This window comes from Clostridium sp. Marseille-Q2269 (assembly GCF_943736985.1).
Taxonomy (GTDB): domain Bacteria; phylum Bacillota; class Clostridia; order Clostridiales; family Clostridiaceae; genus Clostridium_F.
This window is the reverse complement of the sequence record NZ_CALSFS010000012.1, coordinates 1-57671: the sequence shown is the minus strand read 5'-3', so window position 1 is coordinate 57671 and position 57671 is coordinate 1. Positions and strand designations below refer to the sequence as shown.

The 57671-nt window shown below is 27.3% G+C and carries 55 protein-coding genes, 1 tRNA gene and 5 pseudogenes (1 of these 61 running past the window's edge); 4 read left to right on the top strand and 57 right to left on the bottom strand.

Going from position 1 to position 57671, the window contains the following annotated elements:
- From dnaK to gpr, 8 genes are all read right to left on the bottom strand, one after another.
- Positions 1-872, bottom strand: the 5' end (the start) of a protein-coding gene (gene dnaK, locus NGI68_RS12805) for a molecular chaperone DnaK (RefSeq protein WP_251861860.1). It extends 1000 nt beyond the left edge of the window; only the first 872 of its 1872 coding nucleotides appear in the window; its start codon is at positions 870-872; its stop codon lies beyond the left edge, outside the window.
- 54 nt (positions 873-926) lie between these two features.
- On the bottom strand, positions 927-1574 hold the full coding sequence (grpE, locus tag NGI68_RS12800; protein WP_251861859.1) for a nucleotide exchange factor GrpE: 648 nt from the start codon (positions 1572-1574) through the stop codon (positions 927-929).
- 26 nt (positions 1575-1600) lie between these two features.
- Positions 1601-2632 carry a heat-inducible transcriptional repressor HrcA gene (gene hrcA / locus NGI68_RS12795; protein ID WP_251861858.1) on the bottom strand — a complete coding sequence of 344 codons (1032 nt, stop codon included), beginning with the start codon at positions 2630-2632 and terminating at the stop codon, positions 1601-1603.
- 200 nt (positions 2633-2832) lie between these two features.
- Complete coding sequence (gene hemW, locus NGI68_RS12790) at positions 2833-3975, bottom strand: radical SAM family heme chaperone HemW (protein WP_251861857.1); 1143 nt, start codon at positions 3973-3975, stop codon at positions 2833-2835.
- 26 nt (positions 3976-4001) lie between these two features.
- Complete coding sequence (gene lepA, locus NGI68_RS12785) at positions 4002-5810, bottom strand: translation elongation factor 4 (RefSeq protein ID WP_251861856.1); 1809 nt, start codon at positions 5808-5810, stop codon at positions 4002-4004.
- A gap of 138 nt (positions 5811-5948) precedes the next feature.
- Positions 5949-6332, bottom strand: a complete 384-nt coding sequence (locus tag NGI68_RS12780) for a hypothetical protein (protein WP_251861855.1) — start codon at positions 6330-6332, stop codon at positions 5949-5951.
- Positions 6333-6401: 69 nt separating this feature from the next.
- The gene (locus tag NGI68_RS12775; protein WP_251861854.1) at positions 6402-7484 is read right to left on the bottom strand and encodes a stage II sporulation protein P; all 1083 of its coding nucleotides are present in this window, start codon (positions 7482-7484) and stop codon (positions 6402-6404) included.
- Between the two features lie 258 nt (positions 7485-7742).
- Positions 7743-8717 (bottom strand): GPR endopeptidase, encoded by a 975-nt coding sequence (gene gpr / locus NGI68_RS12770; protein ID WP_251861853.1) that lies wholly within the window; start codon positions 8715-8717, stop codon positions 7743-7745.
- Positions 8718-8923: 206 nt separating this feature from the next.
- Between gpr and rpsT the strand changes: the two genes are divergently transcribed.
- Positions 8924-9190: a 30S ribosomal protein S20 gene (gene rpsT, locus NGI68_RS12765; RefSeq protein ID WP_251861852.1), complete on the top strand. Its 267-nt coding sequence runs from the start codon at positions 8924-8926 to the stop codon at positions 9188-9190.
- Positions 9191-9225: 35 nt separating this feature from the next.
- Here rpsT and holA read toward each other — a convergent pair.
- From holA to NGI68_RS12700, 13 genes and pseudogenes are all read right to left on the bottom strand, one after another.
- Positions 9226-10256 (bottom strand): annotated as a pseudogene (holA, locus tag NGI68_RS17155) (DNA polymerase III subunit delta).
- Positions 10257-10284: 28 nt separating this feature from the next.
- Positions 10285-12066, bottom strand: a complete 1782-nt coding sequence (locus NGI68_RS12750) for a ComEC/Rec2 family competence protein (protein WP_251861850.1) — start codon at positions 12064-12066, stop codon at positions 10285-10287.
- A gap of 11 nt (positions 12067-12077) precedes the next feature.
- Complete coding sequence (locus NGI68_RS12745; protein ID WP_251861849.1) at positions 12078-12308, bottom strand: hypothetical protein; 231 nt, start codon at positions 12306-12308, stop codon at positions 12078-12080.
- Positions 12309-12412: 104 nt separating this feature from the next.
- Positions 12413-15007 (bottom strand): HAD-IC family P-type ATPase, encoded by a 2595-nt coding sequence (locus NGI68_RS12740; protein WP_251861848.1) that lies wholly within the window; start codon positions 15005-15007, stop codon positions 12413-12415.
- A gap of 663 nt (positions 15008-15670) precedes the next feature.
- Positions 15671-15802, bottom strand: a complete 132-nt coding sequence (locus NGI68_RS16975) for a hypothetical protein (RefSeq protein ID WP_286010118.1) — start codon at positions 15800-15802, stop codon at positions 15671-15673.
- Between the two features lie 23 nt (positions 15803-15825).
- Complete coding sequence (locus NGI68_RS12735) at positions 15826-15969, bottom strand: hypothetical protein (protein WP_251861847.1); 144 nt, start codon at positions 15967-15969, stop codon at positions 15826-15828.
- 1380 nt (positions 15970-17349) lie between these two features.
- A protein-coding gene (locus NGI68_RS12730; protein WP_251861846.1) for an IS5 family transposase occupies positions 17350-18119 on the bottom strand; the annotation gives its coding sequence in 2 pieces (ribosomal slippage) (positions 17350-17792 and positions 17792-18119; 771 coding nt in all).
- A 77-nt stretch (positions 18120-18196) separates the two neighbouring features.
- The gene (locus NGI68_RS12725) at positions 18197-19006 is read right to left on the bottom strand and encodes a DUF2935 domain-containing protein (protein ID WP_251861845.1); all 810 of its coding nucleotides are present in this window, start codon (positions 19004-19006) and stop codon (positions 18197-18199) included.
- 205 nt (positions 19007-19211) lie between these two features.
- Positions 19212-19883, bottom strand: a complete 672-nt coding sequence (locus NGI68_RS12720) for a manganese catalase family protein (RefSeq protein ID WP_251861844.1) — start codon at positions 19881-19883, stop codon at positions 19212-19214.
- Between the two features lie 219 nt (positions 19884-20102).
- Positions 20103-20408, bottom strand: a complete 306-nt coding sequence (locus NGI68_RS12715) for a spore coat protein (protein ID WP_251861843.1) — start codon at positions 20406-20408, stop codon at positions 20103-20105.
- 1 nt (position 20409) lies between these two features.
- A complete protein-coding gene (locus NGI68_RS12710; RefSeq protein ID WP_251861842.1) occupies positions 20410-20628 on the bottom strand; it encodes a hypothetical protein in 219 nt (72 codons plus the stop codon).
- Between the two features lie 360 nt (positions 20629-20988).
- Positions 20989-21903 (bottom strand): transposase, encoded by a 915-nt coding sequence (locus NGI68_RS12705; protein WP_251861841.1) that lies wholly within the window; start codon positions 21901-21903, stop codon positions 20989-20991.
- Positions 21904-21987: 84 nt separating this feature from the next.
- Positions 21988-22206 (bottom strand): hypothetical protein, encoded by a 219-nt coding sequence (locus tag NGI68_RS12700; RefSeq protein ID WP_251861840.1) that lies wholly within the window; start codon positions 22204-22206, stop codon positions 21988-21990.
- Positions 22207-23149: 943 nt separating this feature from the next.
- Between NGI68_RS12700 and NGI68_RS12695 the strand changes: the two genes are divergently transcribed.
- Together NGI68_RS12695 and NGI68_RS12690 are read left to right on the top strand one after the other, a co-directional pair.
- Positions 23150-23644 (top strand): IS3 family transposase, encoded by a 495-nt coding sequence (locus NGI68_RS12695; RefSeq protein ID WP_286010119.1) that lies wholly within the window; start codon positions 23150-23152, stop codon positions 23642-23644.
- 94 nt (positions 23645-23738) lie between these two features.
- Positions 23739-23943 (top strand): annotated as a pseudogene (locus NGI68_RS12690) (tyrosine-type recombinase/integrase); the annotation flags it as partial.
- Between the two features lie 111 nt (positions 23944-24054).
- Here NGI68_RS12690 and NGI68_RS12685 read toward each other — a convergent pair.
- The 5 genes from NGI68_RS12685 to NGI68_RS12665 form a co-directional block, all read right to left on the bottom strand.
- Positions 24055-24151, bottom strand: a tRNA-Sec gene (locus tag NGI68_RS12685).
- A 405-nt stretch (positions 24152-24556) separates the two neighbouring features.
- Entirely contained in the window at positions 24557-26464 is a 1908-nt protein-coding gene (selB, locus tag NGI68_RS12680; RefSeq protein ID WP_251861838.1) for a selenocysteine-specific translation elongation factor, read from the bottom strand.
- An 18-nt stretch (positions 26465-26482) separates the two neighbouring features.
- A complete protein-coding gene (gene selA, locus NGI68_RS12675; RefSeq protein ID WP_251861837.1) occupies positions 26483-27871 on the bottom strand; it encodes an L-seryl-tRNA(Sec) selenium transferase in 1389 nt (462 codons plus the stop codon).
- 66 nt (positions 27872-27937) lie between these two features.
- Entirely contained in the window at positions 27938-29017 is a 1080-nt protein-coding gene (gene selD, locus NGI68_RS12670; RefSeq protein WP_251861836.1) for a selenide, water dikinase SelD, read from the bottom strand.
- Positions 29018-29122: 105 nt separating this feature from the next.
- Positions 29123-29731, bottom strand: coding sequence for a helix-hairpin-helix domain-containing protein (locus tag NGI68_RS12665; protein ID WP_251861835.1), 609 nt, complete (start codon positions 29729-29731; stop codon positions 29123-29125).
- Positions 29732-29919: 188 nt separating this feature from the next.
- Between NGI68_RS12665 and NGI68_RS12660 the strand changes: the two genes are divergently transcribed.
- Positions 29920-31170 carry a D-alanyl-D-alanine carboxypeptidase family protein gene (locus NGI68_RS12660; protein WP_251861834.1) on the top strand — a complete coding sequence of 417 codons (1251 nt, stop codon included), beginning with the start codon at positions 29920-29922 and terminating at the stop codon, positions 31168-31170.
- Positions 31171-31321: 151 nt separating this feature from the next.
- Here the strand turns inward: NGI68_RS12660 and NGI68_RS12655 are convergent, their stop codons facing one another.
- From NGI68_RS12655 to NGI68_RS12500, 31 genes and pseudogenes are all read right to left on the bottom strand, one after another.
- Positions 31322-32224: an RluA family pseudouridine synthase gene (locus NGI68_RS12655; RefSeq protein ID WP_251861833.1), complete on the bottom strand. Its 903-nt coding sequence runs from the start codon at positions 32222-32224 to the stop codon at positions 31322-31324.
- Positions 32225-32425: 201 nt separating this feature from the next.
- Positions 32426-33154: a glucosamine-6-phosphate deaminase gene (gene nagB, locus NGI68_RS12650; RefSeq protein WP_251861930.1), complete on the bottom strand. Its 729-nt coding sequence runs from the start codon at positions 33152-33154 to the stop codon at positions 32426-32428.
- Positions 33155-33246: 92 nt separating this feature from the next.
- Positions 33247-33723: pseudogene (locus tag NGI68_RS12645) on the bottom strand (alkaline phosphatase family protein).
- A gap of 45 nt (positions 33724-33768) precedes the next feature.
- Complete coding sequence (locus NGI68_RS12640; RefSeq protein WP_251861929.1) at positions 33769-33975, bottom strand: DUF2620 family protein; 207 nt, start codon at positions 33973-33975, stop codon at positions 33769-33771.
- A gap of 236 nt (positions 33976-34211) precedes the next feature.
- Positions 34212-34592 carry a RidA family protein gene (locus tag NGI68_RS12635; RefSeq protein ID WP_251861832.1) on the bottom strand — a complete coding sequence of 127 codons (381 nt, stop codon included), beginning with the start codon at positions 34590-34592 and terminating at the stop codon, positions 34212-34214.
- Positions 34593-34607: 15 nt separating this feature from the next.
- A pseudogene (locus NGI68_RS12625) lies at positions 34608-35874 on the bottom strand (LCP family protein).
- A gap of 10 nt (positions 35875-35884) precedes the next feature.
- The gene (gene yqeK, locus NGI68_RS12620; protein WP_251861829.1) at positions 35885-36454 is read right to left on the bottom strand and encodes a bis(5'-nucleosyl)-tetraphosphatase (symmetrical) YqeK; all 570 of its coding nucleotides are present in this window, start codon (positions 36452-36454) and stop codon (positions 35885-35887) included.
- Between the two features lie 69 nt (positions 36455-36523).
- Positions 36524-37132 carry a nicotinate-nucleotide adenylyltransferase gene (gene nadD / locus NGI68_RS12615; protein ID WP_251861828.1) on the bottom strand — a complete coding sequence of 203 codons (609 nt, stop codon included), beginning with the start codon at positions 37130-37132 and terminating at the stop codon, positions 36524-36526.
- A 143-nt stretch (positions 37133-37275) separates the two neighbouring features.
- On the bottom strand, positions 37276-37569 hold the full coding sequence (gene yhbY, locus NGI68_RS12610) for a ribosome assembly RNA-binding protein YhbY (protein ID WP_251861827.1): 294 nt from the start codon (positions 37567-37569) through the stop codon (positions 37276-37278).
- Positions 37570-37595: 26 nt separating this feature from the next.
- Positions 37596-38870 (bottom strand): GTPase ObgE, encoded by a 1275-nt coding sequence (gene obgE / locus NGI68_RS12605; RefSeq protein WP_251861826.1) that lies wholly within the window; start codon positions 38868-38870, stop codon positions 37596-37598.
- A gap of 408 nt (positions 38871-39278) precedes the next feature.
- A complete protein-coding gene (gene rpmA, locus NGI68_RS12600) occupies positions 39279-39581 on the bottom strand; it encodes a 50S ribosomal protein L27 (RefSeq protein WP_003357774.1) in 303 nt (100 codons plus the stop codon).
- Between the two features lie 2 nt (positions 39582-39583).
- The gene (locus NGI68_RS12595; RefSeq protein ID WP_251861825.1) at positions 39584-39910 is read right to left on the bottom strand and encodes a ribosomal-processing cysteine protease Prp; all 327 of its coding nucleotides are present in this window, start codon (positions 39908-39910) and stop codon (positions 39584-39586) included.
- Positions 39911-39912: 2 nt separating this feature from the next.
- Positions 39913-40227, bottom strand: coding sequence for a 50S ribosomal protein L21 (gene rplU, locus NGI68_RS12590; RefSeq protein ID WP_251861824.1), 315 nt, complete (start codon positions 40225-40227; stop codon positions 39913-39915).
- A gap of 123 nt (positions 40228-40350) precedes the next feature.
- On the bottom strand, positions 40351-41790 hold the full coding sequence (locus tag NGI68_RS12585; protein ID WP_251861823.1) for an Rne/Rng family ribonuclease: 1440 nt from the start codon (positions 41788-41790) through the stop codon (positions 40351-40353).
- 37 nt (positions 41791-41827) lie between these two features.
- On the bottom strand, positions 41828-42541 hold the full coding sequence (locus NGI68_RS12580; protein WP_251861822.1) for a TIGR03936 family radical SAM-associated protein: 714 nt from the start codon (positions 42539-42541) through the stop codon (positions 41828-41830).
- Entirely contained in the window at positions 42519-44369 is a 1851-nt protein-coding gene (locus NGI68_RS12575) for a TIGR03960 family B12-binding radical SAM protein (protein ID WP_251861821.1), read from the bottom strand. Before NGI68_RS12575 ends, NGI68_RS12580 begins: the two co-directional genes overlap by 23 nt.
- A gap of 106 nt (positions 44370-44475) precedes the next feature.
- Positions 44476-45333 carry a M50 family metallopeptidase gene (locus NGI68_RS12570; protein WP_251861820.1) on the bottom strand — a complete coding sequence of 286 codons (858 nt, stop codon included), beginning with the start codon at positions 45331-45333 and terminating at the stop codon, positions 44476-44478.
- A gap of 54 nt (positions 45334-45387) precedes the next feature.
- Positions 45388-46173: a M23 family metallopeptidase gene (locus NGI68_RS12565; RefSeq protein WP_353505399.1), complete on the bottom strand. Its 786-nt coding sequence runs from the start codon at positions 46171-46173 to the stop codon at positions 45388-45390.
- Positions 46174-46534: 361 nt separating this feature from the next.
- Positions 46535-47653: a rod shape-determining protein RodA gene (gene rodA, locus NGI68_RS12560; protein WP_251861818.1), complete on the bottom strand. Its 1119-nt coding sequence runs from the start codon at positions 47651-47653 to the stop codon at positions 46535-46537.
- A 94-nt stretch (positions 47654-47747) separates the two neighbouring features.
- Complete coding sequence (gene minE / locus NGI68_RS12555) at positions 47748-48014, bottom strand: cell division topological specificity factor MinE (protein WP_251861817.1); 267 nt, start codon at positions 48012-48014, stop codon at positions 47748-47750.
- A 13-nt stretch (positions 48015-48027) separates the two neighbouring features.
- The gene (gene minD, locus NGI68_RS12550; protein WP_251861816.1) at positions 48028-48825 is read right to left on the bottom strand and encodes a septum site-determining protein MinD; all 798 of its coding nucleotides are present in this window, start codon (positions 48823-48825) and stop codon (positions 48028-48030) included.
- Between the two features lie 17 nt (positions 48826-48842).
- Complete coding sequence (gene minC, locus NGI68_RS12545) at positions 48843-49472, bottom strand: septum site-determining protein MinC (protein WP_502799394.1); 630 nt, start codon at positions 49470-49472, stop codon at positions 48843-48845.
- Positions 49473-49793: 321 nt separating this feature from the next.
- Positions 49794-52460 carry a penicillin-binding transpeptidase domain-containing protein gene (locus NGI68_RS12540; RefSeq protein WP_251861815.1) on the bottom strand — a complete coding sequence of 889 codons (2667 nt, stop codon included), beginning with the start codon at positions 52458-52460 and terminating at the stop codon, positions 49794-49796.
- 19 nt (positions 52461-52479) lie between these two features.
- Positions 52480-52971 carry a rod shape-determining protein MreD gene (gene mreD, locus NGI68_RS12535; RefSeq protein WP_251861814.1) on the bottom strand — a complete coding sequence of 164 codons (492 nt, stop codon included), beginning with the start codon at positions 52969-52971 and terminating at the stop codon, positions 52480-52482.
- Between the two features lie 10 nt (positions 52972-52981).
- Positions 52982-53827 carry a rod shape-determining protein MreC gene (mreC, locus tag NGI68_RS12530; protein WP_251861813.1) on the bottom strand — a complete coding sequence of 282 codons (846 nt, stop codon included), beginning with the start codon at positions 53825-53827 and terminating at the stop codon, positions 52982-52984.
- A 6-nt stretch (positions 53828-53833) separates the two neighbouring features.
- Positions 53834-54844: a rod shape-determining protein gene (locus NGI68_RS12525; protein ID WP_251861812.1), complete on the bottom strand. Its 1011-nt coding sequence runs from the start codon at positions 54842-54844 to the stop codon at positions 53834-53836.
- Between the two features lie 28 nt (positions 54845-54872).
- A complete protein-coding gene (radC, locus tag NGI68_RS12520; protein ID WP_251861811.1) occupies positions 54873-55559 on the bottom strand; it encodes a RadC family protein in 687 nt (228 codons plus the stop codon).
- 17 nt (positions 55560-55576) lie between these two features.
- Positions 55577-56158, bottom strand: coding sequence for a Maf-like protein (locus NGI68_RS12515; RefSeq protein ID WP_251861810.1), 582 nt, complete (start codon positions 56156-56158; stop codon positions 55577-55579).
- A gap of 15 nt (positions 56159-56173) precedes the next feature.
- Positions 56174-56431: a DUF4321 domain-containing protein gene (locus tag NGI68_RS12510; protein ID WP_251861809.1), complete on the bottom strand. Its 258-nt coding sequence runs from the start codon at positions 56429-56431 to the stop codon at positions 56174-56176.
- A 146-nt stretch (positions 56432-56577) separates the two neighbouring features.
- Positions 56578-57279: a hypothetical protein gene (locus NGI68_RS12505; protein ID WP_251861808.1), complete on the bottom strand. Its 702-nt coding sequence runs from the start codon at positions 57277-57279 to the stop codon at positions 56578-56580.
- Positions 57280-57477: 198 nt separating this feature from the next.
- Positions 57478-57671 (bottom strand): annotated as a pseudogene (locus tag NGI68_RS12500) (GNAT family N-acetyltransferase); the annotation flags it as partial.

The following is a 57671-nucleotide window of genomic DNA, read 5'->3' as shown; positions in this document are numbered from 1 at the left end:
GGTTCTAATGTACGTTGTACTAGATCATGAGTTAATTCATTAAATTTAGCTCTTGTTAAATTCATGTCTATGTGTTTTGGACCTGTTGCATCTGCTGTTATAAATGGTAAATTTATATTTGTTTGTGTTGCTGATGATAATTCTATTTTAGCTTTTTCTGCAGCTTCTTTTAATCTTTGTATAGCCATTTTATCGTTTCTTAAATCTATTCCATTTTCAGCTTTAAAAGTTTCAGCTATATAATCTATTAATTTTTGGTCAAAGTCATCTCCACCTAGTTTTGTATCTCCATTAGTAGCTTTAACTTCAAATACTCCATCACCTAATTCTAGTATTGATACATCAAATGTACCACCACCTAGGTCATAAACTAATATCTTTTCATTTGTATCCATTTTATCTAAACCATAAGCTAATGATGCAGCTGTTGGTTCATTTATTATTCTTAAAACTTCAAGACCTGCTATTTTTCCTGCATCCTTTGTTGCTTGTCTTTGGCTATCATTAAAGTATGCTGGTACTGTTATAACTGCTTGAGTTACTTTTTCTCCAAGATAACTTTCTGCATCTGCTTTTAATTTTTGAAGTACCATAGCTGATATTTGTTGTGGTGTATATTCTGTGTTATCTATATTAACCTTATGGTCTGTTCCCATATATCTCTTTATAGAAATTATAGTTTTTTCTGGGTTTGTAATAGCTTGTCTTTTTGCTACTTGACCTATTAATCTTTCTCCATTAGCTTGGAAAGATACTACTGAAGGTGTTGTTCTTGAACCTTCCGCATTTGGTATAACTACTGGTTCCCCACCTTCCATAACTGATACACAAGAATTTGTTGTTCCTAAGTCAATTCCGATTATTTTTGCCATTTTAATATTCCCTCCTAGTTTGTAATTTATTAAGTTTTTATAATAAAATTTTATCTAGTTTGCTACTTTTACCATACTATATCTTATAACTTTTTCACCTTTTTTGTATCCTTTTTGGAATACCTCTACTATTTCTTTTTCTCCTAAATTAGAATCTTCTACATGCATTACTGCATTGTGCATATTAGGATCAAAAGCAACTTCTGTAGATATTTCTTCTACTCCTAGTTTTTCTAAGGAAGTTTCAAACTGTTTAACAGTCATATCTATTCCTTTTTTAATATCTTCTATTGAACCCTCTACTGTTGCTGCTCTTTGTAAGTTATCTAAAACTGGAAGCATTTCTTTTAAAACATCTTCACAAGCACTAACATATAACTCTTCTTTTTCCTTAGTTGTTCTTTTTCTAAAATTGTCATATTCAGCTACTGTTCTAACTAATCTTTCTTTTATTTCCTCTAGCTGATTTTCTAATTTTTTATTTTCTTCTTTTAATTTATTTTTCATATCTTCTAATTCCTTTATCTTTTCTTCATTAGAGTCATGAGAAGAGTCATCAGATTTTTCTAATTCTTCTTCCAGTTCTTCAAACTCTAAATCTTCTTTAACTTCATCTTCTACTTTTTTATCACTGTCCTCATTACAACAACAGCAATCTTGTTCCATTTCAGTATCTTTAGCATCCTTACATCTTTTTTCCAATTATATACCTCCATTCTATCCACATATTATTTATGAATATTATTGTCATCAGTTAAAGTATGATTTATTACCTTAACTAGCGTAGCCACAGCTGATATTATTTTTTCATAAGGCATCCTTGTAGGCCCTATAACCCCTATAGTTCCTATTGGTGTTTTACCTATACTATATACTGCTGAAATAACACTACATTGCTTTGCATCTTCTACAAAATTTTCTTTTCCTATTTTTATAGCAATATCAGAATCCACATATAATAGTTCTTCTACCTTTTCTCTATCATTTAGCATAGATAAGAACTCTCTAGCCCTGTCTACATCATTATATTCAGGGTAATTAAATATATTTGTGGCTCCCTCCATATATATTTCTGCATCCTCTATATCTGTAAGAGCTTCATATATAGATGATAGAATATTTTTTAATATATCACCATATCCTATCATTTCTTTTTTTAATTCCGTTAGTAATTCTACATTTACTTCTCTTAGGCTTAGTCCTTTTAATTTTAAGTTTAATAAATTATTTATTTTTATTAAGGAGCCTTCATCTATTTCTTTTGTTACTCTTAATAGCATGTTTTTTATCATGGCATTATCCGTTACAACAATCAATAATAAATTATACTTATCGATTTTAATTACTTGTATTGATTTCAACCTACTTCTTATCATAGAAGGGGCTTTTACCAAACAAGTTAACTTAGTTATTTCAGATAGTATACTTATAGAATGCTTTATGGTTTTATCTATTTCATATAAGGCTGAATCTATAGCTTGATCTTTTATAAGCATTTTTTCGTGCTCTGTTAAAGCTGATAATGTCATAAGTTTATCCACGTATAGTCTATAGCCTTTATCTGATGGTTTTCTTCCAGATGAACTATGAATCTGTTCTAAATATCCCATATCCTCTAAGTCTGCCATTTCGTTCCTTATGGTTGCAGAACTTACTCCTAAATCATATTTTTTAGCAATAGTTCTTGATCCAACAGGTTCTCCACTATTAATATAATCTCTTATTATAGCTTGAAGTATCCTGATTTTTCTCTCATCCATATCATATTGACACCTCTTTTATTAGCACTCACTAGCAACGAGTGCTAATTACTATGATTAAAATCTAACATTGTATAAATTATTTGTCAACTTAATTATTTCATATTTTACTTTGTTTATTCTTGATATTATAAAAAAATTTATATTAACTATTTAAAATCTCATTTTTCCTTTAAAATACTTTGTTTATCTCATAGTCCTTATACTATGAAGTCACAAAGTATAGTATTTGAGATACTTACAGCCTCTCTAGATAAATATATTCTTTTTTCTTTTTCTATTAATAAATTGAATTTTTTATACTTGTTTATCACGTCACCATATATATCAGTTATATCTTCACCAAACTTTTCTCTGAATTTATCTATGTATATTCCTTCAGTTTTTCTAAGTCCCATGAACATAAACTCTTCCATATTTGCCTTCTGAGAATTAATGTGAAAATTTATTTTTATAAGGTTATTTAGATTTACTTCTTCTATATACTTTTCTATAGAACTAGTATTTTCATATCTTTCATTGTTTATATAAGAATGTGACCCTACTCCACAACCTATGTAATCTTCCAAATTCCAATACACTAAATTATGTCTACATTCCTTACTAGGTTTAGCAAAATTTGAAATTTCATACTGTGAGTATCCATTTATTTTCAAAAAATCAATGCAATATTCATACATTTCACGTTCTTCCTCTTCTCCTGGAAGATTTAACAATGATTTTTCATACATGTCATAAAACTTTGTTCCTTCTTCAATTATTAAACTATAACAGGATAAATGATCTGGATTTAAATTTATTACCTCTTTTAAAGTTTCTTTCCATTCACCCAGATTTTGATTTGGAACAGCAAACATTAAATCAACGTTTATATTAGAAAAACCTTGTTTTTTAGCCATTTTAAAACTATGAACAAAATCTTCAAAACTATGAATTCTACCTAATGTTTTTAATATATAATTTTTAGAACTTTGGAGCCCTATACTTAACCTATTTACCCCCATGGCTCTCAATAAGTTTAACTTATCCTCTGTAAAAGTTCCTGGGTTACCTTCTACTGTAAATTCCAAATTTTCTTTTTTATGAACATAATTTAAAGCATCCTTTAAAATATTTAAAGCTTCTAAAGATAAATAGGTGGGAGTACCCCCACCTATAAATATTGTTTTTATTATCTTATTCTTTGTTTTATTAACAATTTCTTTAGAGAGGGCTTTAACATATTTAAGCATTAAATCTTCTTTTTTACTATAGGACGTAAAATCACAATATAAACATTTTTGCATACAAAAAGGTATATGTATATAAAGTGACACTTCTGTATTTTTATCCTCTCTATTCAAAACTAACACTCCTAACCTATATACTATTACTCCTCTGTTTTTAATACTGCCATGAATGCTTCCTGTGGTACCTCTACAGATCCTACTTGTCTCATTCTCTTTTTTCCTTCTTTTTGTTTTTCTAGAAGCTTTCTTTTTCTAGATATATCTCCACCATAACATTTTGCAAGAACATCTTTTCTCATAGCTTTTATTGTTTCTCTTGCTATTATTTTAGCTCCTACAGCTGCTTGTATTGGTATCTCAAACATTTGTCTTGGTATTATTTCCTTCAATTTTTGAGCCATATTTCTTCCTTTTGCATAAGCTCTTTCATTTGGCACTATCATGGATAAAGCATCTACTATCTCTCCATTTAGTAATATATCTAATTTTACAAGATCAGCTTGTTTGTATCCTATCAATTCATAATCAAAAGAAGCATATCCTCTTGTTCGTGATTTTAAGGCATCAAAGAAATCATAAATTATTTCATTTAAAGGGATTTCATAATTTAGAGATACTCTAGTGGTATCTAAGTATTGCATATCCTTAAATACGCCTCTTCTATTTTGAGCTAAATCCATAACTGCACCAACATAATCTGATGGTGTTATTATAGATGATTTAACTATAGGTTCCTCCATAAGTTTTATTTCTGAAGGATTTGGCATATTAGTTGGATTTGTCAATTCTATAAGAGTTCCATCAGTTTTTGTTATTTTATATATAACAGATGGTGCTGTAGTTATAATATCTAGATTAAACTCTCTTTCTAATCTTTCTTGTATTATATCCATATGTAAAAGGCCCAAAAATCCACATCTGAATCCAAAGCCTAAAGCTATAGAAGTCTCTGGTTCAAATGACAGTGCTGCGTCATTTACTTGAAGTTTTTCTAATGCTTCTTTTAATTCTTCATATTTAGCTCCATCCACTGGATATATACCACTAAACACCATAGGCACTGCAGGTCTATATCCTGATAACGCCTCTTTAGCAGGTCTCTTAGATTCTGTTATGGTGTCTCCCACTCTTGCATCTCTAACATTTTTAATTGATGCAGTTACATAACCAACATCTCCTGCTTTTAATTCATCTACGGCCATATAATTAGGTACAAAAACTCCTACCTCTACTACCTCATAGACTTTTCCTGTGTTCATAAGTTTTATTTCTGTACCTTCTTTTATAGTACCTTCCTTTACTCTTATATGACAAACTACCCCTTTATAGCTGTCATAGTATGAGTCAAATATAAGAGCTTTTAAAGAGCCTTTTTCATCACCTTCTGGTGCTGGCACTTTTTCCACTATAGCTTCTAATGCATCCTTTATATTTAATCCTGTTTTAGCTGAAACTAAAGGCGCATCTTCTGCTTCTATTCCTATTACATCTTCTATTTCTTTCTTTACTTCCTCTGGTCTAGCACTTGGCAAATCTATTTTATTTATAACAGGAACTATTTCTAATTCGTTGTCTAAAGCCAAATAGCAATTAGCCAATGTTTGAGCTTGTATGCCTTGAGTTGCATCCACAACTAATATAGCACCTTCACAAGCTGCTAAACTTCTAGAAACTTCATAGTTAAAGTCTACATGTCCTGGAGTATCTATTAAATTAAGTGTATATTCTTCTCCAGTATCTCTTTTATAAATTAATCTTACAGCCTGAGATTTTATAGTTATTCCTCTTTCTTTTTCTAAATCCATATTGTCTAGTACCTGAGTATCCATTTCTCTTTCTGTAAGTGTTCCTGTTGCTTCTATTAATCTATCTGCTAATGTAGATTTTCCATGATCTATGTGCGCTACTATTGAAAAATTTCTTATGTATTTCTGTCTTTCGCTTTGCATTATATCTTTACCCCCAAATAACATATAGGTTTTTAATAACAAATTTCAATTCCAAGATTGTAAAAATAATCACTGTAAATTATAACATAAAACTCCGGTGATATGTCAACTGAAAGGTGAAATACCTAGTTATTTATTTTATTGTACTCCTCTACTACCAAAAACTTCTAATATTCCTTCTTTTATATAGTAAATCACATTTCCTATTTTATTTAAGCTTTCATTTTTAATAAAATTATCTGTGGAATTTTTCACATTATTAAAAGTTGCATAAGTCTTGATATTTATATCATTTAATATTTTTTCATTCATATATATTGTATAATTTTCGGTCTTCAGTCTAATATCCAAAGGCTTTCTAGTAAAATAAATAGCTACCTTTGATCTGTCCTTTACAAACTTAGGCATAGTATTACTCACAATAAGAAAACCACTTATAGCTATTAACACACCTAATAATATAACTGTTTTATATTTGTTCCAATTTAATTTAAACTTTTTTCTCTTTTTTATTATTTCCATAAAAAAGTACACCCCTTTTTTATTCTTACTATAAGGATGTACCATTTTTTCTCTATTTATTCAATTTTGCTATTTATTTAAACATTCTGCAATAATTCTAGCTAAATATTTTGCTGAAGCTTTAGCTTCTAATGTAGTGTTTATATCTGCCCCTACTTCTAGCAAAATTGCATTATTGCTTTTGTTTTGATTGAAATATCTAGTACCGTAATTATAATAATATACTCCTCTACAGAACCCTGGAAATAGTTTGTTTGAAGTATTTATTATATTATTAGCCATCTTATTATTTTGATTAAAATGAGGATTCTTTTTTGCCATTACCAGCATAAATTTTGCTACATTTTCTCCATTTAATTTCGTTAGAAATGGTTTTTTGTTGCTTCCACCATCTCTATGTAAGTCTATTATAAGTTTAAAATCTCCATGCTGTTTTAACTGTTTATCCACCGTAACTGCTGATCTTGCATAACTTTGTGTATAGGCTTGAGCATCATGTACTGTTTTATCGTGCAAAGTATTTATACCATAATTATCTATAAGCTCTTTTGATAGCTCTTGTCCTACTGCACAAACATTTTTATCATTGTCAAAATTACTTGCTTCTCCTGGTTTATAGCTTTCTGTGGTATGGGTGTGATATATTAACACCTCTGGTTTTTTAGGATTTAACTTCTTTTTTAATTTTGGTTCCTGAACACTCACTACTTTATTGTCCAAATTCAAATCTTCTTTTACTTCTTCTGCTTTATACTTTGACACTTCTTTATCTTCTAATTTAAAAGGACTTAATGCTACACTTTTATCCTCTGTATTTTTTTCAGAGGAATTAAGATTTAAAACAGGCATTTCTTTTTCTATCAATGACATAGGATTATGTATGTTCAATCCTATTATTTGAAGCATAAAATTTTTAAAAGTAAACTTATTTTCTGCCATATCTTCTTCATTAAAAGAAATACTTTTTACTGTAGGCATAGCATAGTTTAATATTTGAACATAAAACATATTTCTTTTATTAAAATTAACTTTTTCTTTTGCTTTAGCTACACAAGGTACTGTTCCCACAAAAAAAATTAATATCATGAATAAAATTATCCACGCTTTATTATTGTTTCTATTTGTTTTTGGCCTTATACTTTTGTAATTCATTTTTCCTCCCCCTATCCTACTTATATATAATTTTATGGGAGAGAAAAGTATTTTATTACTATATTTATGAAATAATTTTTAAAAATTTTCGTTCTATAATTTAACACAAATATTCAAAATTGGTTTTTAATATAAGGTTACTATATATTTTAGGATTTTCTATCTGTAAATTGCGTTAAAATAATTAACTAGAACAAGAAATAAAATCATATAAATTTCATTATATAGATTATTTAAAACCTTTATTAATTATATTCTTTAATTTAAGTACTTATTTATATCTTCTAATTGAAAAGCAGGCTGCAAGGCTATATTTATTCCATTTCCTATTATTTTAGATAATGACTCTATAAGCATATCTTCTTCTTTTGGTGTAACTATAAGATTACCTAGTCTAGGATTTATTACTTCTTTTATCATATTAAATTTATCTTCTGAATCTAATGACTTTAACATCTCATAAAATTTTTCTCCCTTTTTAGAATTCTTAATCATATCTTCTAATACCATATCAATGGTATCATTAGCTAAAGTTGCAGCATCTACTACAGTAGGTACACCAACTGCTATTACTGGCACCCCTAATGTCTTTTCACTTAATTCCATCCTTTTATTGCCTACACCTGCTCCTGGTGATATTCCTGTGGTTCCTATTTGTATTGTATTATTTACTCTATCAGTTTTTCTTGAAGCCAAAGCATCTATACATACTACTATATTAGGTTTTATTTTTTGTACTATTCCTTTTATAACTTCGCTAGTTTCTAAACCTGTAATTCCTAAAACACCTGGTGATATAGCACAAACAGGTCTAATATTTTCATCTATTTGATTTGGCACTAGCTCTTTTAAATGTCTAGTAACCATTATTCTGGAAACAACTTTAGGTCCAAGAGAATCTGCAGTAACATTCCAATTGCCTAATCCTACAACTAAAGCTGTCATGCTTTTATCTATGTTTATAACTTTTTTTAAAACCTTTCCTAAGATTTTACTAACTCGTTCTAATGTTTCACTATCATAATGAGCAAATTCTGGAACATTTAACGTTATATAAGAACCTTTTGGTTTTTTCATAGCCAATTCTCCACTATCATTTACTATTTTCACCTCTGTTATATCTACATCCTCTTCTTTATATTCATATACCTGAACTCCATCTATTTTGCTTTTATTTTGCTCTTCATATATTTGTTTAGCTTCAATAGCTAAATCTGTTCTTATATTAAACATAGTACATCCTCCTAGCTTTATTAAAAAATATATTTTTTCTAAATATATTTTTCACTGATTTTTTATAATTATTCTTTTATAATAAAATCACTTGAAGTGTATCATGATTAATGTTATAATATCATTTGTTAAATCTTAATGATTATTACATACGCAGATTTCCCCAAAACTGCTAAAACCCTATAAAAACACGAGGGGGTGAAAAAATGGCAAATATTAAATCAGCTAAGAAAAGAATAAAAGTTATAGAAACTAAAACTCTTAGAAATAAGATGTTAAGATCTTCATTAAAAACAACAATAAAGAACTTCTTAACTGTTGTTGAAGGTAAAAACGTTGAAGAAGCAAAAGCTGCTTATGAAAAAGCTGCTAGAGCTTTAGATATGTCTGTTTCAAAAGGAATAGTCCACAAAAACAAAGCTGCTAGAACAAAATCTAGATTAGCTGCAAAATTAAACGCATTAAATGCTTAAAATAAATAACCCGTATTTAAACGGGTTTATTTATTTTAAGCACATGTAGAGTTTATTATTAATAATTCTACTTCTGTTTGCATATTAGCAGAAGTAGTTTTTGTTTTTTGGTCTGTTTCTATAACTAAATTTATGGATTTTTCTATTTGTCTTAAAGTAAATTTCTTACTTTGGTTCATGAGCACACTACAACCATAAGGATGAATTTTCAACTCTTTAGCAAGCTCTTCCTTAGTTTTCCCTTGTTCCATTCCTATCTTTACAAGATATAGATTTCTAAACTGTTTTTCTATCATAACTAATATATGATTTATTTTTTGACCTTTATAAATTAATTCATTTAGAATTTCTATAGCTTTTCGTGGTTTTTTTTCAGATATAAAATTTATTAAATCAAATATATCTTCATCTTTTATGCTTTCATACATTTCTTTGATATGTTTTTTTTCTATTTCCTCATGCAATGCATAAGTACATAACTTTTCTACTTCATTCTCTATGTAGCTTAAATTTTCATTTCCTATAGTTTGTATAAAAGCCTTCAATGGTATTTTGGCTATTTTTTTTCCTCTATCATCAAAGAATTTCTCTACTCTTCTTTCTAAATTTTGTCCTTTAATTTTGTCAATAGTAACTATACATGCATTCTTATCTAATTTTTTTATTCTATAGCTTAGCTTATCCCTTTATTATTCATTATATAATACATAATAAAAATACAATGAGAAGGAATACTTTTTATATAATTTTCTATATCTTTATATAATTTTTTAGTTTTATTATCACTTTTATTATCATCTAAAAATTCTGCTCTATATATTAATACAACCTTCTTTTCGCTCATAAAAGGTAATGTCTCACAAGCATTAAACACTGTATTAAATTCTTCTAATTGTGATCCATCAAATTGAACATAATTTAAATCCCTAAAATCACTTTTTATGTTGCTATCTATTATTTTTTTTATATTTTCTTTTATCAATTGTTCATGATGACCAGAAAAAATGTAGCAATTCTCATTTATATATTTCTCTATATTGTGTTCAAACTCTAGTATATCTAACAAAATGTTCACTCCTTATTTGACATTTCATCTATTTTAAACATAAAATTCTATTAAAAACCACTACATATCTTTTATTTAATATGGATGTGGTATTTTTTTCTTTTAAATTTATTATAACATAATTATTTTTCCCCTTATTTAAACTAATAGATTTTTCTGTAAAAATTATATTCTTATTTTTATTTTTTAACAGAACATCAATGTTCCTATATTTATCTTGATTCTTTGCTTTATCATATGTACTCCGTTCTTTTCCATTATTTAAAACATACACTTTTAAATTTTTATCTACATTTATCTTTTCATTATTTTTTATATTAGTAATAACCTTATCTGGATTTACTTGTTCTTTTACATTTAATATATTTTTACTAGCATTATTTTCATAATCGCAAAGCATAATAGTTTTGAACTTATATTTTACAACTGTAATATTATAATCTTTTTCTCTATAAAAATCTACACTTGGAAAAAAAGTATAATTAAATAAGATAAAAAATATTATACAAGTTAACGGTAAATACTTTGTATTTTTATAGCCATTATTAAATAATATATAACTAATATATATGAGTATAAAGCATATTCCTTCAAATGCACCTACATAAATGCATTCTGGTGTTATATTAGATAATAAATAATGCGCTCCATCTATCATCATTAAAAAAACATACATAATTTTATTTATAATATTAAATAAAATTGGAATTTTAATTAATACTATTGCTAAATTTCCTAATAAAACTATAGGTGCATAAAGAGGTACTAATATTAAATTTCCCATTATTAAACCTAAACCAAAACTTTTAATGTTAAAACATATATATGGGAAAGTATACACTTGAGAACTTAATGTAAGACTTACACAGGAATTAATTTTATTTGGTAATTTATAAAGAACCTTAGATATTTTTTTATTATACAAAATAATACCCAAAGTAGATAAAAAAGATAGCATAAAGCCTATGTCTGATATGTAATATGGCTTATTTAATAATATTATTATGGCTGATAAACTTATAGATGACAAACTATCATATTTTCTAAATATTTTTTTAGAAGACTTTAATATTATAATCATTATAAAAGCTCTTATGGCTGAAGATTTCATGCCTGTTAGGATTACATATACAAAAGATACAGGAATAGCTAAAACAAGCCCTAATGTTCTCTCCAACAGTTTATAAATTATGCCCATATGAAAACCTGATACGCTAACTGCATGTATAACCCCTAATTTTTTTAATGTATCTTTATGACTGTTAGATATATATTTAGTTTCTCCAAAGCATAAAGACATTACCATAGCAGTTTTGTTTTCTCCCAATTGTTCTTTAAATTTACTATATGCCTTAGATTTAAAATTATATATGCCATATATTATATCTTTATTTTTTTCTTTTACTTTCTTTACTTTAAAGATTCCTACAGATCCATAATCATATTTAACATCTTTTCTAAAAGTTCCTTCTATAGTAGTTTTAAGACCCTCTTCTAAATTTTTAGTTTCTCCTACTATAAGAATATTTCTTCCTTTGTATTTTCCAAGGCAATAATATTTTTCTCCTTTTTCAATTCTAACCTGAATAGTATTGGGAACATCTATATTAAAATAACTATAAAAACTAAACATAGCTAAAATAAAAAATAATAAAATTATGATAAAGTTTTTTGTATCTTCATTTATAAAAATGATTATTAAAAAAGATGCAGTAAACACTGCACCTAATAATACATTATTAAATAATAACAAGGTAGAAATACACCCCAAAAAAACTGAAATAGCATAATAAATTAATGGTTTTTCCATAAACTATCTCCTTAACTTTGAAGTTTAGCTAATATTTGAATACTTTTTGTATAGTCATTATATTTTATATTCATAGCTTCAGCATCTTTTTTATTTCCTTTACTTATAAAATAGTCTCTAACTATGTTATCTGCTGACTTTTTATCTAGTTTGTCATAGCATGAAAAATATTGTTCTGAAGGTATATCTAAGAATACTGTGTTGCTTCCTTTTACAACTGTTTCAAAAATATTATAGCTCATGAAACACTCCACCTCCATATTATTATTTTAACCATCCTAAAATTCTTTAATCATTGATATTAGTGGTTAAGCTATATTTAAATTCTATTAATGTTATTAACATGTTATGAGAGTTTTTTTCTTGAACTATTGAATACTATTCCAATAAACCATAAAACTATTATACCTATAAATATTTTTAAATATTGAAGGTTAAAAATTTTAAATAGAATACTATAATCTAATATAGCAGTTATAACTATAGGCAATAATGCATTCACAGCTACAAAAATGTTAGATAATTTATTTTTAAATATAATTGTTTTACTTAATATACAAATAGAAGTACTTAATAATAAATTTAATATAAAAAACGAACTTATTACAGCAGTCTCCTTGGAATAGGAATAAGAAAACTTATAATTTAAAAATGAAATAGCTGCTATTATTAATGACGTAGAAATTATAAACCATCTATTTTTATTAATTATATAGTGATCTTCTTTTAAATTATTTATGGAGTAATCTTCTTCTTTATATTGCATTATAATAGCTAAAGATGATATTAGTATAGTTACAGAATTAATCCAAAGTATATAAAATTTAAAATCTGAAATAGAATAAAAACTATTAATTAATGTAGAGAACAAAAATGTAGACAATAGTGCTGTTATTATGTATACACTAACATTTTTAGATGCTTGTAAAATTTTTCTACAATCTACTATACTCATAAGTAAATTTTTTAAGTTCCAATCTTTTAATACTATATCTGAAAATTTTTCAAGTAAACTGCTACTAGAATCTGTTATACCTACATCTGCCAATTTTAATGAGGATAAATCATTTGACTTAGTTCCTTCCATAACAGTTACATATCCTTTTCCCTTATAATTATTAACTATTTTTATTTTATGCTTATAATTAATTCTAGAAAAAATTTTTATTTTGTCTATATTATCCTTGATTTCCTCTTCCTTCATATTATCTAACTCTACTCCAGATATAACCTGATTTACTTTTCTTAGTATTCCTAATTTCATTCCAGTATAATAAGCAGCCAGCTTGTTATCCTCTGTAATTATTATGGGATAAACACAAAGATATCTTGATAAATTTATAGCTTCCTCATAATTATCTTTTAAAGGATTATTAAAACCTATAATACCTACAAAGACTAAATTACTTTCTATATTTCCCTTTGAGCTTGGCTCATAATTAAAGCTTCTATATGCAAATCCCATAACAGATAAACTGTTTTTAGACATCTCCATATCTGCCATTTTTATATTATTTATATCTTCTTCACTTATTTCTACTTCTATACCATTTTTCATTATATGAGTACACTTACCTAATATACTCTCTAATGAACCTTTTATATTTGCTCTATAATTTCCATCAACTTTATTAATAGTAGTCATTATCATTTTATCTGTATCATATGGTATTTGAAATACTCTATTGTTTTCTTCTTCTAAAGAATTTTTATTTATGCCATTTCTAATAGCAAGTTCTGTTAAAGCTATTTCTGCATAATCATTCTTAAAATTTCTTATTTCTCCTATCTTAAAATCTGTATCATTACATAAAATACCTATTTGTAAAAGCCTAGTTACATTTAGATCATCCTTAAATTCTCTATCTATTTTTATAGTTTCTTCATTTAAAGGAATGGATTTACCATTGGTATACATTTTTTTAACATACATTGTTTTTTCAGATAATGCTCCAGTTTTGTTTATAAAAATTATAGACGCCTTTGCAAATTTCTCTATTATGGATATATTTTTTAAAAGTATACCTTCTTTTTTCATTTTTTTAATTATTATTAAGGAACTAAATATAACAATTAATATAAGCGTAATTGGTATATATGAAAATACTAATATAGAACTATTACTTATTATGTTTCGTATATCATTACCCATTATATAATTCATAAAAGATGCTAAAATAGCTAATATTAAAAATATTAATCCTATTTGATTTGCTATTTTTCTCATTCTATTTTTCAAAGAAAATTTTTCTTCCTCTTTTTCTGAAGATTTACTTATTATATTAAATGCTTCTGTATTTTCTCCTACAGCTATTACTATTCCTACTGCCTCACCAGAAACTATTGTTGAAGATTTAAACAATATATTCTTCATTTCTGATGTTCTTATTTCTTCATCTTCTATTTTAGTGGAGTACTTTTCTACCACATAGTTTTCTCCAGTAATTACAGCCTCGTTCACTCTTAATCTTTCTGTCTCTATAACTCTTATATCAGCAGGCACTGTATCTCCTGGTTTTAATGTAACTATATCTCCTACTACCAATTCCGTAGAACTTATATTCTTTGTTAAGCTACTTCTTAATACTCTTGCACCAGTTATACTTAATTTTTCTAAAGTTTTTACGTTTTTAATTTCTTTTGATTCTACATGAACTATAGAAATTATATTTACTAGAGCTATGAAAATTAATATAGAAAAACAAATGAATTCTTTAGATATGAAAAGTAAAACTGAACATAAGATTATATTAAAAAACCATAGTTGGGCTATTTCATTTAATATAAAATAAAATACATTTTTCTTTTTACCTAAATTAAATTCATTAGCACCGTATCTCTTTCTATGTAAATCTATTTGACTATCTAAAAGTCCTGAATAAGAATCACTATTTAAATATTTTACTACATCTACCCAGGTATGATTATAAAAATTAGTCAAGGTCCTCTACCTCCAAGTTTTAAACTACATAATTTTGCTAATTCTATTGTCGTATATATTACTTAACTCTTTATATGCTTTAATCATATGCCTGTTTAAGTAACTTATTTAAAAAGTATAAATAACTATTATTTGACTTAACTCTTGTGCTAGTTAAATTCAGTTTACAGAATCATATTTTACACATTAAATCGACTCTAAATTAACTGACAATAATATTAATTTATTTATACTTTTTATATTATATTAAAATTAACGAAATTACTAATACATTTTATATAATTTTAATTTTTAATGTTTAATCCAACAACTTTTTAACAAATTATCAAAAACATAAAAGTCTATAAGCATAGTACCTTTTGGTACTATGGCTTATAGACTTTTAATTCAGCTTGGCAGGAATATGTGGGAATCGAACCCACCCTTTGTATTTATAAAATTTAATAAAATTCATCAATCCTCATAACCATTGATATTACTTGGTTTAATGCATATACCTTTTTTCACCAAATTAGCTTAATTTGAAACTAGTTTGGGAAAAGTGTGAAAAAAAATATGTATGATAATCTCAGCTTTACCACCCTTTTATTATTCACATTGTTGATAACTTTATAAATAAAAAACTCTAAAGGTTAACCCTCTAGAGTTTTTATATTTTAAAAACTACTTTTTATCTTCATTTAGATTTAATACTTTTTCAGCATTATTTTCATATAATTTTAAAAGTGCTTCTGTTACTATTGCTGCAGTGTTCTTTCCCTTTATTAGCTTTAGTTTTATGTTTTTTATATTCATAATATAACCCCTAATAAAATTTATTATTTTTTATTTTCAAGTTGCGATATTAAATACTCAAGCTCTTCAGTTGTTAACATTTCTGCAACTATATCAGCTAATACTTCTGAGCACTTCTCTTCTAAATTACTTATATCTTTCGATAAAATTAAATTTACTTCGTTCATAATTAATCATAGTTAATTTATAAAAAACCATTTCCTAATATTAACATTCTATAAATGGAAATATATTTCTTTGCTTATGTATAAAATTACTTATTATGTATATAATAAATATAGATTTGGAACCCCCACTCAGTAAATATAATATAAAAAGAGTCTAGGATTTATATCTTAGGCTCTTTTTATTTACAAGAATAAACAACTATAGGAAGTATATAATAGTATTCTATATTTGAAATTTATTTTATTTGTATATACTAAAAAATAGATTCAGACACCCAAACAAAATAAATATACACATACAATAAAAGAGCCCTATTAATAATAGAACTCTTTTGGTGTAAAGTGGCCTATAATTATACTCTAGAAAGTCTTATGTCTAATATTCTATATTTGTAACTATATTCCTTTTCATATTTAAAATTATTTTATTTGGGTATAATGAAATAGACTCAGACACCTAATAAGATAATTATAGATACAGTACCAAAAGAGCCCATAAAAATAAATGTAGACTCTTTTTTATGTTTTAAAAAAAGTGAAAAACTATTAAAGAACATTATATTTAATATTCTTTAAATACAAAAAATCCTTTTAAAATTTTTAATTTTTTATGATTAAAATTATTATATTCGGATATACTAGTATTAGATTTAATTAGTACATTGTGATATGTATAATGCATAGAAAATTTCATTTAAATGGAGCTTATTTATCTCCAGCCCCTTCCCTTATTAAAAGATAAGATTATTGTGATGATATTTATGCTGTTGGCCTTCTATAAAATTTATAATATTTTTTTAAATATTTAATAACTAATATTAGTACTACAACTCGATACCTACACGCTTTCATAAAAAATAGTTCTATTTTAAATAAATAGAACTATTTTTTATGATGAAATTTATGCCTAAATATAGATGTTCCTTATGTGTAATATTCTAATACTCCTTCTTAAATACTAAACAAATAAACATAATTACCAATGTACTATATAATTTACATCTAAAAATGATTATAAATCATTTGCAAATTTTAAAATCGAAATCAAGTGTTCATAATAAAATATTTATTCTTTTAATATCCTATAATGTTAAAATATTTTCTAAGTATTTAAATAGATAATTTATAGATTTTGCTACACTTGAAATATACTCCTTTGAAATATAAGTATATACTTATATTTTTTAACATTAAAAGACCTCCCTTTGATAAAGTATAGCTCTTTTTTCTTTGAGAGGTCATTCTTGAGAAACCGTTATATCTAATATTCTTTTAAAATAGTAATATTCCTTTTTTAATATTTGGATAAATATTTTTTTTAAATTGAATATACTTTAGATATGTTTATTAGGGCGTGTCTGAAAACAATATATCAAGAGCTTATTTAGATAAAACAAAAATGGCAGAAATATAAACAAATGCAAGAAAAGAATAAGAAAGCTTATCATATCTAGTAGCAATTCTTCTAAAATGCTTCACTTTATTAAAAAAGCATTCAACTAGATGACCCTCCTTATATATCCACCAATCACAAGGCCAAGGATTCTTTGAATTAGATTTTGGTGGAATAGTATATGAGGCTCCCTGTGACGTTATATATTCTCTAATTTCATTTGTGCCATATGCTTTATCAGCTAAAATATTACTACTTTGTATATCAATGTTTGAAAGGATATCTATGGCTTGTGTACTGTCATGTAAATTACCAGATGACAATTGGAAGTATACCGGATTGCCAAGGGCATCCACAACTGCATGAATTTTTGTCGTATGTCCTCCGTGGCTTAATCCAATATGTTGTTTCGTTTCGTTGTTTACAGCCCCTTTTTAGCACCTGCACTATGTTGGTGGGCTTTAATGCATGTTGAATCGATACTTAAATTTTCATAATCTGCTTCTGAGGTTAGCTCTTTAAAAATTACTACTAAAGTACCGTCATCACGCCACTTACAAAAACGACTATATACTGTTTTCCATGACCCAAAGCGTTCAGGTAAATCACGCCATGCAGCACCGCTTTTTGCAATCCATAGTATGGCATTGAACATAATTCTATTATCTTTGGGTGGTCTTCCTGTCTTTGCAACGGGAAATAAGTTTTTTATTTGATTCCATTGTTCATCTGATATTTCGTAGCGTTTTTGTGTCATTGTTTTAACCTCATAGTTTTTTATATTATTATAGCTAAAATTTAAGTCTTTTGCACTGGTTAGTTTTCAGACACACCCTAATACTCTATCCTTGGTTTTGTAGGATCACATTCAGGTTTCTCTATATTTGAAACCATTGAAAGTTTAGTTAAATAATAACACTCTTCTCTAAACATATGATCTGGCACTAATGGTACAAGTGTTGCAAGTATTTTATTTTCTATAATCCCTTTTTTTAATTCATTCAAAAATTCTTTAAAACAACTCATTGATTTATCTACATCGCTATTAAGTTTATCAAGTGCAGGGAAATTACAAATACCTATTCTTGTATAACCATTATATTCTATAGTTCTTAAGTATAATTCATCAAATTCTTTAGAATATTCTTTACTCTTTTCAATTAATTTTTTTTCTGTCATATCAAGGCTACTGGATATATTAGATGCATGACCTGATCCATCAGGAAGCCATAAAAGATGAAGATAAATATCTCCTGCAGGATATATATTTCCTCTCATTAGTTCAGTTAATATGCATATATATTCACTTACCTCATTAACCATATGATTTATAAAAGTAGGAGGTAATGAAATGATAATTTTATCAGTAATCTGTCTATTAATTATACTTAACTTAAATTCTCTAATTCTCATTGCTGCATCATAAGCATGATTATTTAAAATAATAAGTTCTTCTTGTGATAATTTTTGTTTAGATTTTTTTAATAGGTTATCGAATAAATTTTTAAATTTGTTTGCTCTTTCTATGAATTCTACTTCTTTTGATGAAAGTGAGTTTAAAATAAACCTAGAATGATCTCCTAAAATTTGTAGCCAGAAATGATGTTCAAATAAGGTTATTTCTTTAATATTATTAAGTTTCAATGCTATCCTCCAAAATATATTGATTTATACTACTTTATATAATATGTTTATAATGAAAATTACGTTACCATAAAATTATAATATCAAAAATTAAGTATAAACTAAAAGGAATGAATATTATAGTGTATAAGATTCATTCCTTTTATTTGGATAAATAAATATTTCTATAACTTTTTTACATTAAAATTATTTATTGTTATATTAATTATCTTCTTGGATTTTCAAATGAAGGAGGAGTGGGATTTGGTACCTCATGCTCTGGTCCTGGATTAGATAAATTAAAGTAGAGTTTAGAATCTTCCGTAACTCCAAAATCTTTATTTGAACCAGAATGTTGAACTTTATTTAATGCTTCTCTAAATAAAGCATTATGAGCTTCCTCTCTATTAAGTAAAAAATCAATTGTTGCTCTTACTTCTTTATCTTCAATTTGACGATACAAATACTCATATACAACTTTTGCTCTCTGTTCAGATGCTATATTAGATAATAAATCAGCAACTAAATCCCCTGTAACAGTTACATAATCTGCTGTCCATGGAGCTCCAGATGAATTAATTAGAACAGGTGATAGTCCACATTGTACATGTGTCTGAATTTCACCATTAATAACTTTTTCATTATTCACATCATGACCATTTAATAAATTTATTGTTTGGGATACCATTTCCATATGACTTAATTCTTCTGCACCAATATCTAAAAAAAGATCTTTTATCTCAGGATCTTTTATCCTAAAGCTTTGAGAAATATATTGCATTGCTGCTTTTAGTTCACCATTACCTCCTCCTAATTGTTCTTGCATTAATACAGCATATTGTGGATTGGGTCTTTCAACTTTTACTTCATGTAGTAATTGTTTTTTATGTTCAAACAAAATTAACACCTCCATATTTTATATTCCATGTTATAATTTCCTATCATTGTACTAATTATTCCAAATATAAAAAACATCTAATCTTTTAGATGTTTTTTTATATTTTTATTTTTACTTTAATAATAAAATATTGAAAGAAAGGGTCTATTCAATCTAATTTACCTTCAAATTTTATAAAAAGTAACATATTTTTAAATTTTCAATAAGCTTTTATTTATACTATTGTTCAATTTTATTAATTACATTTCTTGATTCATTATAAGTATCACTTAATTGCTGTTTAGATGAATCATAAGGTTTAGCCCAACCTTCATTTACAGCTAATTCTGTAAGAGAACTATGACCTCCAACTATTTGATTTAAACTGGCAGAGTATATGGATCTTAATTCTGGAGTACTACTTGTTAATGTGGCATTAAGATATGCATCAGCTGCAGCTTTTCCCGCAGAAAGCATATTTAAAGATATAACTTCATCATTAACATTAATATTATTTTTAATCATGTTTTCAATTATCTTTGCCATTTTATTGTACCTCCCTTGGAGTTATTATTTCATTTTCATTAATAAATTGTTGCAATCCTTTTATTCTACCCTCTGATGCTAATGCACTAGCTTCCCCTTGTCTTCTTAAGTTATCATCTGTTATTAATGTATTAATTGCTTTTTGTACAATTAATCCATCTTGTTCCATTTTTAGTAATGATGTTAAAGATAATACTTCTACTTCTGAAAGTTTTCTCATATTATTACCTCCATTTAATATAATTTTTGCATAATTATATTATTTGATTTTATCTTAATAATAGTCGTGTTAAATTTATCCATAAAAAAATATCTCAATATAGCTATACAATATGTATACTGAATATACTATAATATGATTGCTAATAGTCATATAAAATCACTTCTATAAAAAAACATAGATTATTTAAAAGATTTAATAGATTATGCTATTATCCAAATTTCAAAAAACTTATTTACTTTAGTTAGGCAATTTCAAAAGCTAAATTACCTATTGAGATTATATTATACTTATTATGATATATTATCCATATAATATGAAAACACTTGCTCAATTTTATATAATAAATTTTTAAAAACTCTAAGGGATTTTTAGCTCAGATAAAATATCTTTTAGTTCAATATTCTGTTTTGATTTTTCATATATAAAGCACACAAGTGCTTTTGCCGTCAGGCTGTTTAGATATTTCTGAGTTTCACCTATAGTCTTAAAATCTCCGTGGTTGGAACTAACTCTAAATAATTCTAAAAAATTATAGATTAATAATACTATAAGAAAATATCGTTCTATAGACAAAATGCTACGCATTCTATATTTATCAAAAGCTAAATTGCTTTTTAAATATTTATATGAAGTTTCTATAGTCCATCTGTGGAAATAATATTTAATTATAGTTTCTGCATTTAATAAGATGTCGGTAGACAGCAAATATACTGGGTTCTTGAATCCATCATCGGTGACTTCATAGCAAATAAGTATTTTAGCATAAGGGAATTTAGAAACATTACCTTCATAGGTATATACTCTATAGTCCTTACCTTCAACTGTAACAAGGTCTAAGGTGTTAGGACTAAGGAATTTTTCAAATTTTGATAACTGCATTGAAATTCCTAATGGAGATATTTTTCTGTTAGATTTAATTGCTCCTATTAGGTGGTAGCCCTTTGCTAAAGATGCTTCTATTAAATTATTATTTGTATACCATGAATCCATAAGACAATACATTTTTTCACAATTAGATGGAGTTTTAAAAGAAGTTATAAAATTTTTTGCAATATCAATCTTAGATTTAAAATTTTTATTTAAATCTTTGCAAAATTCCTTTTTATAGTAAGGTTTATATTGTAAAGGAATAGATTTATCATTTACAACAAAATTTGAAGTAACCACACAATGTGACCAAATATTTTTGTCTTCTGTATGAGAGTAATTATAAGATAATCCTTGCATTTTCTTTGCTGATTTCTTGGGATTTACAGTATCATCTATAATCAAAAACCCTACGGATTTAGGTTTAATATTATGCTCAAGGAAAAAGTTTAAATAGCTAATTCTATTGTTGTTCAGAAGACTATCGTCCTATTTAGAATGGCTTAAAAATCTATAAATACAACTTTTATCTTTTGATGACAACACATTTTTAGCAATTTCAGATAAAGTTTTAGTGCCAGGTAAATTAATTAATCCATTGGCAATATTGGTTAAATGATTAAATTGAGGCTTAGACATTCCATAATTTACATCATTTAAGTAATTGTAAAGTTCATTATTAATGGATACAATATTAGTACTTGGCATACTTCTTACCTCCCGTGTGTGTATTTTTAGGGTAACTTTTATATAACACGGTGAGAGAAAGTATGCCATATTTATTTTTTGGTAGTTTTACCAATTTAGATTTTTATTTTGCATAACTAAAGTTATATAATTAAAATCATCATAGTTGGTTATAATAAAGATGATTTAATTTATACATTGGTATGTATAGAAAATTCCATGTAGAGGGGCTCACACCAACGAGCTCCTTCCCCTAATAAGTAAGTTGATACAATAATATTTATACTTTTAGACTTCTATAAATTCTCCAATACTTGAATAAACAATTCTTAAATGTGACATAATTAATATATCATTAGTTACTATAAACTAAACATTTATATTTTCCAAAAAAGAAGAGTTCTATTGAATAGGACTCTTTTTTCCTAAAATATACTATAATAATATTATTAATTCTTATGTTCAATATTGGATATAATAAAAAATAGATTTAGGCACACAATTAAAAATTACACATAAAAAGAAGTCCTTAAAATAAATATAGGACTTCTTTTCTATATTTGAAAAGGGACTTTTAAAATGTTTAGAAAGGTGCTTATATTTAGTATTCTATTCTTCTAAATAAATTCCTTTTTCTGTATTTAATTTTATATTTAACTTATGTTAATAGATAATTATAAATAACATTCCTTCTTAAATAATAATTTTATATAGTTAAAATTTTTATTTTTGGGTATAATAAAAATAACCCAAAACACTACACTGCTATGCATAATATATATCATAGCAAATTCCATGTGAATGGGGCTCGTTTTGAGTCCCTTCCCTTATTGGCTAAGAAAATTGTAAGATGATATTAATACTGTTAGCATTCTGCAAGAATAAAAATATTTCTCTTAAAATACTTGAATAAATAATTTTTAAGTTGAACATAATTAAAATACAATCATTGATACTATAATTTATACTTTCCAAACAAAAAGGTAGTTCCTTAAGTGGAGCTATCTTTTTTTGGTGCTATTTAGCTTCAGTTCTTGACTTACATTCTAAAAAAATAATTGGCTACGCTTTCGGTAAAAGAATGACTAATGATTTAGTTGTTAAAGCCTTGAAAAATGCTTATTTCAGCCAATCTCCTCATAAAAATAAGCAACTAATATTCCATAGCGATTTAGGATCTCAATACACTAGTAATGATTTAAAGGAGCTATGTAAAAAGTTTAATATTACAGAATCATTTAGTAAAAAAGGTTGTCCCTATGACAATGCTTGTATAGAATCTTTCCATTCATCTATAAAAAAAGAAGAAATATACAGAAATGCATATCGTACCTTCCAAGAAGCTAATAGAGCTATTTTTAAATATATTGAAGGATGGTATAACAGAAAAAGGCTACACTCTTCTATTAATTGCATGACCACAGATCAATGTGAATTATTAGCTAGAAGTGTAGCATAAAAAAAGTTTGACTTTTTGTGTCCAAGATATTGACATAAGACCAATTGGTCATTATTTAGATACTAGATACTTAGTTAAACGATATACCAAAATATTAAAAGATGCTAAAATACCATATAAAAAATTTCATACTTTAAGGCATACATATGCCACTAGATTATTTGAACTTGGAGTGCCTATAAAAACAGTTCAAACATTAATGGGCCATAGTGATATTAAAACCACTATGAATATATATACTCATGTTATGCCAGAGGAAAAAAAATAAGGCTATTGATAAGCTAAATAAATTATTTTAAATTTCTACTGCACAACTACTACACAACTTTTAAGTTATTTTTAAGGAAACAGTAAAACCTCTAAGCTGTATACCCACTGATATTACTTACTTAGAGGTTTATTTTAAAATTTGGCGGGAATATGTGGGAATCGAACCCACCCATCGTGGTCTTAGCACGACAACTCGGTTTTGAAGACCGGCAGGCACACCAGCACCTATCTACTCCCATGTTATAAAGACCGATTTCTATTATATATAAACTTTTTACCAAAGTCAACACATATAATTAAAATTCCCCATTCTTCTACTTATTATAAATTATTTTAAATATTTTTTTGTTATCATCAAATAATATATAAAAATAATGTAATCTTTTCTATAAATATAAGAAAATTCACCACTTAAAGTAATTTTACCACCCTTATACTAAAAAGCATATGTAATTATAAAAACAGATACATTATGTAAAAATCCTGATCTAATCTTTTAAAAATATATACTAAAACAAGAAATTCTTTTAGACGATATAGATACATAAATAATTAAAACAGTTTATTTATTTACATACCTATTTACTAAAAGTATTTCTTGTTTTAATTTTTAATCTTTAAAATTTCTTAGCTGGTAAATTATTAGTATAACACTCTTTCATCACCGTTTCTCTTAGTGAATTTTATTCCATCAAAATGTTCTAGTATAGCCAAAGAATACTTTCTACTAGTATCCATCATATCTCTAAATTCAGCTACTGTTATTTTGCTATTATTCTCTATATATTTCTTTACTTTTTCTTTTGCTTCATTATAATCTGATGTTAAAATTATACAATCTTCATTTACTTTAAATAAAGTTCCTTCTTCCAATATGGCCTCATAAACCCTTCTAAATTCAGTCTCATCTTGTTCTTTAGAAATAAGTTCTTCAAATTTAGGTGGCATATATTTGCCTTTTTCATAACTATCTATTATTCTATTATAAATAAGTTTTTGATCGCTTGTGTAATCAACTTTAAAATTGTAATCTGAAATATACTTCCCATGAAGTTTTATTAATTCTTTGCTTTCTAAAAGTTCTAAAAGTTTATCATAAGTCTTTTGCTTTATTTCCTTACCTAAAGCTCTTATTCTTAATTCTTCCTTAGAAACTCCCCACTTTAAAGGATTATTCTTATGGAATTCTTTTAATATATTTGTCATCTCTTTTACTTTTTTATCTATATAACTTATATGAGTGTATACTGTTTTGTCTCCATTACTAAAAGATACTATCTTTTGTGAATTTATTAATTCTTTTATTTCATCTGATATATTTTCTTCATTTTTTCCTAATGCTTTTAATATTTCATCTTGATTTGGGAATTTAGTGCTTAATTTTTCTATAACTTTTTCTATTATATTAGATGTATCTCCACTTTCTTTTAATTTTAATTCCTCTATATATTTTTCATTAAATCTTTTAGATTTTTTAGGTAATGGCTCTATTATAGCTCCTCCCGCTATAGTTACCATAGGTGAGTAGGATCTTATAACATATCTATCCTTTCTTTGACATGTTATAGGTTTTTCCAGTCTTAATTGAACATAACCTTCTTCTCCTGGATTTAAGCATTCTTTATCTAATATAACAACTCTACATATTATTTCACTAGTTCCATGGTATAATCTAACTCTTTGTCTATTCTCCAGCGGTTTTGATGCACTTTTTAAATAATATAGCTTACAATCTATCATCATAGATGGCTCCATAAGATTCTCTATAGATACTACATCTCCTCTATCTACTTCTTTCTTTTTAATATTAGATAAATTTATTGCACATCTCTGTCCTGCTTCTGCTACTTTAGTTGGTTTTTCATGAACTTGAATTCCTCTAACTTTTGTAACAATTTTTGAAGGATAAATTTGAACAGTTTGTCCTTCTTTTATGGAACCACTAATTACTGTTCCCGTTACTACAGTTCCAAATCCTATTATAGAAAATGCTCTATCTATGGGTAATCTAAAATGTCCCTGTACATCTTTTGTTTCTATATGTTCTGTTATATCATCTATTGCTTTTATTAATTTATCTATTCCTTCTTTAGTTTTTGAAGATACAGCATATATATATGCATTTTTTAAGAAAGTATCTTTTAATTCTTCTCTTACATCTTCTTTAACCATATCTACCCATTCTGGATCTACCATGTCTGTTTTAGTTAAAACGATTATTCCTTTATTAACATTAAGTAGTTGTAATATTTCTAAATGTTCTTTAGTTTGTGGCATAATTCCTTCATCTGCTGCAATGACCATAAGAACCACATCTATACCACTAACTCCTGCTAGCATATTCTTAATAAATTTTTCATGCCCTGGTACGTCTACAATTCCTGCTCTTTTACCTGAAGGTAGATCGAAAAATGCAAATCCCAAATTTATAGATATACCTCTATCTTTTTCTTCTCTAAGAGTATCAGTTTCCCTTCCTGTTAATGCTTTTATTAAAGTAGTTTTCCCATGATCTATATGTCCAGCTGTTCCTATTATTATATTCTTCATACACATCACCATTTTCAATTATTTTAATAGTTTTTTAAATTCTTCTGTTATTATATTAAAATCTCTTTCAAACAAGGTTCTTATGTCTAAAATCACCTCATCTTTGCTTACCCTAACTATTATAGGATTTTTACTCAATCTTAATTTTTCTTCTATCTTTTCTGCAGTTATTTTATGGCTAGTTACTTTTATTACATAAGTAGGTATTTTCTCTCCTGGCATTGAACCGCCACCTACCATTGAACAATCTTCTGATACTTTGAAATTAAAATCTTGAACATTATTTTCAAGTCTTCTTTTTAATCTTTTGGCTCTTTTCTTATGAATTTCTTTAGAGCTCAAAATCATATTTAATGTTGGAATATTTTCTATAGCTTCCTTTTCATCTATATAATATTTTAAAGTTCCCTCTAAAGCTGCTAAAGTCATTTTATCTATTCTTAATGCCCTAGTTAATTGGTTCTTCTTCATTTTATCTATGTACTTCTTTTTACCTACTATTATACCAGCTTGAGGTCCTCCTAACATTTTATCTCCGCTAAAGGTTACCACATCTACACCTTTATCAATACTGCTCTGAACTGTTGGCTCATAAGTAAAATCATACTTAGAAAAATCAACTAAAGTACCACTTCCTATATCCTCCATTACAGGTAATTTATATTTTCCACCTAATTGTACCATTTCCTCTGATGATACTTCTTCTGTAAATCCTAGTATCTTAAAATTAGAAGTATGAACTTTAAGTAAAACACCAGTATTTTCATTTATATTATTTTCATAATCATATAGATGTGTTCTATTTGTAGTACCTACTTCTACTAAATGAGCTCTACTAAATTTCATTACATCTGGGACTCTAAAAGAACCTCCTATTTCTACTAATTGTCCTCTTGATACTATGGCTTCTTTTTCCTCACAAAGTGTATTTAATGCTAACATTACCGCTGCCGCATTATTGTTAACAACCATAGCAGCCTCAGCACCTGTAACTTTCTTAATTAATTCTTCTACATGACTATATCGTGATCCTCTTTTTCCTGTTTTCAATTCATATTCTAAATTACTATAGTTTTCTGCTACTTTTACAACATTATCTATAGCTTCTTTGGCCAACAATGATCTTCCTAAATTGGTATGTATTACTACTCCTGTAGCATTAATAACTTTTTTAAATTTAGTATTTTTATTTTCTTCTAAATTGTCTACAAAACAATTTAGAACATCTTCTTTTGTAAAGCTTTCTATATTATCTTTTAAAATTTCATTTCTATAATAATCTATAGATTGTCTTAAGCTATCTACTACTAAAGTTCTAGAATTTCTTTCTAAATACTTATTAATAATATCTTCTTTTAATAACTCATCTATTTTTGGTAAATTTCGTAGTAAATGTTTTTTATCCATACCCCATTCTCCATTTCTCAACTATGTTATGTATTCAACTCTTATTGTTATAAATATGATATACATTTATTCAACTATTATATATTTATCTTTTTTACTTATAACTTCTCCTACAATAGAAGATTTTAAATCTAATTCATTTAACTCTAGCATAATTTTCTCTGCCTCTTCTTTTGAACAAGAAACTAATAATCCACCTGAAGTTTGAGGATCAAATAATATATCCTGCATAAATACAGGAACATTTTTAAACTCAACATTACCTTCAATATGGTCTTTATTAGCATAAGCTCCTGCTGGTACTAATCCAAATTCAGCATACTCTTCAGCTTCCTTTATATAAGATATTTTTTTATGATCAAATTTTAAGCTAACGTTTGATGCACTAGCCATTTCATATGCATGCCCCAAGAAACCAAATCCAGTAATATCTGTACAAGCACTCACATTATATTTAGCTATTATTTCTCCTGCATATTTATTTAAGGTACTCATAGATTTTACTGCTGCATCTTTTGCTTCTTTAGATGCCATATCTCCTTTTATTGCAGTATTTATAATCCCTATGCCTAAAGGCTTTGTAGTAATCAATACTTCGCCTTCTTTGCATCCATAATTTTTCAAAACTTTATCTGGATGTACAGTACCTGTTACTGACAAACCATATTTAGGTTCATTATCGTCAACAGTATGTCCACCTATTACCACAGCCCCTGATTCTATAACCTTATCGGCTCCCCCTTTAAGTATTTCTCCTAATACTTCTATAGGCAAGCAAGATGGGAAACAGACTATGTTTAATGCCACAACAGGTTTACCGCCCATGGCATATACATCACTTAAGGAGTTAGCTGCAGCTATTTGACCAAATGTGTACGGATCATCTACTATAGGTGTAAAAAAGTCTAATGTTTGTATTATAGCTGTATCATCATTTATCTTATACACTGCTGCATCATCTGCAGTCTCTATTCCCACTATTAAATTTTCACTTTCCATTTTAGGTAATTTTGAAAGTATTTTTGAGAGCACTCCCGGTGCTATCTTAGCCGCTCATCCTGATGTTCTTGAAAGTTCTGTAAGTCTTACTTCTTTATTTCTTACAGCGCAAGCTTCTCCCTCTTTGATATTTATATTATTTGACATTTTAAGCACCTCTCTTTTATAAAAACCCAACTACATTAAAATAATAAATTATTCAATAATAATTATATATTATTTTTTAAATATTTAAAAGAAACATGAAAAGCTTTACCTTATATCTGCCTTTTCTTTTATTTTTTCTATAGTTTTATCCCCAATTCTTCCTATAGATTTTAGATCTTCAAAACTTTTAAAGGTCCCTTCTTTTTCTCTATAGTCTAATATTTTTTGTGCAGTTACATCGCCTATACCTGGTATAGTTTTTAATTCTTCCTTAGATGCATGATTTAGATCTATTTTTCCGTCTGAGCTAGCCTCAGAATTATTTTGAGCTTCTGTTTTGTTTCCCTTTATATTATTTTCACCCTTTTTTTCTATATAAATATAATCTTCATCTTTAAGTTTTTTAGCTAAATTTAATTTATAAGTATCTGCATTATTAGTATATCCTCCAGAAATCTTTATAAGATCTTCCACTCTACTGCTTTCGTCAAGTTTATACACTCCTGGTTTTTTTACTTCTCCATTTACATAAACAGTTATTTCTTTATTAGATTTAGACTCTTCTTTTGATGGGGTTTTAACGTCTTGTACAAATATTTCTTCTTCATTTACACTAGCTTTTTCTGGTTTTGATAATACATATCCTATAACAACAAAAACTCCTAAAATAAAAACTATTATTATAGATCCTATTATTTTTTTCTTATCTTTCATATGATTATCACTCCACAATATGATTATTTACATTTCAAATTGTTAACTAATATAATATATCTAAATATAACTTAATTCCTTAATTATTCTAATTATTGACACATATATAATTTTAATTCGCATATTAATGGTTTTTTTGATATAATAAAATTTGTTATTATGTAGAAATGGGAGGTTTACTTAATATAATGAAACCAAATTTTTATAAAATATTATGTTTAGTTTTATTATTATCAATATTTTCTTCTAATATAGTTTTAGCAAAAGATTCTGTTCCTAATTTTAACGTAGCTGCTGACGGTGTTGTTTTAATGGATTCAAAAACAGGTAAAATAATTCACTCTAAGAATCCAGACAAATCATATCCTCCAGCTTCTACTACAAAAACAATGACTGCTCTTTTAACTTTAGAAAGAGGAAATTTGGATGATATAGTCACTATAGGTAAAAAACCTCCTTTGATTGATGGAAGCAAAATATATATATTTGAAGGAGAAAAAATTAAAGTAAGAGATTTATTATATGGACTTTTATTGGCTTCAGCTAATGATTGTGCTGAAGCACTAGCTGAATACTTAAGCGGATCTGTAGATAATTTTGCAAAAGAAATGAATAAACGTGCTAAAGAATTAGGTTGCACTAATACAAACTTTGTAAATCCTAGTGGATTATATGATCCTAAACATAGAACTTCTGCTAGAGATTTAGCCCTTATTATGAATCAATTAGTTAAACAACCTGAATACAGCAAAATAGCAACAACACTGTCTTACAATATACCATCTACAAATAAGTCAAAAGAAAAAAGACCTTTGTGGAATGAAAATAAACTTATACAAAAATATTCAGATTTTTATTATAAGAATTGTGAAGGTGGTAAAACCGGATATACTATTCAATCAGATCATTCTTATGTAGCCAGTGTTAATAGAAACAATCAAAGACTTATAGTAGCTCTGATTCATGATAAAGAAAAACACTTTTTTGAAGATGCCGTAAAACTATTTGATTATGGATTTAATAATTACACATTGAATCTTTTATACCCAAAGGATTCTTATGTAACAACTTATACAAACGGTAATTTGAAAGTGCCACTATATGCATCAAAAGATTTTTATGATTTAAAGCAAAAAAATGATAACATAAATCCTGCTTTAAAATTAGAAAATACAGATCTTAAAAATCTTAAATTTAAAAAAGGTGATGTGGTTCTAAGTGCTAATTTAAGCAGAGGATCTAATAGTATAGGAAGCCTGACTTTAAAAAGTGGTGTGGATCATAAATCAAACAATTTCTTTACTAATAATATTTATACTAATCGTTTAAATACAAGAACTATAATTTTCATGTGTATGGGAGCTATATGTATATTATTTGTAATATTCAAAACCACGAAAAAATTTTTAAATTCAAAAAAAGGTAAACACTCTCTATAATAAATGTATATTTTATAATATAAACACTATATCTTACAAATTAAGCTAAATGTCCATATAAAATAGAAAGATTAAAGAATCTATTTTATATGGACATTTTAATTAATAGCCTTTATTTTTTAAACCCAATCTTTATTTTAATTTAATATATCTATTTTATTTTTTCTATTAGCTCTTTTATATCTTGTGGCAAATCACACTGCAATTTTAAAATTTCTCTTGTTCTAGGGTGTGGAAATTCTAGTCTATAAGCATGTAGAGCTTGCCTTTCTATATATTCCTTTTCTTCATCTCTATTTCCATATAAAGAATCTGCATAAAGAGGATGGCCTAAATGAGACATATGTACTCTAATTTGATGAGTTCTCCCTGTTTCTAACTGTAACTTAACTATACTACCCTTAGATGACTCTTGTAATACTTTATATCTTGTTATACTTTCTTGCCCCCTATCATCTACTACTCTTTTAATAGATCCAGTTCCTTCTTCTCTATATATAGGCAAATTAATTATTCCCTCTTTTTCCTTTAATGTTCCATGTACTACTGCCACATATATTTTTTTAAAACTAGCTTTTGTCATATCCTCTGCTAATCTCATATGTGCAAATTGATTTTTAGCTACTATTATTAGTCCAGATGTATCTCTGTCTAGCCTATTTACCAATCTTACTATAGATCTATCTCCTGTTGTATGAAAGTGATATAATATTCCATTAGATAGAGTACCTGTAGGATAGCTCTTAGTGGGATGTACTACTATTCCTGGTGTCTTATTTATCACTATAATATCACTATCTTCATATATTATTTCTATATCCATAGATTCTGGCTGTATATTTTGATGCTCCTCTTGTGACATATATATTTCTATTAAATTAGCTTTCTCTAGTTTACGTTTTCTTATTACTTTCTCTCCATTTACAAATATTCTTCCCTCTCTAAGTGCTTTTCTAACAAATCTCCCTGATAAATTCTCTCTTTCCCTTAAATAATCTTTTATATCAATATCATGATTTATATCTTTAACTTCAAAGATTAATTTATTACTCATTAATCCTACTCCTTTAACTTTTATAATACATTTTACTATAGTATTATATATCAAAATGAAATAAATTTGTATGTGATTAAGAATATCCTTTTTATTTATTACCCATATTGAAAACTTATTCTATGTAAATTATCTTAATAATAACAAAACACGTATGACTTAAATAATTTAGACATACGTGTTTTCTATAAAATTTTATGATTATTTAATTTTGGCTGCTGCCTCTTTATCTACAATTAAAGTAACATTATTATGAAGTTGCAGTATAGATGCTGGAGTAGTAGGATCTATTTTCCCTTTTATAGCTCTATATAAAGCTTCTTCCTTTCCTTTGCCATTAGCTAGAAGAACAATCCTTTTAGATTGCATTATAGTTTTTATCCCCATACTTATAGCCTTTGTTGGAACTTCTTCTTTAGAATCAAAAAATCTTGAATTAGCTTCTATGGTTTCTTCATCTAAATTAACTAGATGAGTTTCAGCTTCAAACTTTATATCTGGCTCATTAAATCCTATATGACCATTTGATCCTATTCCTAATACTTGTATATCTATACCACCAGCCATTTTTATTCTTTTATCGTATTCTTCACATTCTTTTTCTATATCATTAGTAGTTCCATTTGGTATATTTGTATTTTTTAAATCTATATTTATATGATTAAATAAATTATTCATCATATAGTAATAATAGCTTTGAGAATTATCTTTTGTTAATCCATAATATTCATCTAAGTTAAAAGTTTTAATGTTTGAAAAATCTAATCCTTCATTTTCATGTTTATTTACTAATTCTTTATACATACCTAAAGGCGTACTACCAGTTGCCAATCCTAGTACACTATCTGGTTTTAATATAACTTGACTTGCTACCATATCAGCTGCTTTTTTACTCATTTCCTCATAATTATTCACTAAAACTATTCTTATGTTAAACACCTCCTAGAAAAATTAACTTTAAACACAATTTTTCCTTTAACAATCATACATGGTATACTAACTATATTAATTACATGAATATATCAACTATATAATTTACTTAAAAATGACGTTCCATACTGGGGTTTACTGACATTAAAATATTCTGCTACTGTTTCAGCTACATCTGCCATGGTATAACGTTCTCCAATATAAACATTTTTTAAATCCTTCTTATAAATTAAAAGAGGAACTTTTTCTCGGGTATGATTGCTATGACCAATTGTTGGATCATTACCATGATCAGCCATTATAATCATAATATCATCCCTTGTTAGCATTAGCAATATCTATTTTATACATCTATCTGATATTTCCAATACATCAGCATATCGCATAATATCTTCAGAATGTCCTGCTAAATCTGTTTCTTGTATATTTAAGCACAATAACCCCTCTTTAACTTGTTCTATTTCCCTTTGAAAATGCTGAAATAGTTTTTCTGTGTCAACTCCTGAAAAAACACGATTAGTTGATGTTTGAATAATATCTGCAAACTTTCCAGATAAAGAAATGATCATACCAGCTTTGTCCATAATGGTTGGTAGTTGTACATTAGGATCTATTCAGTATCCCAAGTGTACTACTTCATATCCATGCTTATATACTCCTGATTCTGGTGCATCCACACCGGCAAACTCACCATTTTTTACAGCTATTGCAGCTTCAAAATCAGACTTGATTTCTGCTGAAATTCCTTCACATGGATATTTTTTAATTTCATCTAAAACTTTTGCCTTATCCAGCTGACCACCAACCATAATTTTAATCATAAACACGCCCCCATTCAATATACGTTCTTTTGTATATTAGTTTTTAAATAATTTGAAATATATCATAATTTTAAAAGCAATTCAATATTTTTTTACAATATTCGGAATTATATATTATTTATATATAGTCATTCCTATATTATTTTGAAAATGTTTGTGTAAAATTAAAAAACTGTTGATAAAATATATTTATCAACAGTCTAGGTTAATAATTTTAACCTATGATTTTATGTATGCTATATCATAGCTACTAGTTCTATTTCTACTAATGCATCTTTTGGTAATTGACCAACTTCTACACAAGATCTTGCTGGTGGATTTTCTTTAAAATATTTTGCATATACTTCATTTACTGATGAAAAATCTTTCATATCTTTTAAGAAAATAACTGTCTTTATAACTTTATCAAAAGAAGTTCCTGCTTCTTGTAATACAGCTTTTAAATTCTCCATAGATCTTTCTGTTGCTTTTTTAATATCATCAGAGATTAATTCTCCTGTTGCTGGATCTAGTGGAATTTGTCCTGAAGTAAATAACAAATCTCCTACCTTAATAGCTTGTGAATATGCACCTAATGCTGCTGGAGCTTTTTTTGTACTTATAACTACTTTTTCCATAAAATAATCCTCCCTTTAATTTCTATTATTAGCAAAATCTTTTCCTAACAATATTATTATATCAAAATTTTCGCCTGATTGTATATTTTTCTCTATATTTGGAATATTTAAATAATTCTCTATTTCCGTGGTAGGTATAGAACTATCTTGTTTACTTGAACTTTTGTAAATCTCTTCTTTTGCCATTTCCTGTAACAATGTTACTATATCCCATTTCTTTTAGTTTTTTCTCACAATCGGCTGCTAAACCATTAACCTTAGTCCCATTTAATATCTGAATTTTAATTTGACCCTTATCTATTTGAGCATCACTATCTTGTATAGTTTCTCCCGCTCTAAAAGCATCTAATGTATCTTTATTTTTTTCTCTATCATATATAAAATATGACACATTTCCTATATATTTGGATTCACCTTTAAGAGTAATCATATTAATATTAGATTTATCCCCTTTGGTTACAGCATACCCATATTTTATCATTTCTTCTGGTGACATATCTGTTTCTATATAATCTGGTATTGTACTTAATATACTAGGAATCTTAGGTATTATACTTGGACTCTTAACTTTATCTACTACCTTAGATATAAATTTATGTTGATTTTCTATTCTTCCTATATCTCCATCTGCGAGCCCTGTTCCATTATTATTTTTTCTCCACCTAAAAAATTCTTCTGCTTTTTTCCCATCTAGATGTACTGTAGTTCCTTTTTGAAAATGTATGTGTAAATTCTGTGATGGATCATCATAGTTCATATTCCTTGTTATATCCATCTCTACCCCGCCTACAGCATCTATAACCTTTCTAAAGCCTTCATAATCTATCTTAGCATAATTATTGATTTGTATGCCCAAAAGATTTTCTATAGCTTCTATGGACCCATTAACTCCATTTATAGCATGAGCTGAATTTATTTTTATTTTTTTGCCATTCATAGTTACACGGGTATCTCTTGGCACAGACAATATTTTTATATTTTTAGTTTTAGGATTATAATTTACCACAAGCATAGTATCTGTTCTTTTAGGATCCGACGCAGATTTAGAATTAGGATTTCCGATATCTACACCAACAACAAGTATATTCACAGGTTCACCTGATTCTGCTTTCTTAGTATTTATTTTACCTTCTCCTAATTTAGAATTATTCGTAAATCCTAAAAGATAAAAGTATCCAAGAACACCAAACAGTATAATAAAAGAAAATAAAACAATAACAATCTTTAAAGCTTTATTTTTTCTTTTACTAGACTTTTTTTTCTTTTTAATATTATTACTCATAACATCTCACCTACAATTTATCATTTACTAAGCAATTTCTCGCTATAACTGTATTGATATGTAACAGTTCTCCTTTACTAACTACATATTGTATCGTGGAATTTAGAGATTCTATCATGGCTCTATCTATATCTATTAATGCTAACTTTCTTAAGTTTTCTACTTGTTTAAAATTCCTTAATGGTTCTATTATATCAGCTAAATAAATAACTTTTTCTAATATACTCATATTATTTCGTCCTGTAGTATGATACTCTACTGCATTTAATACATCTATATCCTCTATTTCCATTTTTTCCTTCATTATTATTGTTGCCACTAATCCATGAGTTATTTGCAAATTTTTTAATGAAATCCAATCTAAGCTTATATTATGATCTTTTATTATACTTAATAATTCGTTATCGCTCATGTTTTTTGCACAGTCATGGCACAGAGCTGCTATTTTAGCCTTATATATATCAGCTCCATACTTTTTGGCTAATTTTATAGCTGTATCTTTTACACTTATTACATGTTTATATCTATCTTCTTTTAAATTTTGTCTTAAATATGCATCTATCTGTTCTTCTGTCCACATATTTGCCCCTCCCCAAAGAAAGTAATAAACACACAAACTAAATTCATGTGTAATAATTTTATATTAATTTTACCATTTATATAAGTTATTTTTGATTATAAATTTATAAACCTTATCTGGAATATAAAACCTTACCTCTTTACCAGCCTTTATTCTATTTCTTATTTTTGTAGAAGATATATCTAATATAGATGCATTCATAAATAATATTCTTTCCCCATATTTATCTAGGGCTACTTTTTTTTTTCTTATTATTTCTTCTTTTTCTTTGAATCCCTCTCTACTAAATACAACGAAATTGCACATATCAAATATTTCATCTACATGTTTCCACTGCTCTAAACACGATAAACAATCCTCACCAGTTATAAAATACCAATTTATTTCTGGCTCTTTCTCTCTAAAGTGTTTTAAAGTTTTATATGTGTAACTTACCCCTCCAGATTTTATCTCAAAATCACTTATAGTAAATCTTTTTTCTTTTTCTATTGCTAATTTAACCATTTCATATCTTACATCCGCTGGTGTCTTTTTTAAGGTTATCTTATGTGGTGGATTTCCTGCTGGTATAAATATAACCTCTTGCAGATTAAATCTTTCAAGAGCTTCATAGGCTACATTTATGTGAGCATTATGAATAGGATCAAAAGTGCCTCCAAATATAGCTTTGTTAATCATAAAACTCCCCCATTTGTTATAAACTATTTAATTATTAACTACCTAATACCTAATTTTCTGTGTATATGGCATAGGTAGTTAAAATTAATTTACCACTACAAAATAACAATAAAATTTTCATGTAAATTTTATATTATTTTTGTCTACTGTGGTAATTCTATTTTAGGTTTCTTTTTAGATTTTTTATATAAAACTATTTTGCTTCCTATACATTGGATACCTTCACACTTTAATTCTTCACATATTTCATTAGAAGCTTCTTTTGCTGTATAGAAACTATTTTTTAGAACAGATATCTTTATTAATTCTCTAGCTTCTAATGCATCCTGTATTTGTTTTAATAAATTATCATTTATTCCATCTTTACCTATTTGAAATATAGGGGTCATATTATTAGCTAAAGATCTTAAAAAACTTCTCTGCTTTGTTGTTATCATTATTGTATTCCTCCTAAAAGTGCATATTATAATAAAAAGTCAAATTCAAAATCATTTAATCTTACGATGTCTCCATCTTCAATACCCATGTTCATTAATTCTTCCATTACGCCTTTATTTTTAAGTACTTTATGGAAATACCTTAAATCATCTGGATCATTTACATTTACTGCATTCAAAAGTCTATCTACGAAACTTCCTTCTACAATGTAAGTATTATCTTCTTTTCTTATACTGTAAGTAAATTTCTTTTCCTCTTCTACAAACTTATCTTCTTCTGAGATTTCTAAGTCTGTAACAGGTATAGTACTTAATATCCTCACAGCTTCCTTCATAAGATCATCTACACCTTTTTTTGTAGCTGCAGATATCTTAAATACATTTTTATAGCCTAAGTTTTCTAGTTTTGTTTTAAACTCTTGAAATTTTTCCTCATCAAATAACATATCAGACTTATTAGCTGCTACTATTTGTGGTCTATCATAAAGTTTCACACTATATTTTTTTAATTCTTCATTTATCTTTAAAAAATCTTCATAAGGATCTCTACCTTCTACAGAAGATATATCTACTACATGAATTAATACCCTTGTTCTTTCTACATGTCTTAAAAAATCTAATCCTAAACCTACTCCTTCTGAAGCACCCTCAATTATTCCTGGTATATCTGCAATTACAAAATTATTGGCACCTTCAACACTTACTACTCCTAAATTAGGTTTTAATGTAGTAAAATGATAGTTGGCAATCTTAGGTCTAGCTTTAGATACTACTGATAACAAAGTAGATTTTCCTACATTAGGGAATCCTATAAGTCCTACATCTGCTAATAGTTTTAACTCTAATTTAATCCATCTTTCTTCTTCTGGCATACCTGGCTCTGCAAAATCTGGTGCCTGTCTTGTAGGTGTGGTAAATCTATAATTACCTTTTCCACCTCTTCCACCTTTAGCTACTATATAAGAGTCTCGTGGCTTTGATAAGTCTGCCATTATCTTTTCTGTTTCCACATCTTTAACTATAGTTCCCATAGGTACTTTTATATATAAATCTTTTCCATTCCTACCAAAGCATTTTGAACCTGCTCCATTTTCTCCTGGCTCTGCCTTATATTTTCTTTTATATGTAAAATCTAAAAGAGTTGTCATATTAGGATCTACTACTAATACTACATTGCCACCTTTTCCACCATCGCCTCCATCAGGCCCACCAAAGGCTATATATTTTTCTCTTCTAAAAGAGATGGATCCGTCTCCCCCTTTTCCTGATTTTACAAATATTTTAGCTGTATCTATAAACAAAGTTTTTCACTCCTCTTTATTTCGATAACTAATATATAATACTTCCCATAAAATTAAACTGTAATAATTTAAATATAAAATTAATTATATAAGTTTTATAATTTTTTATTATATTATTTATCAAAAAGTTTTGTATTTATATTAACATAAATTTTATGTTATTTTCTTAATTTAAAGTCAGTTATTATTATATCTTATTTTATGTATATAAATCTTATTTTATATAATATTTATATAATTTTAATGATTTTTAGCCTTAATATATGTCTAAAATCCACTAATACAATAAAAATCTTTTTATTACTCTATAAAATATTAAGTATCTATATAATTAATTAGAATTTTATCTAAATGTAAGTATTACTTAATTGAATCCTAAAAAAGCACCCTTTACAAGGGTGCTTTAAATTATTCAGCTACTACTTCTTCAACTTCTACTGGATATACACTAGCTTTTTTCTTATCTCTTCCAAGTCTTTCGTATTTTACTACACCGTCAATTTTAGCGAATAATGTATCATCTCCACCTCTTCCAACGTTTAGACCTGGGTGAATTTTTGTTCCTCTTTGTCTAACTAATATATTTCCAGCTAAAACGAATTGTCCGTCAGAGCATTTTACTCCTAATCTTTTAGCTTCACTATCTCTTCCGTTTTTTGAACTACCTACCCCTTTTTTATGAGCAAATAGTTGAAGGTTCATTACTAACATGACTACACCTCCTCTATTGTAAGTTTTATATATTCACCATAATTTAATTCTATACTCTTTACTCCTAATAACATAGTATCCATAAGTATCTGGCATTTATGTATGTCTTCTTTAGTGCAAGATCTTAAATCTATGCTTAAAAATCCATCCTTCTTTTCTATTAAAGGCTTCACCTTTAATACTTCTGTTATACCATTTGCTATAGTAATTGATATAGCAGATATAGCAGAACAAACCATGTCATACCCCTCATCAGTAGATTCAGCATGACCACTCATTTTAACTAGTACTATATTATTATTTTCTTTTTCAAATATAACATTAACCATAATTATGCATTAATTTTTTCTATTTGAATTTTTGTATATGGTTGTCTGTGACCTTGTTTCTTTCTGTAGTCTTTCTTTGGTTTGTATTTAAATACAATAACTTTTTTAGCTTTTCCTTGTGCTAATACTTTAACTGTAACTTTAGCACCTTCTACCATTGGTTTTCCAACAACAGTTTCTCCGTTGTCTTTTCCTACTAAAAGAACATTGTCTAATTCTACTGTTGAATCAACATCAGCTGTTAATTTTTCAACGTATATTACATCACCTTCAGCAACTTTATATTGCTTTCCTCCAGTAACTACAACTGCGTACATTAAAAACACCTCCTCATTCCAGTCTCGCCAATTAAGGCACATGAAAATCATGTTTATTACCTCTTCTGAGCGGTCTACAAAAGCCATTTTACCACAGTAGGACTTCTTTGTAAAGAAATTTTATTAATAAACCTTAAACTCTTCTACATCTTTCACTTGATTTTTAAATATTAAAGGTTCTACCTTATATTGGTTTTGAATATCTGTATACTTTACATAAATGTTTTTTTCTAAAGCTTCAATCTCTGATATAAATTGTATTTTATTCTTATCTATATAATCTTTATATCTTTTATTTATCTCTACATATATGTCCTTTATTTCTTTCATATTTGAAATGTTTATTATTTCATTTCTAAGTAAAAGCTTCATATAATCAAAACTAATTATTGACCCTTTGCCATTACAGCATTTACATGGCTGCTCTATATAATCATATATGGTCTTACCTTGTCTTTTTCTCCCTATCTGAACTAAATTTAAATCTGTAAATGGATATACAACAGATTTATTTTTATCTCTTTTTAGTCCTTGCTTTAATTTATCTAAAACTTTTTCCTTAAGATTTTCATTATCCATATCTATAAAATCTATTACAATAATGCCATTTAAATTTCTAAGTATAATTTGATTACAAATTTCTTCTGCAGCTTCTATATTAGTAGTAAAAATAGTTTTCTCCATGGAATTACCTTTTATATTTTTACCTGAGTTAACATCTATAACATACATTGCTTCTGTTTTTTCTATTATTATATATCCTCCACAATCTAAGTAAACTTTTTTATTTCTAAGAGAAAATATTTCTTTTTCTATAGAATAATAATCTAAAATGTTTCTTTCTCCTTCATACATGTTTAGATCTACATTGTTTTCTCCATAGGATTTCAAAAATTCCATTACATAACCATAATCTTCTTCACAGTTTACATAGATTTTTGATATATTATCATTTAATCTATCCCTTAGTATTTTCCCTACTATTCCTCCATTTTGAAATAGAAGACCTGTATTCATCTTATACTTAGATTTTTGTATTAATGAATCATATATTTTAGATAATATCTTTATCTCATTATTTATATTCTCTATGGTAGTATTTACACCCTCTGTTCTTATCAATATTCCTACATTGTCTGGCTTTATTATATTCTCTTGTATTTCTTTTTTTACTTTTTCGTCTTTTATTTTTTGAGAAAAAGCTATATTATGATTGAGTATTTGGAGCACTGTATATCTTCCAGGTATAGTTATAGCATTAGTTACCTTAGGTCCTTTTTTATTAAGATCCTCTTTAACTATCTCTACTAAAATATAGTCTCCTTTTTTTATATGAGTATTATTAAACTTTTTATCTAAATAAAGATAAGCATTTTTATTCCATCCTATATCTACAAATGCACTTTTTATAGCAGGAATAATGTTCTTCACCATTCCAACATAAATCTCTCCTACTTGGGGAGATTTATTATCTTCTTCTATATATAATTCTTTTATATGCTTGTTTTCTCTTAAAACTACTCTTGTGTTATCTCTTTGCCTTTCTATAAATACTTCTCTCATGGTAAAGGCACTTCCCTTCTATAAATACGAAAATAAGTTAAACATACATAGCATAATCAGAAAGAGCTACTAGTTTATTTTTATATTCACCATATATTTCTCTTCTTTGTATATCTACAAAACTATTTTCTTTTACATTAGATGTATTTTCTTTTATAAATTGTGCCAAAAGATCTGGTGAAAGATTTTGTATACTTCCACAATTCACTAAGGTATTTATCTTCAGTATATTATCAGTTATAGAATAATCTATGGTTTTAATCATAGGTCTTATATTTACACTTTTACTTCCTTTTTTGCCTTTTTTAATTATATCCCAATTTTCTATATTTAATAATTTCTTTAATTCTTCTTCTAATTTTTCTGTATTATTATATTTTATCTTTATTATATATTTTGCTGCTGCCACTGCTGCCATAGATTTAAATACTTTTTTATTTGTACCTTCTTTTAATCTTACAGCTTTAAAATATTTTATACCTGAAGGAGCTGTACTGTTTAATTTATCTACAATTACATCTTCATTCTCTTCTTCTATAAATGACACATCTAGATAATCTCCTATAGAGTAAGATCCAACTGATAAGGGTTGTGCCAAAGACATAATTATATGAGGATTAAATCCCTTTGAATATTCTACAGGCAATCCACTTCTTTTAAAGTTTCTCTGTAGAGTTCTTTGAAGGTCTAGATGGCATACAAACTTTATATTACCTTCTTTTGAAAACTTAATTAAATATCGCACCTTCAAAACACTCTCCTTCTAAATTAACATTTACTCCACAATTTTTACATCCCTGTCTACAATCTGGAGTTAATTCTGCATTTTTAGCTCTTTCGTTCTCTTTAATTAAAAATTCCTTTGAAACCCCTGTATCTATAAAATCCCAAGGAAGTATTTCATCATATTCTCTTTGTCTATATGCATAGAAATCGCCATCTACATTACATTCTTTTAATGCTTCTTTCCATATATTAAAATCGAAATATTGATTCCACCCATCAAATCTAGCACCTTTTTCAAAAGCCTTTATTAATACATCGCAAAGTCTTCTATCTCCCCTTGCAAATATAGCTTCCATATAACTTACCAAAGATTCATGCCAATTGTAAGTTATTTGTTTACTCTTTATAGATCCTCTTAAAACTTCTATTTTATTTCTTACTTTCTCCATGGTATCCTGTGGTGCCCATTGAAATGGAGTAAATGGCTTTGGTACAAAAATAGATGTACTTACAGTAACTTTAAGACCCTTTTTTCTTATTTCCTTTGGAATCTCATAATATTTTTCTACAACCTTATGTCCTAAATCAGATATACCTATAACATCTTCTATAGTCTCATAAGGCAATCCTAACATAAAATATAATTTTATAGTAGACCATCCTGATTCAAAAGCATTTTTTACCGAAGTCATTAGATTTTCTTCAGTTACACCTTTATTTATAACATCTCTCATTCTTTGACTTCCTGCTTCTGGAGCAAAAGTTAGTCCTGTTTTTCTCACCTTTTGAATTTCTTTTATTAAATCTACAGAAAAAGAGTCTATTCTTAAAGAAGGTAGTGTTACTCCTACTTTACCTTCTTTGTGTTTTTCTACCATTGAAAACACAAGATTTTGTATATCTGAATAGTCACATATACTCAAAGAAGATAACGTTATTTCGTCGTATCCTGTGTTTTTTATTAAATCATCAGATAACTCTAATAATTTTTCTGTTTTCTTTTCTCGTACAGGTCTATATATCATTCCAGCTTGGCAAAATCTACATCCTCTTGTACATCCCCTAAAGGTTTCTAAAACTATTCTGTCATGAACTATATCAGTATAAGGTACTACAAATTTGTCTGGATAAACTACGTCATTTATATTATTTATAATAACCTTTTTTACTTTTCTAGGAACATCCTCAAATAAAGGTTTAACTTCTTTTATTGTATTGTCTTCTTTATATGTAACATCATAAAGAGATGGTATATATACTCCTCTTATCTTAGATGCTTCTCTTAAAAACTCTTTTTTCTTTCCTTTGCCTTTATATTTTTTATACAAATCTAATATATAACTATTTAATTCTTCTCCTTCACCTAAAACAAACATATCTGCTATGTCATAAAGTGGTTCAGGATTATAGGCACATGGTCCACCACACATTACTATAGGTTCATCTTCTCCTCTTTCTGAGGCTCTTATAGTAACTCCAGCTAAATCCAACATATTTAATATATTAGTATAGCTCATCTCATATTGAAGAGTAAATCCTATGAAATCAAAATCTTTTATAGGATCTTTACTTTCCAATCCGTATAGTTGAATGTTCTCTTCTCTCATTATTTTTTCCATATCCGGCCAAGGTGCAAATACTCTCTCACAGAAAGTGTCTTTTCTTTCATTTAATATGTAATAAAGTATTTTCATCCCTAAATGAGACATTCCAACTTCATAAACATCTGGAAAACAAAATGCATATTTTATGTCTATATCTTTTAAATCTTTATTATAAGAATTTAATTCTCCACCTATATATCTAGCAGGTTTTTCCACTCTGAATAGTACATCATCTGATATTCTGTTCATCAAATTTCCTCCTCATGGTTTATCACATTATTACATTTTAACACATAAGCATGGATAAAAACAATTATAAAAGAATCCATTGTATTATCCATGCTTATAAAACATTTTATATTTTTTTTTTGCTTTTTATCTGAATAAATTCATGTATTTTTATATTACCATAAATTTTTAAGGCTTCTAATATTTCATTTTCATATAGAGTTCCTAATATCTTCATACCATCATCTAGTACTGTAAATACACAATATTTGCTTTTATCTACAAGTGAAAGTGCCTGTAGCAGACTATTACCATAATAAACAGATATATTCTGATTTTCAATATATCCTCGTTTTATGAACTTAGATCGTTTTTTAACTATATGTCTCATAATAATATAAGCTACCCTTTCTTTCTCTTTTAATGAAACCCATATTATAAATAAAGATATTATACCTAAATTAAAATTATTATAACCTTTCATAAATAAAAAAATATATAATAACATAAAAAAAACACTTATACCAATGCTAACATTTATAATTATCTCATTTGCTCGTCTATAAAAGGTTTTAAAGCATAATATGTCTCTTAATATTCTCCCACCATCTAGCGGAAGAGCTGGTATAAGATTAAACACACCTATTATCAAATTACTCTTGTATAATAAATATATATTATAGTTGTTAAATTTTCCATAAATCATAAAGAACACTATGGCAGAAAAAATATTAACTATTGGAGCTGATAATGATATTAATAAGTCTTCTTTAAAATTAGCATTTTCTAGTTTATCTAATTTTAAAGATAGACCTAATGGATAAAATTCTATATTAAAACCTGTAAATCCTAAATATCTTGCTGTTATATAATGAATTATCTCATGAATAAACACAACACAAATGGATAATAGGAAACTTCCTTTATAACCTAAATAAAATAGAAATATCACATAAGGAATAAAATATTTATTTATTTTTACCATATTTGCCTCTTAAAAATTGCTTACATCTACTACAATATTCACTATACATTATTTTTATTCTTTTATATTAGCAAAATAATCCTGTGGGTTTTTATTCTCTCCCATATAAATTATTTCAAAGTGCAAATGAGCTCCTGTGCTTTTCCCAGTATTCCCACTTTTACCTATACTTCTCCCTTTTTCTACTTCTTCACCTTTCTTTACTTTTATTTGGTTTAAATGTGCATACTTAGTTTCTATACCTTGTCCATGATCTAAAATTATATATTTACCTAATTCTTTATCTTCTCCACATTCTTTTACTGTACCACTAAAACTTGCCACTATCTTTGTATTTTCTTTAGAATTTATATCTATTCCCTTATGGAAAGCTCTCTTTTTATTTATAGGATCTTCTCTTTCTCCATATTTAGAAGTTACTTTTCCATTTACAGGTAATACAAAATCATTACTTATTATCTCCTCTATGGTCTTTTGTCCTGTAACTTTAGATTTAAAAGTATCTATATATTTTAAAATATTATCTTCTAAAAGTTTCACATCTAAAGTTTTAGCCTTATTCATTACAGCCTTATAATCATAATTCTGATCAACCATCTTTTTGGAGTAATTGTACACCATTTGTGTTTTAGAATTAGAAAAAGCTTTTAGCCCTAAAACAATCACAAGCAACAAAAATACACCTACTAAATCTCTAATAATACGTTTTTGAAAAAAATTCTTATTTGAATTTTCCCTTCTATTATTCCAACTTACAGGTGAATAATTATTATTCCTTAAATTATTAGATTTTCTATTTTTTAATGAATTATAATATTCTTCATATTGAGAATTATACAATATACTCACTCCTATAATACTTTTATATTCTTATTTATATTGAGCTTTTCATTTATTTATTACTTTTGGCATAATATATTATAAAAAACACTTAACTTTTCAATATGAATAATAATTTTTTCATAAAATAAAAAACTATTTAGTTCAACCTTTATTTAACTAAATAGACTCCTTGTATTAATTTTTTGATTGTTTGTAAAAAAATAGGACTGTCCCACTAAGAATAAATCCCACAATATATTTTGTTAACTTTAAACTTATAAAACAATACATTGTGCTTAAATTCTTTAATGGGACAGTCCCAATTCCAAAAACTATATCTATAAAATATTATTTTTATTAAATATTATTAACTTCATTATTAAAAGTTTATTTTCTTTCTTCTCATATTTATGTTCAATATTAATCCTAATGCAAAAAAGTTATTTAATGTAGAACTTCCTCCATAACTCATAAAAGGTAGCGTTATACCTGTGATAGGTAATATTCCTATAGTCATTCCTATGTTTTGCAGTATAGAGAACATAAAGAAAGATGTTATACCAACGGTCACCATACATCCAAATATATCCTTTGAGCTTTTGGCAGTTTTTATAAATTTATAGATCAGTACTCCATAAAAAATCAATAAAACAACTGCTCCTATAAATCCCCATTCTTCCCCTACTACAGAAAATATAAAATCGTTATGAGCTTCGGGAATATATCCACCAGATACCTGTGTTCCTTTTAAGAATCCTTTTCCTAAAAATCCACCAGAGCCTATTCCAATCTTAGATTGAACAAGTTGATGCCCTGTATTTAATTCATCTGCTTCGGGATGTAAAAATGAAGTAAGTCTGCTTTTCCAATAAAATGGCATCAAAGATGAATTCCAAATTATAGCTACTAATGCTGTTAGACCAGCAATACCTCCTGATATTACCTTTCCATTTAAACCTATTATAAAAAACATACCTAATACAATAAAAAAGAACACCATGGTCATTCCCATATCTGGTTGAATTATAATTAATGCCATAGGTATAGCAGCATAAAAAACTAATGTAAAGAAGTTTCTTAAATTATTTATTTCTCCTTCCATATCATCTAGTTTTTTAGCTAATATTATAATAAGAGCTATTTTAGCAAATTCTGAAGGCTGAAATGAAACTGGTCCTATTTCCATCCAAGAACCTGCACCGTTAACTGTCTTTTTAAAAATTGTATCATTTAAGATAAGCAAAAATATAGTAAACCAATAAAATATGTTAGCATAGTTTTCAATAATAATATAATCAAATATTAAAGTTATATAAATTATAACTAATCCCACAACTAACCATATTAATTGTTTTTCTAGAAAGCTTGGCCCACTTTTCATATGAGTAGCACTATATATATTTAAAGAACTAAAAATCATTATTGCCACGGCAATTATAATCATACTATAATCTAATTCTTTTAAAAGTTTTTTATTTATAAAAAATTTATCAAACATTTTATCCCCCCTCGATTACAAATATGATTATACCACATCACATGCAAAAAGCTATGTATAAATTTATACATAGCTTAAATAAATTCTTAAATTTTTATTTATTATTTTTTATTCTTTTTATTGGAATACTGGCTATTAATGCGGGAGACATACCTTCTATTTCATCTACACTGCTCATCTTTATGTCCACATCATCGTCATCTATCTCTATGTATTTAGATATTACCTTTAGCATATCTTCTCTTATAGAGTCCAATACTTCTGGAGATATGGAGTTTCTATCTTGTATTAATATAAGTTTAAGTCTTTCCTTAGCTAAATCCTTTGATGACTGTTTTGAAAAAAACTTAAATAAATCCATTATTATATCACTCCTACTTTAATCCAAATAACTTCTTAAAAGATTTAAAGAAGCCTTGTTCTTTATTTCTTAAATCCATTATAGGTACATCTTCTCCAGTGATTCTTTTTGCAATGTTTCTGAAAGCCTGTCCTGCTGTGGCTCCATTATCCAAAACTATAGGTTCTCCCTTATTAGTAGCTATAGTTATATTTCTATCATCAGGTACCACCCCTATAAGTTTTATAGCTAAACTATCTATTATATCTTCAATATCTAGCATATCTCCTCTTTGTGTCATTTCATAATTTAATCTATTTACTATAAGCTGATGATTATCTATTCCTTTAGCATCTAACTTTCCTATGACTCTATCTGCATCTCTTACAGATGTTACTTCTGGGTTTACAACTACTAAAGCTCTATCAGCTCCTGCTATTGCACTTTCAAAGCCTCTTTCTATACCAGCAGGGCAATCTAAAATTACATAGTCAAATTCACCTTTTAGTTCATTTACTATCTTAAGTACATCTTCTACTTTTACATCTTCTTTATCTCTTGTTTGTGCTGTTGGTAATAGATATAAACTATTTAATCTTTTATCCTTTATCAATGCTTGCTTTAATTTACATCTTTCCTCTATTACATCTAATAAAGTAAATACTATTCTATTTTCAAGTCCCATTAAAACATCAAGATTTCTTAATCCAGTATCTCCATCTATAACAACTACTTTTTTATCCATTGCAGCTAAGGCCGTAGATATATTAGCTGATGTGGTTGTTTTTCCTACTCCGCCTTTACCAGAGGTAACAACTATCACTTCTCCCATTATTTGTCCTCCTTAATTTATATAAATTTGTCTGGTAGATATGGTTCCACTACCATTATACTTGATTTAATCTTTGCAACTTCTGGGTATTGAGGTTTTACATTATCTTCTGGTGACCTAGTCATAACATTGGCTATTTGAAGTATAGAAGGCTGAAGATAAAAAGCTGCTACTATAGCTTTATGATTTCCAGTAAATCCAGCATGAACATGTCCCCTTAAGGCTCCTAAAACTATTATATTTCCTGCTGCATATATTTCTGCTCCAGAATTAACATCTCCAATTATAACTAGATTACCGTTATAGCGTATTACTTGTCCTCCCCTTACAGTCTTCCTTATAAATTTTGTTCTACCTTCGTATATACCACTAAAGGGTTTATTGGATTTATCTTCTTTATCTTCAAATATACAATCTTTTATCATGAATTCTTCAAAAAGAACATCTTTTAGCTTTCTTAAATTTTTTTCATTTATAAGCTTTAATTCCGTAGATATTTTTAATGTAGATCCCTTATAAAATTGTTTGCCATGAGATAATTTTTGTATTAAAGAATGAATCATATCATTAAAGTCTCTGAACTTATTCATATTTATAATTACAACAAGACCTTCTTTGTTACCTTTTATTACTATATTGTCTTCCAAAATAAAAACCTCCAAAGTAGCTATAAAAACACTATCTCAATTCATATTTCAACATATTTTTATTAAATCCTTCTAATTACAGATAATTTTAAAAATATTTTATTAAATTGTTCTAAATTACAGGGGATTTTAATAATCTTTTTATATCTCTTTATTTTTCGTTTTCTCGTAAGCATACTTTAAGAACTTTTCGTAATTTTATAAAAAATAAACATGACTGAAAATCACAGCCATGTTTATTTTTATATTATAAGTTATTAGTCTTTATTGTGTATTATATGGCAATAATTTATATATAAACTATTATCCTTTGTTTATATCTTAGTTAGGAACTTTTTTAGTTTCAGTCTTTTGTGCTTTAGCATCCTTAGGATTAGTAAAATATTGTTTAAATATTGCATTTGCCACAGGAGCTACATATGAACCATGTTGTCCATCAAATATAATAACTGAAACTGCAATTTTAGGTTTTTCTATAGGTGCAAACGCTATAAGCACACCATAAGATGTTCTTCCAAAATCCCCTTGATCTTCACTAATATCTGCAGATCCTGTTTTCGCTGCTACTTTAACTGGAAGATCATTAAAAGCATTAGCTGCAGTACCACCTTCTCCAGAAGCAACTTCTATCATACCTCTTCTAACTGCCTCAAGAGTCCCTTGGTTCACATTTGTTTTCTCTGCTATTTGTGGCTTTACATCTTGAATAACATTTTTGTCAGAATCTAATATTTTTTTTACTAAATGAAGATTATATCTATTTCCTCCATTTGCAATAGTGGCTGTATAATTTGCCAACTGCAGAGGAGTAAAACTACTTATGCCTTGACCAATAGAGGCATTATACATATTTGCTCCAAGACTTAACTGAGAATGAGCATCTGAAATTGTTATATAACTAATAACATCTATTATCTTGTTAATATCTTTATCCGTTATATTTCTATTTTTCTGTGCTGTATCCTCTGCCATTAACTGCTTAAATAGTTTTTTGTATTGTTCTGAATTAAATTTTTTAGGTCCTTGTTTTATAGATTCTTTTATTAATGTTTTTATAGAAGTTTTTATATTTTTTACTTGTTGTGAATCTGAATCTCTATCATATAAATCTATAACTGGGAATTCATTTCCTCTAGAATCTTTCCCTACGTTTAATGTAGACATAGTAGTCCACAGATATTGCTGACCATATAAATTAGTTAAAGTATACTTATTAAATACCTGTCCAAAATTTTCTGGTATCTCTATACCTGTTGTTGGCTTCACATTAGAATTAGGTGGCACTCCTAATCCAAATTTCCAAGCATATTTAGCTAATATATCATCTCCACCAATTTTTCTCAATAAGCTACCTACTGTCATAAAATATGGGTTACTTGATACTGCTAGAGCTTTTGTTAAATCAGTATAACCATATTGAAATGAAAATCTTTTATTAAAGCCCTTACCATCATCAAACACACCGTTGTCTTGTATACCAAACCCTGGATCTATAGCACCACTTTCTAGACCTGCTATTGCAGTCATAGGTTTAAAAGTAGATCCTGGTGGTACTATTGACATAGTAGCATAATTATATAATGGCTTAGGATATATATCATGTGGATCCTGTCTTATAGTTTTATTATTTTTTATGCTCTTATCTATTGGAAATAACTCATTTAATTTTGCTCCTGTATCTCCTCCAGATAATCCTCTAGTATTTATATAATTTTTTCCAAATTCAGCTAAATCCGGATTAAAAAATTGTTTGTATTTATCAGGAGTTAGTTCACCTGGAGTAGAAAATATATTAGGATTAAAACCTGGCCTACTTACTAAGGCTAATATTTCTCCAGTATCTACATCTACTGCTACAGCTGCTCCCCTAGTAGCATTTGCCGTATCTCCTCTAGCCCTTAACTGATTCATAGTATCATCTAAAGCCTTTTCAGCAGCTGCTTGTATGTTTTTATCTATTGTAAGCTGTATGCTTTGTCCTGGATAAGGTTCTCTTCTTCCTAATTCTTCTATAACTCTACCATTTTTATTAAGCTTAACAATTCTTCCACCTTTAGAACCTTTAAGTCTTTCTTCAAAAACTCCCTCTATTCCATTTATTCCTATATAATCTGAGCTAACATCATACCCTTTTTCCTTATACTTTTCATCATCACCGCTTATTTTAGATATATATCCTAAAACTGATGATGCCACTTCATTGTTTGGATAAGTTCTTATAGGTTGAGTAGTTACATCTATTCCTGGTAAATCATTTAATTTTTGAAGAAATATAAATGCTGTTTCTTTCTTTATATTGCTTGCTACATCTACAGATTTATATCCTGAAAAACTTTGCATTTTTGATGCATCTTTTACTAGCATAAATCTTCTTTGTTCATCCAGAGAATATTTTGATGAATCTATTTTATATTGTTTTAATAAATATTTAAAAGTTTGCTCTGGTGTTATTTTTAATAATTCTTCATCAATTCTAGCATTATCCTCTTCTGTTAATTCCTGTTTTTCTTTTTTATCTTTACCTGGAAATAACTGTTTCATAACTTCTTCATCTAATCCTCTATCTTTTTTAAATCTTAATTCAACTGCTCTTTTACCTTCAGCTGTACTTGCTTTAAATTCAAATCTATAAGGATTAATTTTTAGTTCAAAATCATCTGTTTGTTTTTCTTTATATTGATCTAATATACTAAATACTTTTTCCATTGTAGGAAAAAAGCTTTCTTTATTTTCTGCAGTTTCATTATATATAAGCATATAATTTTGCTTGTTAGTAGCTAACACTACTCCATTCCTATCTATTATATTTCCTCTTGGAGCAGGATCTGGAATTTCTCTTATGGATTTATTGTTGGCTTTTTCTATATATTCTTGTGAATCTATAAATTGCAAATAAACAAGCCTAGATATAATTGCAGTAATTATAAATATCATTACCATCATAAGGCCACCAAATCTAGTAAATTTTTTATCTTTGTTTATCTTCATTGACTAAATCACCATTCCTTTAGAATTTCCACTTTCTATCCATATATTTTTTCCTGGATAAATTATATACTATTTTATAACCAACAATAGTTATTACGGCATTATATATACTATTAAACCCTATTAATCTATAGTTCATATCAATCTTTAGAAAATAAGCTATAGTCAATATCAAAACTCCTTTAAATATACTTAATACAAAAGAAGATATAACTGGTACTAAAACTTTTCCTTTTATTATATTAGTTCCTATTTCTGCTGATATTAAACAAACAAACATATTTATTAAAGAATTCATACCAATTACATTAGTAAAATATAAATCTTGAAGAATTCCAGCAAAAACACCAACCCAAATAGATTCCCATTTATCACTTATTATAGAATAGCTTACTATAAAGATAAATAAAAGACTAGGATATACCCCTTTTATTTCTATAAAAGGCATTAGAGAATTATCTAATATGGTAAGTAGTATCAAAATAACCCCTAATGTTAATTTCTTTTTCATATGCATCACCTTAATATTTTACTTCCCCTTTATTTTTAGGCACTACTATAAATACCTCTTCCATTTTTGTTAAATCCACATAAGGCTTAATTGTAGCATTTTTCATTACTTTACCCTTATCTACTTCTACACTTGTAACTTCTCCTATTCTTATGCCTTTAGGATACATACCTCCAAGACCAGAAGTCAATATAACGTCTTTATTTTTTATCTTAGAATCTATAGGTAAAAAATATAATTTTGCTAAAATATTATTCTGGTTATCTTTATAACCTTTTACTATACCACTATTTTCTTTAGTGCTATCTACCATAGCACTAACGGCCAAGTTTTCATTGGATAATGATTGAACTTTAGCCCAATTTCCACCTGTGATTATTACTTGCCCAACTAAGCCTTCATTTGTTATAGCAATCATACCCTTTGCTATTCCATCTTTGGTTCCCTTATTTATAGTGAATTCATCTAAATAGTTTCCACCACTTTTACCAATTACATCCGCACCAACATAGTCATATTCCGAACGTTGATTTTTAAAATTAAGCATTTTTCTTAATCTATCATTTTCACTCTTTAAAGAGCTATACTCTGCTAGCTGACTTTTAAGCTTACTATTTTCTGCTCTTAATTCTACACTTTCTTTTTTTACATCCGGTATGTTAAGAACAAAACCAATAGAATTTCTAATTTTTTTATTTATTTTATAAAAAACTCCTTGAACTGGATTAACCACTGACCCTATACCGCTTTCAACAAAGGACATCTTGCCTCTATCTGCACTTTGTGTTATTAATACTAAAAAGGCAACTGACAGTACAATTATAGTTACTGCCAGTTTGTTTTTAAAGAATTTCATAATCTATTATTTTTTGCTATCTAATATTTTATCTATAGTATCTAATGCTTTACCAGCACCGACAGCTACACAATCAAGTGGAGATTCAGCAATATGAACAGGCATATGGGTTTCTTCATTTATAAGGCGGTCTAATCCTCTAAGTAATGCGCCACCTCCAGCTAACATTATTCCTTTATCCATTATGTCAGATGCAAGTTCTGGTGGAGTTTTTTCTAGTGTAGTTTTTATAGCTTCTATTATTGACATAACCGGTTCACTTAAGGCTCCTCTAACTTCTTTTTCAGAAATAGTTATAACCTTTGGTAATCCTGTTATTAGATCTCTTCCTCTTATCTCCATAATTTTATCTTCATCAGTTTCATAAGCTGAACCTAATTCTACTTTTATATTTTCTGATGTTCTTTCACCGATCATTAAACTATATTCTTTCTTTATGTAGTTTATTATAGACTGATCTAGTTCGTCTCCAGCTACTCTTAAGGATTTACTTGTTACTATACCACCTAATGATATAATAGCAACTTCTGTAGTTCCTCCACCTATATCTACTATCATACTTCCTGTAGGCTCGTTAACTGGAAGTCCTGCTCCGATAGCTGCTGCCATTGGTTCTTCCATAAGAACTACTTCTCTTGCTCCAGCTTGCTTTGTTGCTTCATCAATGGCTCTTTTTTCTACTTCTGTAACTCCTGATGGAAAACAGACTACTATTCTTGGATTAGTAAATCCTCCCTTTGGGCTTACTTTCTCTATAAATTTTTTAAGCATTATCTGAGTAACATCAAAATCTGCTATTACTCCATCTTTTAATGGTCTGATAGCTACTATATTTCCTGGTGTTCTACCTATCATTTGTTTTGCTTCATCACCTACAGCAAGAACCCTATTTACATCTTTATTTATAGCTACAACAGAGGGCTCGCTTAAAACAACCCCCTTTCCCTTAATATACACTAATGTATTTGCTGTACCTAAATCTATTCCCATATCTTTAGTTATACCAAACAATCTCATAAAAGTTTTACTCCTCTCTATTCCTTAGTTATATTGTACCTTTAACTTTCATACTTACATAATTATTTTCGCCAATTATTATATGATCCAATAAATCTATTCCTATTAAACTACCACATTCTTTTAATCTCAAAGTTACATTTACATCTTCCCTGCTAGGGGTTGGATCCCCTGATGGATGATTATGACATATAATTATGGATGCACCATTTTTCTTTATTGCTTCACAAAATATTTCCCTTGGATGTACTACAGACGAATTAAGAGTTCCTATAAAAACATCTTTTATATATGTAACTATATTCTTAGTATTTAAAATTAGTATTCTTAGTTTTTCTTGTTTTAAATACTTCATATCATCCATAACTAAATTAGAAGCATCTAAAGGCGTGTTTATCTTATATTCATTTCCAGATCTATAAGTTTTAAACCTTTTAGAAAGCTCTGATAATGCTAATATTTGAACTGCTTTTGTTACCCCTATACCTTTAATACTAGTCAATTCTTCTATAGATTGATTAAAAAGCTGATCCAAACCACCAGTTTTTCTAATCAAATTACTTGCAAGAATCATTATATTTTGATTTTTAGTACCAGTTCTTAAAATAACTGCCAAGAGTTCTGAATTTGAAAGAGCTTCTGCTCCATACCTTATAAGTCTCTCCTGCGGTCTTTCATTTTTAGGCAAATCTTTTATTTTAAAGCCATTGTCCATTTAATAAACAACTCCTTTTAAAGATTTACCCCCATCTCCATTAACATAGAATTTAATTTATTCAAAGGTAAGCCTACAACATTATAATAGCATCCATTGATATTTTCAACAAAAATTCCTGCTTTTCCCTGAATACCATATGCTCCTGCCTTATCCATAGGATCTCCTGTATTAACATAGTCTTCTATTTGCTTAAAAGTTAATTTGGAAAATTTAACTCTAGTACAAACAAAATCCTTTATAATCTTATTAGACTTTACGTCTAATATAGCTAATCCAGAATATACTTGATGGTCATTGCCACTTAAAGCTTGCAACATTTCAATAGCCGCTTTTTTATCTTTAGGTTTTCCTAAGATTTTATTGTTAAAGGCTACTATAGTATCACACCCTATTATTAAATCACTATTTTCATCTATCTTTTTACAGACAGACCGTGCTTTTCCCTCTGCTAAGTTCATTACATAAGAGGGTATATCATCTTTAAAAGGTATGCTACTTTCGTCAAAATCACTTACTATAATCTGAAAATTTTCCATTATCCTTTTTAAAAGTTCTTGTCGTCTTTGAGATGCAGAAGCTAATATAATATTTTCCACTGATATCACTTCCTGTTATTTCCTGTATAATATTATTGCCAATATTATACCCATTATAGTCATAATATTAATCTCAAAATTTAAACCTATAGCTAAATTTAAAACTTTTAGATCTAAATTCAGCGGTGAAGTAGTTCCTACTTTATATGCGGTTTTTAAAAAGGATAACTTAGTAAAGCTAGAACCTAATATTTCACCAGCAATGCTACCTAAAATAGCCCCTAATAGTATAAAAACTCCTAACAAATTTTTACTTTTATCTGGACTTTTCATAACAACCCCACCTTAAAATTATATCTAGTATAGTTTATCATTTAATAAAAACTTAAACAAGTATCTAAAGAATTTTTTAAGGAAAAAATAAACCTCATGGAAATGCATGAGGTTCTTGAAAAATCTGAGCATCTTAAAATTAGATGCTATTTATTGTTCAATTGTTTTAAATTATTGTAAATAAAAATATAACTTTTGCTTGCTTGATCCCTTGATAAATCTTTAGGTAATTTATTTATATGCTCCTTTAGATTATTTAAAACTTTTATATTAGCACTGTCTTTATCTACCTTTTCTAATGAGGACATCCATTTTTTAATTTCTTCTGTTTTTACAGATTTAACATCTTTTTCAGATAATTTATTCACTATCTTAATATAAGCAGTAATAATCTCAGATATTTCTGCATCACACAAATCTTTTTTATTTAATACAAATGTCATCTTTGAATTATCTATTTTATTATCCGTTAACTTTTTCATTAGTTTTATTCCTTCATCTTCTTCATATACTCCTAAAAAAACTCTGGTTTTACCATTCTCATCTACGGTAAATACATTTCCATAAGGTTTTAAGCTATTTAAAACTCCAGACACATTCTCTTTTTTAGCATATATTCCTTTTTGTATTGCTATGTAGGTTGAATTATTAGTTTTATTTTCTTTAGATTTTACTATATTAGCATTCTGTTTTTTAGCCAAATTACCTGTTTTTATATTGCCAGGTGATACAAGATTAAATATTACTGTTCCCAATATAAAGGCTAATGCTAATACTAATGCTATTATTAGAAAAAATGTAAAATTAAACTTATTTCTCTTCTTAATATCATATCGTGTGTATCTCATTTTTTCATCCCTCCCACAATCATTTAATTGCTTTTATAAATATATATTCTATATTTTTATAAATATAACTAATACGGAATTTTTCAATTAAATAACAAAAAGCCATCAGGTCAGAGTATTATGTTAGTACACTCCAATCTCATAGCTTTTAAAGTTTATAAAAGCACTTGTATTATTTAAATTTTATAAAGATTATTTTCATATATAATATTTAATTTTATTTGAATATCTTAGCTTTTTTAGTACTATTTCATTACTACTTATATTATTACCTTGATTTTTTTCATATATTCTTGACATAGCAAAACCATTTTTTTTAAATATATTTATTAAATTTAAATTATCATTGTTAACAACTACGTAAAAATCATCTATTCCATATTGTTTAAAAA

Coding starts and splice junctions, on each gene's coding strand:
- NGI68_RS12660 (WP_251861834.1), top strand. CDS start 29,920: ATGAAACCAAATTTTTATAAAATATTATGTTTAGTTTTATTATTATCA.
- yqeK (WP_251861829.1), bottom strand. CDS start 36,454: ATGTGGACAGAAGAACAGATAGATGCATATTTAAGACAAAATTTAAAA.
- NGI68_RS12570 (WP_251861820.1), bottom strand. CDS start 45,333: ATGGTAAAAATAAATAAATATTTTATTCCTTATGTGATATTTCTATTT.
- NGI68_RS12700 (WP_251861840.1), bottom strand. CDS start 22,206: ATGCCAAGTACTAATATTGTATCCATTAATAATGAACTTTACAATTAC.
- NGI68_RS12665 (WP_251861835.1), bottom strand. CDS start 29,731: ATGAAAGATAAGAAAAAAATAATAGGATCTATAATAATAGTTTTTATT.
- yhbY (WP_251861827.1), bottom strand. CDS start 37,569: ATGATAACAACAAAGCAGAGAAGTTTTTTAAGATCTTTAGCTAATAAT.
- NGI68_RS12540 (WP_251861815.1), bottom strand. CDS start 52,460: ATGAAGATAAACAAAGATAAAAAATTTACTAGATTTGGTGGCCTTATG.
- NGI68_RS12585 (WP_251861823.1), bottom strand. CDS start 41,790: ATGAGAGAAGTATTTATAGAAAGGCAAAGAGATAACACAAGAGTAGTT.
- NGI68_RS12775 (WP_251861854.1), bottom strand. CDS start 7,484: ATGAATTACAAAAGTATAAGGCCAAAAACAAATAGAAACAATAATAAA.
- mreC (WP_251861813.1), bottom strand. CDS start 53,827: ATGAAATTCTTTAAAAACAAACTGGCAGTAACTATAATTGTACTGTCA.
- NGI68_RS12780 (WP_251861855.1), bottom strand. CDS start 6,332: ATGGAAATAATAAAAAAGAGAAAAAAGTTTAAATTAAATTGGAACAAA.
- NGI68_RS12655 (WP_251861833.1), bottom strand. CDS start 32,224: ATGAGTAATAAATTAATCTTTGAAGTTAAAGATATAAATCATGATATT.
- NGI68_RS12715 (WP_251861843.1), bottom strand. CDS start 20,408: ATGGCAAAGATAATTGAAAACATGATTAAAAATAATATTAATGTTAAT.
- NGI68_RS16975 (WP_286010118.1), bottom strand. CDS start 15,802: ATGAATATAAAAAACATAAAACTAAAGCTAATAAAGGGAAAGAACACT.
- selA (WP_251861837.1), bottom strand. CDS start 27,871: ATGGATAAAAAACATTTACTACGAAATTTACCAAAAATAGATGAGTTA.
- rplU (WP_251861824.1), bottom strand. CDS start 40,227: ATGTACGCAGTTGTAGTTACTGGAGGAAAGCAATATAAAGTTGCTGAA.
- NGI68_RS12750 (WP_251861850.1), bottom strand. CDS start 12,066: ATGGAAAAACCATTAATTTATTATGCTATTTCAGTTTTTTTGGGGTGT.
- minE (WP_251861817.1), bottom strand. CDS start 48,014: ATGGATTTATTTAAGTTTTTTTCAAAACAGTCATCAAAGGATTTAGCT.
- radC (WP_251861811.1), bottom strand. CDS start 55,559: ATGGACAATGGCTTTAAAATAAAAGATTTGCCTAAAAATGAAAGACCG.
- rpmA (WP_003357774.1), bottom strand. CDS start 39,581: ATGTTAGTAATGAACCTTCAACTATTTGCTCATAAAAAAGGGGTAGGT.
- gpr (WP_251861853.1), bottom strand. CDS start 8,717: ATGTTTAATATAAGAACAGATTTAGCTATTGAAGCTAAACAAATATAT.
- NGI68_RS12710 (WP_251861842.1), bottom strand. CDS start 20,628: ATGAGAAAACTTTCAGAAGTAGAAGTATTATCTTTAACATCATTACTA.
- NGI68_RS12575 (WP_251861821.1), bottom strand. CDS start 44,369: ATGAACAGAATATCAGATGATGTACTATTCAGAGTGGAAAAACCTGCT.
- NGI68_RS12510 (WP_251861809.1), bottom strand. CDS start 56,431: ATGAAAAGTCCAGATAAAAGTAAAAATTTGTTAGGAGTTTTTATACTA.
- NGI68_RS12595 (WP_251861825.1), bottom strand. CDS start 39,910: ATGGTTAATGTTATATTTGAAAAAGAAAATAATAATATAGTACTAGTT.
- NGI68_RS12505 (WP_251861808.1), bottom strand. CDS start 57,279: ATGAGATACACACGATATGATATTAAGAAGAGAAATAAGTTTAATTTT.
- rodA (WP_251861818.1), bottom strand. CDS start 47,653: ATGTTTGATAAATTTTTTATAAATAAAAAACTTTTAAAAGAATTAGAT.
- NGI68_RS12640 (WP_251861929.1), bottom strand. CDS start 33,975: ATGATTAAAATTATGGTTGGTGGTCAGCTGGATAAGGCAAAAGTTTTA.
- rpsT (WP_251861852.1), top strand. CDS start 8,924: ATGGCAAATATTAAATCAGCTAAGAAAAGAATAAAAGTTATAGAAACT.
- NGI68_RS12635 (WP_251861832.1), bottom strand. CDS start 34,592: ATGGAAAAAGTAGTTATAAGTACAAAAAAAGCTCCAGCAGCATTAGGT.
- NGI68_RS12525 (WP_251861812.1), bottom strand. CDS start 54,844: ATGAGATTGTTTGGTATAACTAAAGATATGGGAATAGATTTAGGTACA.
- NGI68_RS12745 (WP_251861849.1), bottom strand. CDS start 12,308: ATGAGCTATAATATTTTTGAAACAGTTGTAAAAGGAAGCAACACAGTA.
- mreD (WP_251861814.1), bottom strand. CDS start 52,971: ATGAAAAAGAAATTAACATTAGGGGTTATTTTGATACTACTTACCATA.
- selB (WP_251861838.1), bottom strand. CDS start 26,464: ATGAAGAATATAATAATAGGAACAGCTGGACATATAGATCATGGGAAA.
- NGI68_RS12735 (WP_251861847.1), bottom strand. CDS start 15,969: ATGAACGAAGTAAATTTAATTTTATCGAAAGATATAAGTAATTTAGAA.
- hrcA (WP_251861858.1), bottom strand. CDS start 2,632: ATGGATGAGAGAAAAATCAGGATACTTCAAGCTATAATAAGAGATTAT.
- lepA (WP_251861856.1), bottom strand. CDS start 5,810: ATGCAAAGCGAAAGACAGAAATACATAAGAAATTTTTCAATAGTAGCG.
- minD (WP_251861816.1), bottom strand. CDS start 48,825: ATGGGAGAAGTGATAGTTGTTACCTCTGGTAAAGGCGGAGTAGGAAAA.
- nadD (WP_251861828.1), bottom strand. CDS start 37,132: ATGATTAACAAAGCTATATTTGGAGGCACTTTTGATCCTATTCATAAT.